Source organism: Streptomyces sp. TSRI0107, from assembly GCF_001905845.1.
Taxonomy (GTDB): domain Bacteria; phylum Actinomycetota; class Actinomycetes; order Streptomycetales; family Streptomycetaceae; genus Streptomyces.
Genome location: NZ_LIVZ01000004.1, coordinates 563689 through 620650, shown reverse-complemented (window position 1 = coordinate 620650; position 56962 = coordinate 563689). Strand labels below are relative to the sequence as shown.

Genomic DNA, 56962 nt, shown 5'->3' with positions numbered 1-56962 from the left:
TTCACCGTCTACTCGATGGTCTTCGTCGACTTCCGGGCGGCCCTGCTGGCGTGGCTCGCGGTGCTGGGAGTGCAGCTGCTGTGCGCCGCGTACGCCTTCCGCCTGGACCGCGAGAAGTACCGGTACCTGCTGATGATGCCGCTGCAGCAGCTGGCGTACCGGCAGATGATGTACCTCGTCCTCATCCACTCCTGCGTCACCGCCCTCACCGGCGGCCGGCTGCGCTGGCAGAAGCTGAAGCGGACGGGCGAGGTCGGCACTCCGGCGGGTCCCTCGGGGGTGAGCTGAGGTGGGCTCGCACCGGAGGGCCGCGGCTGCCGGACGCGACCGGTACTTCGACGCCCTCCGCGCCGCGGCCCTCGTCCGCGTGGTCGCGTATCACACGTTCGGGTGGGCCTGGGCGGGCCTGGTGTTCCCGTCGATGGGCGTCATGTTCGCCCTGGCCGGCACGCTGATGGCGAAGTCCCTGGAGCGCCCGGCCCCGAAGGTCGTCAGGAGCCGGGTGCGCAGACTGCTCCCGCCGTTCTGGTTCTGGGGCGTCTTCGTGGTCGCGGCGATGCTGGTGCACGGCTGGATGCCCGGCTGGCAGATCGTCTTCTGGATCGTGCCGCTGGGCGACCCGCCCGGCGACGCGTGGGGCGCGCAGGCCTGGGAAGTCCTCTGGTACCTGCGGACCTACCTGTGGTTCGTGCTGCTCTCGCCGCTCCTGCTGCGGGTCTTCCGGCTCGCGCCGGTACCCGTGCTGGCGCTGTCCCTCGCCCCGGTCGTCGCCCTCCGGTTCGCCTGGCAGCCGCCGGACGACCGCTTCGGCACCGCCCTGCTGGACCTGGCCACGTACCTCTTCTGCTGGCTCCTCGGCTTCGCCCACCGCGACGGGGTGCTCCGGCGGCTGAAGCCGTCCGCCGTCGTCCTGTTCTCGCTGGCCGCGCTGGCGTACGGCGGCTGGTACGCCCTCGCGCACCAGGCCGAGTACGGCACCTACGACCTGGACGAGAACCCGCTCGCCCAGGCCTTCTGGTCGGCGGGGTTCGTGACACCGCTGATGTACTTCAAGGCCGACTTCTCCTGGCTCGCCCGCGCGCCGAGGCTGGACCGGATCGTGAGCGTCTTCAACGCGCGCGCGGTGACCGTCTACCTCTGGCACGAGATCGCGCTGATCCTGGCGGTGCCGCTGATCGACCGGTTCTGGGAGGTGCCCGCCTTCGAGGCCCATCTGCCGCTGGAGAGCCAGTGGTTCATGTTCGGGGTGGGCTGGGTGCTGATCGCCGCCTTCGTGCTGCTGTGCGGGTGGGTGGAGGACGTGGCCGGGAAACGCACGCCGCGCCTTCTGCCGCCGGGCCCTGCTGCAACAATGAGGGCGTGACCCGCGCATCCCTGGACAAGCAGCCGCACGAAGTCGCCTCGATGTTCGACGACGTGGCGGACCGGTACGACCTCACCAACGACGTGCTGTCCCTCGGGCAGGCCCGGGCCTGGCGCAAGGAGGTCGCCAAGGCCGTCGACGCGCGGCCCGCGCAGAAGGTCCTCGACCTGGCCGCCGGTACGGCGACCTCGTCCCTGCCCTTCGCCCGCACCGGCGCCTACGTCGTCCCCTGCGACTTCTCCCTCGGCATGCTCCAGGTGGGCAAGCGCAAGCACCCGTGGCTGCCGCTGACCGCGGGGGACGCGACCCGGCTGCCGTTCAAGGACGACGTCTTCGACGCCGTCACCATCTCCTTCGGGCTGCGCAACGTCCAGGACTTCGACGCGGCGCTGCGCGAGATGCACCGGGTGACACGGCCCGGCGGACGGGTCGTGATCTGCGAGTTCTCGCACCCGACCTGGGCGCCCTTCCGCACCGTCTACACCGAGTACCTGATGCGGGCGCTGCCGCCGGTGGCCCGCGCGGTGTCGTCCAACCCGGAGGCGTACGTCTACCTCGCCGAGTCCATCCGTGCCTGGCCCGACCAGGCGGCGCTCGCCGACCGGCTGAAGGGCGCGGGCTGGTCGCGGGTGGCGTGGCGGAACCTCACGGGCGGCGTGGTGGCACTGCACCGCGGGTTCAAGGAGAGCTGAGCGGGTTCAAGGAGAGCTGAGCGGGCTCATCGCCCGTGGTTCCTCCGGAGTGATCAGCTCGCGGCGGATGCCGCCGTGCGGCGGGCCCGGGACGCGGGGCTCGCGGACGCCGGAGCCTCCGCCGCCCTCGCCCTCGCCGAAGTCGAACCAGACGGTGACCACGGCGCCGCGTGGTATCTCGGCTCCGGGTGGCGGGTACTGCCGTACGACGTAGTCCACGACCGTGCGCGGGAAGTCCGGCCGGTCCGGTGCGGCGAGCAGCACCCCGTGCGACTCGGCCGCCTCGCGCGCGTCGACGGCCATGAGACCGACGAGTCTCGGCACACGCACTTCGGGTGTTTTGGGTGGTATACGCACAGATGTCACCCCCAGCGGTACTGGCAGGGTAACCGCCCGGGGGTGCCGTCCGGAAGCGTCAGGTGTCTTTCCGTAGCCGACTATTACCGTGCGTCACAACGCCAGTCGGTAGCAGTGCCCCTGCTGCTCGGACTCGGGCGTCGTGAAGGTCTCGGCGAGCCGCATGCCCAGCCGCTGGGTGACCGCGATCGAGCGGGCGTTGCGGGCGTTGACCATCGCCACCACACCGGGCACGTCCGCCGCGCGCAACCGCTCCAGCGTCATCTGCGCGGCGGCGGTGACATAGCCCCGGCCCCAGTGCTCCCGGCCCAGCCGCCAGCCGATCTCGATCTCCCCGGCCGGACCCCACTCGAGAGGCCAGGGCTGCGCGCCGGTGAAGCCGATGACCCGGTCCTCCTCGTCGAGCATCGTCCACAGACAGAAGCCCAGTTCCGCGTCGTGCTTGCGCTGGCGGGCGGTCAGCTCCTCGTAGACGGACAGCCCGGCGGAGCGGCCGCCGTGGAACTCCATCACGTCCGGGTGGTCGAAGACCCGGTGCCAGGCGACGGCGTCCTCGTCGGTGGGGACGCGCAGCCGTACCACGGGGAGCGTTCTGTTCACGGGGCAGCCCTTCAGCCGGTTGATCAATTGTGCTGAATAGACTGCCCATGTCCAGTGCCGGTCGGCACGCAGATTTCGAACTTGGGGAGATCCCGCCGTGACCGAGCCCCTCCTCTCCGACAACACCGCCGACGTGATCGTCGTGGGCGCGGGGCCAGCGGGCTCCACCACGGCGTACCACCTCGCCAAGGCCGGGCTCGACGTCCTGCTGCTGGAGAAGACCGAGTTCCCGCGCGAGAAGGTGTGCGGTGACGGGCTCACCCCGCGGGCGGTCAAGCAGCTCGTGGCGATGGGCATCGACATCTCCGAGGAGGCCGGCTGGCTGCGCAACAAGGGCCTGCGCATCATCGGCGGCGGCGTCCGGCTCCAGCTGGACTGGCCGGATCTCGCCTCCTTCCCCGACTACGGCCTGGTCCGCAAGCGCGACGACTTCGACGAGCAACTGGCCCGGCAGGCGCAGAAGGCGGGCGCCCGGCTGTACGAGCGCTGCAACGTCAGCGGCCCGATCGTCGACGACCGCACCGGCCGCATCACCGGCGTGACCGCCAAGCTCGGCGAGGACAAGCGCGAAGTCTCCTTCCACGCCCCGCTCGTGGTCGCCGCCGACGGCAACTCCACCCGCCTGTCGCTGGCGATGGGCCTGCACCGCCGCGAGGACCGCCCGATGGGCGTCGCCGTGCGCACGTACTTCACCTCCCCGCGCCACGACGACGACTACCTGGAGTCCTGGCTGGAGCTGTGGGACCGCCGCGGCCCCGGCGAGGACCGCCTCCTGCCCGGCTACGGCTGGATCTTCGGCATGGGCGACGGCACCTCCAACGTCGGCCTCGGCGTCCTGAACACCTCCGACTCCTTCAAGGAGCTGGACTGGCGGGAGGTCCTGAAGGCGTGGTGCGCGTCCATGCCCGAGGACTGGGGCTACACCCCCGAGAACATGACCGGCCCGATCCGCGGCGCCGCGCTCCCCATGGCCTTCAACCGCCAGCCGCACTACACCCGCGGCCTGCTGCTGGTCGGCGATGCCGGCGGCCTGGTGAACCCGTTCAACGGCGAGGGCATCGCCTACGCCATGGAGTCCGGCCAGATCGCCGCCGACGTCATCGTCCAGGCGCACGCGCGGGCCACCCCGGCCCAGCGGGAAGTCGCCCTCCAGCGCTACCCGCGCGTGCTCAAGGACACCTACGGCGGCTACTACACCCTCGGCCGCGCCTTCGTGAAGCTCATCGGCAACCCGAAGGTCATGAAGATCGCGGCCCAGCGCGGCCTGACCCACCCGATGCTGATGAAGTTCACCCTGAAGCTCCTCGCCAACCTCACCGACCCGACGGGCGGCGACGCGATGGACCGCATCATCAACGGCCTGACCAAGGTGGCACCGAAGGCCTGATCGCGTTACGGGGCTGCGCCGCGTGCGGGCCGTGCCGGTTGCGATGACGACGCCGGTGGCGGCCAGCGCGGCGCTGACCCAGGGGGCGGCGCGCTGGTTTTTGGCGCCGGGGGTGGCGGCTCCGGCAAGCAGGGGCCGGTGAACGCGCCCGCGTTCAGGGGGCTTGGCCAAGGTCGTGCCGAAGCCCTGATCACGCCACGGGGTTCCGCCGCCCGCGGGCTGTGCCGGCCGCGATGACGACGCCCGTCGCGGCCAGCGCCGCGCTGACCCAGGCGGGGGCGCGCTGGTCGCCCGTGGCGGAGTGGCGGCTCCGGCCAGGAGGGGGCCCGCGAACGCGCCCGCGTTCAGGGGGCTTGGCCAAGGTCGTGCCGAAGCCCTGATCACGCCACGGGGTTCCGCCGCCCGCGGGCTGTGCCGGCCGCGATGACGACGCCCGTCGCGGCCAGCGCCGCGCTGATCCAGGCGGCAGCCCGCTGGTCGCCCGTGGCGGAGGTGGCGGCTCCGGCCAGGAGGGGGCCGGTGAACGCGCCCACGTTCAGCGCGGCGGTGGCGAACGCCCCGCCCAGCGCGGGCGCGTCGGCGGCGGCCTTCAGGGCCCGGTTCACCAGTGCCGAGCCGACGCCGAACGACAGAGCGCCGAGGACGGTGGCCGCGACGAACAGCGGCAGCGCGTGCGCGCCGGCCACGGCCAGCACCGCCCACCCCGCGGGCAGCGCCGCGAGCGCGGGGAACAGGCGGCCGTCGCCCTTGCGGCCCGCCACGGTCACGCCGGCGGACGCGCCCGCCCCGAACGCCGCGAGCAGCCCGGGCACCGCCGCCCCGGGCAGCCCCGTGACGTCGGTGGCGATGACGGCCAGGTAGGCGAAGGTCGCGAACGTCGCCCCGTTGACGACGGCGGCGAGCAGCAGCGCCGACCGCACGGCGCGCGCCGTCAGCACCCGCGCCTCCCGGCGGACCGGGACCTCGGCGCGCCGGGCGGCGTCGGCGGGCGCCGAGCGGAACACCAGCGCCAGCGCGGGCAGGCACAGCGCGGCCACCGCCCAGAAGGCGGCGCGCCAGCCGGCCCGCTCGCCGAGCAGCGCGCCCGCGGGCACCCCGGCGACACACGCCAGCGTCACCCCCGACAGCAGGACGGCGGTCGCCCGCCCCTGCCGCTCCGGAGCGACCAGGGACGTCGCGACGGACATCGCGACGGCGAGGAAACCGGCGTTGACGACCGCGGCGACGATCCGGGTGCCGAACAGCACCGCGAAGTCGTCCGTGACCGCGCCGACGGCGTGGACGGCGACGAACGCCGCGAGAAACCCGGCCAGCGCCCGGCGGCGCGGCCAGTGCGCGCTCCAGGCGGCCATCACGGGGGCGCCGACGACCATGCCGATCGCGTACGCCGACGTCAGGCTCGCGGCGGCGGGCACCGGTACGGACAGATCACGGGCGATGCCCGGGACGAGCCCGGACAGCATGAACTCGGAGGTTCCCTGGGCGAAGACGGCGAGGCCCAGGACATGGATGAAGACAGGCAAGGAGTCCACTCCGGCGTGAGTGTGCGGGCAGGAGCATCCGCGCGCTGGAGGGAAGGAAGAACCGGCCAGGCACGCGGAGCGCGTGTCCGGTCGCCGGAGGCGGGGGCGGCTCGGGGAGCCGTACGACTGTCAGCCTGCGGCCCGCCGCCGGGCGACCGGCGGCTCCGCTCTGTCGGACTCGGGGTTCGTCACGCGAGGCACGCTAGCGGCGGCCTCGCGGGACGGCAACGGAAATACGGCCGGGGAACGGGCGAAGGACGAAGGGCGAAGGGCCGCAGCCCCCGAGCGGCTGCGGCCCTTCCCATGTCGTACGACGGCTCAGAGGACGCGGACCGCGCCCGAGGCCGGGTAGCCGGAGAGGTCCTGGATGACGACGCCCTTGGAGGGGTTCGCGGCGTCCAGGTACTGGCCGTTCCCGATGTACACGCCCACGTGGTACGCGGAGCCCTTGCCACCCCAGTACAGGATGTCGCCGACCGCGAGGTTGGACAGGGAGACCTCGGTGCCCATCATCGACTGGTCCTGCGACACGCGCGGCAGGTCCACGCCGACCTCACGGAAGGCGGCCTGGACGAGGCTGGAGCAGTCCCAGGCGTTGGGTCCGGTGGCGCCCATGACGTAGGCGTCGCCCACCTGGGCCTTGAGGAAGGAGATGACCGTCGCGACGCTGCCACTGGCGGGCGCGGAGACGGACGTGTCGGCGGCGGACGCCGACGTGGACGTCGACGCGGACGCGGACAGGGTGGCCCGCTCGGCGTTCCGCGAGGCACGCTCGGCGGCGGCCTTGCGGGCGGCCTCCTCGGCCTTCTTCTTGGCCTCGGCCTTCTTCTTCGCGTCGGCGAGGTCGGCCTTGGCCTCCTTGGCCGCCTTGGCGGCGGCCGCGTCACGCTCGGCCTGCAGCTCGTAGTTCGCGGCGGCCAGCTCGGTGGCGTCCGCCGACTGGGCGACCTGGGCGGCCAGGTCGGCCGTCAGGGTGGGCAGTTCGATGGTCTGCGTCACCGGTTCGGCGGCGTTGGCGGCCCCCGACGCACCGGCCACTGCCACGGTGCTGAGGATGCCACCGGCAACTCCGGCCCGCATCGCGATCGTCGACGCGCTGCGGCGGGGCTTCCGGTGGCTGCGTATGTGAGCGGTGTGGGACATGAGAACAACCGGTATCAGGGGCTCCTTCATACCTTCAAGAAACGTGTCCTGCGCCACAGTTGTTCAATCGAGCCTCTGAAACGCGGGGCGCGGACTCCTTATTGACGCCTTAACGGACATTGCGGACCCTGCCCCACAAGCCTGTGATCATGGCCTTTCGTCGTTACGCCCGAATTGCCCGCGACCTACCACTGGTTGGGGTGGTTGGCCAAGCCCGGTTCTCATCGGCCTCTCATGAATGTGGCGGAGGTCACGGAACGGTCGCCGCGACGGGCGCGTCCGGCGCGCGGACCGGCGGCCGGCGAGCTCGTGAACGCGTGCACGCGTCCACACCCGGCCCCGCACCTCCCTCCGAGGTGTGAATAGCGCCCTCTATCAAGAGATCAAGTCCAACGCCAATTTGCATGCGCGGGAACCATCTTGATATTGAGACGCCCCCCGCGAGCTGGGCCGACGAGCGGAAATGTCACCAGTAGTGATCACTCTGGTGCTTCTAGTGCGAAGATCACTGCTCATATGACTTCATGATCCTTCGTCAGGTGGTGGAGATCACAAAGCTTGTGGAATACCCCGTGTCGCAGATCACAGAGTGCCGGGCATAAGATGCGAGGCAGTTGGGCTTGTGACCTGCTTCACATGTTCTCGATCTTCGCCGGGACCAACGGGGTTCGTGGGACTGGTGGGGCGGATGTGAGCCCGATGCAACCGCCAGCAGTCAGTGCCGACTGAGAGGAGCGAGGAGCGGTGAACGCGTATGCGCCCATCCTCGTACTGGGAGCCCTCGGGGCAGGCTTTGCGATCTTCTCCGTGGTCATGGCCACGCTGATCGGTCCGAAGCGGTACAACCGCGCGAAGCTCGAGGCCTACGAGTGCGGCATCGAGCCGACCCCCACGCCGGCCGGCGGCGGGCGCTTCCCCATCAAGTACTACCTGACGGCGATGCTCTTCATCGTCTTCGACATCGAGATCGTCTTCCTCTACCCCTGGGCCGTCACCTTCGACGCCCTGGGTGTGTTCGGGCTCGTGGAGATGCTGCTCTTCGTGCTCACCGTCTTCGTCGCCTACGCCTACGTCTGGCGGCGCGGCGGCCTCGAATGGGACTGAGGGACCTTTAGTCATGGGACTCGAAGAAAAGCTGCCGAGCGGCTTCCTGCTGACCACCGTCGAGCAGGCCGCCGGCTGGGTGCGCAAGGCGTCGGTCTTCCCCGCCACCTTCGGCCTCGCCTGCTGTGCCATCGAGATGATGACCACCGGCGCCGGGCGCTACGACCTGGCCCGCTTCGGCATGGAGGTCTTCCGCGGCTCCCCGCGCCAGGCCGATCTGATGATCGTCGCCGGGCGGGTCAGCCAGAAGATGGCGCCGGTGCTCCGGCAGGTCTACGACCAGATGCCGAACCCCAAGTGGGTGATCTCCATGGGCGTGTGCGCCTCCTCGGGCGGCATGTTCAACAACTACGCCATCGTCCAGGGCGTCGACCACATCGTCCCCGTCGACATCTACCTGCCCGGCTGCCCGCCGCGGCCCGAGATGCTGATGGACGCCATCCTCAAGCTCCACCAGAAGATCCAGAGCTCCAAGCTCGGGGTGAACGCGGAGGAAGCGGCCCGCGAGGCGGAGGAAGCGGCGCTCAAGGCCCTGCCGACGATCGAGATGAAGGGGCTGCTGCGGTGAGCGACGCGAACGGCACCAACAGCGCGAACGGGTCGAACGGGGTGAACCCGGAGAAGGACCTGTCCGCCTCCAACCTCCCCGGCCAGCGAGGCCAGGGCGGCGAGGAGATCCGCGTCCAGCGCGGCATGTTCGGCGCGAACAACGGCGGCGACACCTCCGGCTACGGCGGCCTGGTCCGCTCGGTCCGGCTCCCGGGACCGGCGAGCCGCCCCTACGGAGGCTGGTTCGACGAGGTCGCCGACGAACTGGAGGGCGCCCTGGAGGAGCAGGGGCTGCTCCCGGAGAACGCCATCGAGAAGACGGTCGTCGACCGCGACGAACTCACCTTCCACATCGAACGCGAGCACCTGGTCCGCGTCGCCCGCACCCTGCGCGACGACCCGGCCCTGCGCTTCGAGCTGTGCACCGGGGTCAGCGGCGTCCACTACCCCAACGACAAGGGCCGCGAGCTGCACGCCGTCTACCACCTGCGCTCGATCACCCACAACCGGCTGATCCGCCTGGAGGTCAGCGCCCCGGACGCCGACCCGCGCATCCCGTCCCTGGTCCCCGTGTACCCGACCAACGACTGGCACGAGCGCGAGACGTACGACTTCTTCGGGATCGTCTTCGACGGTCACCCGGCGCTGACGCGGATCATGATGCCGGACGACTGGCAGGGCCATCCACAGCGCAAGGACTACCCCCTCGGCGGCATCCCCGTCGAGTACAAGGGCGCCCAGATCCCGGCTCCGGACCAGCGGAGGTCGTACTCATGAGCACGCACACCCCGTCCTCCGCGTCCGCCCGCGAGACCACCGAGGGCACCGTCTACACGGTCACCGGTGGCGACTGGGACGAGGTCGTCCAGACCGCGGCGAAGGCCGACGACGAGCGCATCGTCGTCAACATGGGCCCGCAGCACCCCTCCACCCACGGGGTGCTCCGCCTGATCCTGGAGATCGAGGGCGAGACGGTCACCGAGGCCCGCTGCGGCATCGGCTACCTGCACACCGGCATCGAGAAGAACCTCGAGTTCCGGACCTGGACGCAGGGCACCACGTTCGTGACGCGCATGGACTACCTGACGTCCTTCTTCAACGAGACCGCCTACTGTCTCGCCGTCGAGAAACTGCTCGGCATCGAGGACGAGATCACCGAACGCGCCGAGATCATCCGGGTGCTCCTGATGGAGCTGAACCGGATGTCCTCCCACCTGGTGTGCATCGCCACCGGCGGCATGGAGCTGGGCGCCACCACGATCATGATCTACGGATTCCGTGATCGTGAAATGATTCTCGACATCTACGAGCTCATCACGGGCCTGCGGATGAACCACGCGTACATCCGCCCCGGCGGACTCGCCCAGGACCTGCCGCCCGGCGCGGTGGACCAGATCCGCGAGTTCGTGAAGAAGATGAAGAAGAACCTCCCGGAGTACGACAAGCTCGCCACCGGGAACCCCATCTTCAAGGCCCGCATGCAGGACATCGGCTACCTCGACCTGGCCGGCTGCATGGCCCTCGGCGCCACCGGCCCGATCCTGCGCTCCACCGGCCTGCCGCACGACCTGCGCAAGACCCAGCCGTACTGCGGCTACGAGACGTACGACTTCGACGTCCCGACCGCCGACAGCTGCGACGCCTACGGCCGCTTCCTGATCCGCCTGGAGGAGATGCGCCAGTCGCTGCGGATCATCGAGCAGTGCCTGGACCGGCTCCAGCCCGGCCCGGTCATGGTCGGCGACAAGAAGATCGCCTGGCCCGCCCAGCTCGCCCTGGGACCGGACGGCCTGGGCAACTCCCTCGACCACATCAAGAAGATCATGGGCACCTCCATGGAGGCCCTGATCCACCACTTCAAGCTGGTCACCGAGGGCTTCCGTGTCCCGCCGGGACAGGCGTACGCGGCCGTCGAGTCGCCCAAGGGCGAACTCGGGGTGCACGCCGTCTCCGACGGAGGCACCCGCCCCTACCGGGTCCACTTCCGCGACCCGTCCTTCACCAACCTGCAGGCCATGGCGGCGATGTGCGAGGGCGGCCAGGTCGCCGACGTCATCGTGGCCGTGGCGTCCATCGACCCCGTGATGGGAGGCGTCGACCGGTGACCACCTCTTCTTCGGAGCGCGGCGTCAGCCTGGGCATGCCGGAGCTGCCCGCGCCCGACTACCCGGACGACGTTCGAGAACGGCTCGAGCGGGACGCGCGCGAGATCGTCGCCCGCTACCCCGACTCCCGGTCCGCCCTGCTGCCGCTGCTGCACCTGGTGCAGTCGGAGGAGGGCCACGTCACGCGCACCGGCATGCGGTTCTGCGCGGACACGCTCGGCCTGACCACGGCCGAGGTCACCGCGGTCGCCACCTTCTACACCATGTACCGGCGCAAGCCCTCCGGCGACTACCAGGTGGGCGTCTGCACCAACACCCTGTGCGCGGTGATGGGCGGCGACGCGATCTTCGAGTCGCTCCAGGAGCACCTGGGCGTCGGCAACGGCGAGACCACCGACGACGGCAAGGTCACCCTGGAGCACATCGAATGCAACGCGGCCTGCGACTACGCGCCGGTCGTGATGGTCAACTGGGAGTTCTTCGACAACCAGACCCCGGAGAGCGCCCGGCGCCTGGTCGACGACCTCCGCGCGGGAACCCCGGTCTCGCCCACCCGCGGGGCGCCGCTGTGCACCTTCAAGGAGACCGCCCGGATCCTGGCGGGCTTCCCCGACCCGCGCGAGGGCGCGGTCGAGGCGAGCGGCAGCGCGGGACCGGCGTCCCTGGTGGGTCTTCGCCTGGCGAAGGGGGAGACCGCACCCGCGCGCGTGGTCCACCCGCGGGAGGGCGGGCCGCACGACGAGCCGCAGGACAGGGTCCACGAGCCGTCGCCCACGGAACACCTCAGCTCGCACGACGCGCCGCAGGACACATCGGCATCCGACCCGTCCCACCCGTCGCCCGCCACCGCCCTTGATGGAGGGGCTTCGCCCCGCCCCGCCGACACGGCAGGGCCCACCGCCGAGGAGGGGGAGTGATGACCTTGGCACCCGAGCTGAAAGACCCCAGCCCCGAGAAGCTGCTCGCACCCGTGCTGTCGGCCTTCTGGGACGAGGACCGGTCCTGGAGCCTGGACGTCTACCGGGCGCACGAAGGGTACGAGGGACTTCGCAAGGCGCTCGCCATGTCGCCGGACGACGTGATCGCGTACGTCAAGGACTCCGGTCTGCGCGGGCGCGGCGGCGCGGGATTCCCGACGGGGATGAAGTGGCAGTTCATCCCCCAGGGAGACGGAAAGCCGCACTATCTGGTTGTCAACGCGGACGAGTCGGAGCCCGGGACCTGCAAGGACATCCCGCTCCTCTTCGCGAACCCGCACAGCCTCATCGAGGGCATCGTCATCGCGTGCCACGCCATCAGGTCGTCGCATGCCTTCATCTATCTGCGGGGTGAAGTCGTCCCCGTCCTGCGGCGGCTGCACGAGGCCGTGCGCGAGGCCTACGCGGCGGGCTACCTCGGTAAGAACATCCTGGGCAGCGGACTCGACCTCGAACTCACCGTGCACGCCGGCGCCGGCGCGTACATCTGCGGTGAGGAGACCGCGCTCCTGGACTCGCTCGAAGGCCGCCGTGGTCAACCGCGGCTGCGTCCCCCCTTCCCCGCCGTCGCGGGCCTCTACGCGTGCCCGACTGTCGTGAACAACGTCGAGTCGATCGCGTCGGTTCCCGCCATCATGAAAAACGGCAAGGACTGGTTCAGGTCGATGGGCAGCGAGAAGTCACCCGGCTTCACGCTGTACTCGCTCAGCGGCCATGTCGCCAGCCCCGGCCAGTACGAGGGCCCGCTCGGCATCACCCTGCGCCAGCTGCTCGACATGAGCGGCGGGATGCGGCCCGGACACCGGCTGAAGTTCTGGACGCCCGGCGGCTCCTCGACGCCGATGTTCACCGAGGAACACCTCGACGTCCCGCTCGACTACGAGGGCGTCGGCGCCGCCGGTTCCATGCTCGGCACCAAGGCGCTCCAGTGCTTCGACGAGACGACCTGCGTGGTCCGCGCCGTCACCCGCTGGACCGAGTTCTACGCCCACGAGTCCTGCGGCAAGTGCACCCCGTGCCGCGAAGGCACCTACTGGCTGGTGCAGCTGCTGCGGGACATCGAGGCCGGCAAGGGCGTCATGGCCGACCTCGACAAGCTGAACGACATCGCGGACAACATCAACGGCAAGTCCTTCTGTGCCCTCGGCGACGGTGCCGCCTCGCCGATCTTCTCCTCGCTGAAGTACTTCCGCGAGGAGTACGAACAGCACATCACGGGCCGCGGCTGCCCCTTCGACCCGGCCAAGTCGACGGCCTGGGCCGATCACCGCACGGAGGTGAACGCATGACCGTGACCACCAGTGCTCCCGCAGGCGGCGGAGAGGCGGCGGTCCCCCCGGAAGACCTCGTCACGCTGACCATCGACGGCGCCGAGATCAGCGTGCCCAAGGGCACCCTGGTCATCCGTGCCGCCGAGCAGCTCGGCATCGAGATCCCGAGGTTCTGCGACCACCCCCTGCTCGACCCGGCCGGCGCCTGCCGGCAGTGCATCGTCGAGGTCGAGGGCCAGCGCAAGCCGATGGCGTCCTGCACCATCACCTGCACCGACGGGATGGTGGTGAAGACCCAGCTGACCTCGCCGGTCGCGGAGAAGGCCCAGAAGGGTGTGATGGAGCTGCTGCTCATCAACCACCCGCTGGACTGCCCGGTCTGCGACAAGGGCGGCGAGTGCCCGCTGCAGAACCAGGCGATGTCGCACGGCAACGAGGAGTCCCGCTTCGAGGGCAGGAAGCGGACGTACGAGAAGCCGGTGCCGATCTCCACGCAGGTGCTGCTCGACCGTGAGCGGTGCGTGCTGTGCGCGCGCTGCACCCGGTTCTCCAACCAGGTCGCGGGCGACCCGATGATCGAGCTGGTCGAGCGCGGCGCGCTCCAGCAGGTCGGCACCGGCGAGGGCGACCCGTTCGAGTCGTACTTCTCCGGCAACACCATCCAGATCTGCCCGGTCGGCGCGCTCACCTCGGCGGCGTACCGATTCCGCTCCCGCCCCTTCGACCTGGTCTCCTCGCCGTCCGTGTGCGAGCACTGCGCGGGCGGCTGCGCGACCCGCACCGACCACCGGCGCGGCAAGGTCATGCGGCGGCTGGCCGCCCACGACCCCGAGGTCAACGAGGAGTGGATCTGCGACAAGGGGCGCTTCGCGTTCCGGTACGCGCAGACACGGGACCGGCTCCAGACGCCGCTGGTGCGGAGCGCCGACGGCGTCCTGGAGCCCGCGTCCTGGCCGGAGGCCCTGGAAGCCGCCGCGCGGGGGCTGCTCGCCGCGCGCGGCCGGGCCGGGGTGCTGACCGGCGGACGGCTCACCATCGAGGACGCCTACGCGTACAGCAAGTTCGCGCGGGTGGCGCTCGACACCAACGACATCGACTTCCGCGCGCGCGTGCACAGCGGCGAGGAGGCCGACTTCCTGGCCGCGCAGGTCGCCGGCCGCGGCCGTGACCTGGACGGTACGGGCGTCACGTACACCTTCCTGGAGAAGGCCCCGGCGGTGCTGCTGGCCGGGTTCGAGTCCGAGGAGGAGGCGCCCGGCGTCTTCCTGCGGCTGCGCAAGGCCTGGCGGGGGCACGGGCAGAAGGTGTTCGCGCTGGCCACCCACGCCACGCGAGGCCTGACGAAGGCGGGCGGCACGCTGCTGCCGGCCGCTCCCGGCACCGAGACCGAGTGGCTGGACGCGCTCGCCTCCGGGGTCGGCCTGGACGAGGCCGGCGGCCAGGCCGCCGAGGCGCTGCGCGCCGAGGGCTCGGTGATCGTCGTCGGCGAGCGGCTCGCCGCGGTCGCCGGGGGCCTCACCGCCGCCGTACGGGCCGCCGCGGCGACCGGGGCGCGGCTGGTGTGGATCCCGCGGCGGGCCGGTGAGCGCGGGGCCGTGGAGGCCGGCGCGCTGCCGTCGCTGCTGCCGGGCGGGCGTCCGGCCACCGACCCGCGCGCGCGGGAGGAGGTCGCCGCAGCGTGGGGCCTGGCCGAACTGCCGCACCGCTACGGCCGCGACACCGGCCAGATCGTGGAGGCCGCCGCCACCGGAGAGCTGGGGGCGCTGGTCGTCGCCGGGGTCGAGGTCGCGGACCTGCCCGATCCGGCACGCGCGCGTGCGGCACTCGCCGAGGTCGGCTTCCTGGTCTCCCTCGAACTGCGGCCCAGCGAGGTCACCGCGCACGCGGACGTCGTCCTGCCGGTCGCCGCGGTCGCCGAGAAGGCGGGCACCTTCCTCAACTGGGAGGGCCGGGTGCGCTTCTTCGAGGCGGCGCTCAAGCCCGACCAGATGACCCGGCGCCTCGCCCCGGGCGACGCGCGCGTCCTGCAGATGCTGGCCGACGCCATGGACGTCCATCTGGGCCTGCCGGACCTGCGCACCGTCCGCGCGGAGCTGGACCGGCTCGGCGCCTGGGACGGCCCGCGCGCCACCGAGCCGCTGGAGACCGCGAGCGCCCTGCCCCGGCCCGCCGCCGGGGAGGCGGTGCTCGCCGGGCACCGGCTGCTGCTCGACCAGGGCGTCCTCCAGGAGGGCGACGAGGCACTGGCGGGCACCCGGCACGCCGCCCACGCGCGCGTGTCGGCCGCGACGGCCGCCGAGGCCGGCGTCAAGGACGGTGACGCGCTCACGGTGACCGGCCCCGCCGGCACCGTCGAACTCCCGCTGGAGATCACCGAGATGCCCGACCGCGTGGTGTGGCTGCCGCTGAACTCCACCGGCGGCGGCGTCGCCTCCGACACCGGGGCGCTGCCCGGCTCCCTCGTCCGCATCGGCCCGGCCACGCTCGCGACCGAGGCCCCGAAGGAGGTGGAGGCATGAGCCCGTACCTCGCCGCCGAAGACCTCTCGATGTTCGGCCACGACCCGTGGTGGCTGGTCGTCGTCAAGGCGGTCTTCTGCTTCGCCTTCCTCATGGTGACCGTGCTGTTCTCCATCGTCTGGGAGCGCAAGGTCGTCGCGTGGATGCAGCTGCGCATCGGCCCCAACCGGCACGGCCCCTGGGGCATGCTCCAGTCGCTCGCCGACGGCATCAAGCTGATGCTGAAGGAAGACATCATCGTCAAGCGCGCGGACAAGGTGGTCTACGTCCTCGCGCCGATCGTCGCCGCCATCCCGGCCTTCATGGCGATCGCGGTGATCCCCTTCGGCCCGGCCGGCAACGAGATCTCGATCTTCGGCCAGCGCACCACGATGCAGCTCACCGACCTGCCGATCGCGATGCTCTACATCCTCGCGGTCGCCTCGGTCGGCATCTACGGCATCGTCCTCGCCGGCTGGAGCTCCGGATCGACGTACCCGCTGCTCGGCGGTCTGCGCTCGTGCGCGCAGATGATCTCGTACGAGATCGCCATGGGCGCCGCGTTCGCCTCGGTGTTCCTCTACTCCGGGTCGATGTCGACCTCGGCGATCGTCGAGGCCCAGCAGGACCGCTGGTACATCGTCCTGCTGCCGGTCTCCTTCATCGTCTACATCGTCACGATGGTCGGCGAGACCAACCGCGCCCCCTTCGACATGCCGGAGTCCGAGGGCGACCTGGTCGGCGGCTTCAACACCGAGTACTCGTCGATCAAGTTCGCGATGTTCATGCTCGCCGAGTACGTGAACATGGTGACGGTCTCGGCGGTGTCCGTGACGCTCTTCCTGGGCGGCTGGCGGGCCCCGTGGCCGATCAGCACCTTCTGGGAGGGCGCGAACCACGGCTGGTGGCCGCTGCTCTGGTTCGTCGTCAAGGTGCAGCTGCTGCTGTTCTTCTTCATCTGGCTGCGCGGCACGCTCCCGCGGGTCCGCTACGACCAGCTGATGAAGCTCGGCTGGAAGGTCCTCATCCCGGTCTCCGTGGTCTGGCTGATGCTCGTCGCCACCGTGCGGACGCTGCGGAACCAGAACTACGACTTCGCCGACATCGCCCTCTACGTGGGCGGCGGCGTCCTCGCCCTGCTGCTGCTCTCCTTCGTCGCGGACTTCTTCCGCGACCGCGGCAAGCCGGCCGGGGCGCCCGCCGAGGCCGCTCCCGGATTCGACCCGATGGCGGGCGGATTCCCCGTGCCGCCACTGCCGGGACAGGAGCTCCCACCGGTGCCGCGGCGCCGCTCGCGCCGGGACCGGGAGCTGATTGTCAGTGGCGGGCCCGATACTCACAGTGACGGATCGCTGGGTGGATCCACGGATGGAAAGGAGGCGTCCGATGGCTGAGGAGCCCAAGGAGGCCGGGCAGACGTCGCCCGGTTTCCAGAACCCCGTGGCCGGCTTCGGCGTGACCTTCAAGGCCATGTTCAAGAAGCGGCTGACCGAGCAGTACCCGGAGCAGCAGAAGACCACCGCTCCGCGCTTCCACGGACGGCACCAGCTCAACCGCCATCCGGACGGCCTGGAGAAGTGCGTCGGCTGCGAGCTGTGCGCCTGGGCCTGTCCCGCCGACGCGATCTACGTCGAGGGCGCGGACAACACCGACGAGGAGCGCTACTCCCCGGGCGAGCGGTACGGCAGGGTGTACCAGATCAACTACGCCCGCTGCATCCTGTGCGGCCTGTGCATCGAGGCCTGCCCCACCCGCGCGCTCACCATGACCAACGAGTTCGAGCTGGCCGACTCCAGCCGCGCCAACCTCATCTACACCAAGGAGCAGCTGCTGGCCGGCCTCGAAGAGGGCATGGTCGACACGCCGCACGCCATCTACCCGGGGACGGACGAACAGGACTACTACCGGGGCCTGGTGACCGAGGCCGCGCCCGGTACGGAGCGCCAGGTCGCCGTCTCCAAGGGCGAGAAGCCCCAGGAAGAGGGGGTGGAGGCATGAGCGCGCAGCTCGCCGCCTACTCCACGTCCACCGGAGAGGCCGTCCAGTTCTGGATCCTCGGCACGGTCGCGGTGATCGGCGCCCTGTGCACCGTCTTCATGAAGAAGGCCGTGCACAGCGCGCTCTGCCTGGCCGGCACCATGATCGTCCTGGCGGTGTTCTACCTCGCCAACGGCGCCTACTTCCTCGGCATCGTGCAGATCGTCGTTTACACCGGCGCGATCATGATGCTGTTCCTGTTCGTGGTGATGCTCGTCGGCGTCACGGCCGCGGACTCCCTGAAGGAGACCATCAAGGGCCAGCGCTGGCTGGCCCTTCTCTGCGGGCTCGGCTTCGGCGTCCTGCTGATCGGCGGCATCGGCAGCGCCTCGCTGAAGGACTTCGACGGCCTGGGCACGGCCAACGCGGGCGGCAACGTGGAGGGCCTGGCGGCCCTGATCTTCACCAAGTACGTGTTCGCCTTCGAACTCACCGGCGCCCTGCTGATCACGGCCGCGGTCGGCGCCATGGTGCTCACCCACCGCGAGCGCACCGAGCGCGCCAGGACGCAGCGCGAGCTGGCCGAACAGCGCGTCCGCGAGGGCAAGCACCTCCCGCCGCTGCCCGCCCCCGGTGTGTACGCCCGGCACAACGCCGTGGACATCGCGGGCCTGCTGCCGGACGGCACCCCGTCGGAGCTCACCGTCAACAAGACGCTACGTGAGCGCGGCCAGATCAGGGACGTCTCCGCCGAGGCGCTGAACGACCTGCGGGCGCTGGAGCAGCGCGCGGAGGAGCGCCTGGAGCGCACCGGGATCGAGCCGGCGGCCTTCAAGCGGACCGAGGAGGCGTCGAAGTGAACCCCGTCAACTACCTGTATCTCGCGGCTCTGTTGTTCACGATCGGCGCCACCGGCGTGCTGATCCGGCGGAACGCGATCGTGCTGTTCATGTGCGTGGAGCTGATGCTCAACGCCTGCAACCTCGCGTTCGTCGCCTTCTCCCGGATGCACGGCAACCTCGACGGCCAGATCATCGCCTTCTTCACGATGGTCGTCGCCGCCGCGGAGGTCGTGGTCGGGCTCGCGATCATCGTGTCGCTGTTCCGCGCCCGCCACTCGGCCTCGGTCGACGACGCCAGCCTGATGAAGCTCTAAGGGGTCGCTGAAGTGGAGAACCTGATTGCGCTGCTGATCGCGGCGCCCCTGCTCGGAGCGGCCGTCCTGCTGTGCGGCGGCCGGCGGCTGGACGCCGTCGGCCACTGGATCGGCACGGCCCTGGCGTTCGTCTCCTTCGCCCTCGGCGCGGTGCTCTTCGCCGACCTGCTGGGCAAGGACGCCGAGGACCGCACGCTCACCCAGCACCTGTACAGCTGGATCCCCGTCGAGGGCTTCCAGGCGGACGTCGCCTTCCAGCTCGACCAGCTGTCGATGACGTTCGTCCTGCTGATCAGCGGCGTCGGCTCGCTGATCCACCTCTACTCGGTCGGGTACATGGAGCACGACGAGCGGCGCCGCCGCTTCTTCGGCTACCTGAACCTGTTCCTCGCGGCGATGCTGCTGCTCGTACTCGCCGACAACTACCTGCTGCTGTACGTCGGCTGGGAGGGCGTCGGTCTCGCCTCCTACCTGCTGATCGGCTTCTGGCAGCACAAGCCCAGCGCCGCCACGGCCGCGAAGAAGGCCTTCCTGGTCAACCGGGTCGGCGACATGGGCCTGTCGATCGCGATCATGCTGATGTTCACCACGTTCGGCACTTTCGCCTTCGGGCCGGTGCTGGACAGCGTGGGGGACACCTCCGAGGGCACGCTCACCGCGATCGGCCTGATGCTGCTGCTCGCCGCGTGCGGCAAGTCGGCCCAGGTGCCGCTGCAGTCCTGGCTCGGGGACGCGATGGAGGGCCCGACCCCGGTCTCCGCCCTCATCCACGCCGCGACCATGGTGACCGCGGGTGTCTACCTGATCGTCCGCTCCGGCGGTCTCTTCGACGCGGCGCCCGACGCCCAGCTCGTCGTCACCATCGTCGGCGCGGTCACGCTGCTCTTCGGTGCGATCGTCGGTTGCGCGAAGGACGACATCAAGAAGGCCCTGGCCGGCTCGACGATGTCGCAGATCGGCTACATGATCCTGGCCGCGGGCCTCGGCCCCGTCGGCTACGCCTTCGCGATCATGCACCTGGTGACGCACGGCTTCTTCAAGGCCGGGCTGTTCCTCGGCGCGGGCTCGGTCATGCACGGCATGAACGACGAGGTCGACATGCGCCGCTACGGCGGCCTGCGCAAGTACATGCCGGTCACCTTCGTCACCTTCGGCCTCGGCTACCTCGCGATCATCGGCTTCCCCGGCCTGTCCGGCTTCTTCTCCAAGGACAAGATCATCGAGGCGGCGTTCGCGAAGGGCGGCACCGAGGGCTGGATCCTCGGCGGCTGCGCCCTGCTCGGCGCGGCCATCACCGCGTACTACATGACGCGCGTGATGCTGATGACGTTCTTCGGCGAGGAGCGCTGGCGCAACGCGCCGACGCCGTCCCCGGCCGAGCCCGACGTGGAGCCCGCCGCCGAGACGCGCGGCGCGCACGCCGAGCCGCACCCGCACGAGTCGCCGAAGATCATGACCATCCCGATGATCGTGCTCGCCGTCGGATCGGTCGCGGGCGGCGCCTTCTTCAGCATCGGCGACCGGTTCGTCCACTGGCTGGAGCCGGTCACCGGCTACGAGCACGGCCACCCGCCGGTCAGCGCCGCCACGGTCACCGCGGCGACCGTGGCGTGCATGGTCGTCGGTGTCGCGATCGCCTGGGCGCAGTACGGCCGCCGCCCGGTCCCGGCCGTCGCCCCGCGCGGATCGCTGCTCACCCGGGCCGCCCGCCGCGACCTGCTCCAGGACGACTTCAACCACGTCGTCCTGGTCCGCGGCGGCGAGCACCTGACCCGGTCCCTGGTGTACGTCGACCACACCCTGGTCGACGGAGTCGTCAACGGCACGGCGGCCTCGGTCGGCGGCCTCTCCGGACGGCTGCGCCGAGTGCAGAACGGCTTCGCGCGGTCGTACGCGGTCTCGATGTTCGGCGGTGCGGCGGTCCTGGTCGCCGCGACCCTGCTGATGAGGGCGGTCTGATACCGATGTCCTTTCCCCTGCTGACAGCGACGGCGGTGCTGCCGGCCCTCGGGGCGGTCGCCACGGCCGCCGTCCCGGCCGCGCGGCGCACCGCCGCCAAATGGCTGGCGCTGCTCGTCTCGCTGGCCACGCTCGCCCTCGCGATCGCCGTCGTGGTCCGCTTCGACCCGGACGGCGCCCGCTACCAGCTCACCGAATCCCACTCCTGGATCGCCGACTTCGGGGTCCGCTACGAACTCGGGGTGGACGGCATCGCGGTCGCGCTGATCGCGCTGACCGCGCTGCTGATCCCGTTCATCATCCTCGCGGGCTGGCACGACGCCGACCCGCTGGAGACCGGGAGCAGGCGGTGGCGGCCGACCCAGGGCTTCTTCGCCCTGATCCTGGCCGTCGAGGCGATGGTGATCATCTCCTTCGAGGCCACCGACGTCTTTCTCTTCTACATCTTCTTCGAAGCCATGCTCATCCCGATGTACTTCCTCATCGGCGGCTTCGGGGACCGTGCCCACGAGCACGGCGAGAAGGCGGCGTCCACCCAGCGGTCCTACGCGGCCGTGAAGTTCCTGCTCTACAACCTGGTCGGCGGCCTGATCATGCTGGCCGCGGTGATCGGTCTCTACGTGGTCGCCGGGAACTTCTCGCTCACCGAGATCGCCGAGGCCCGCGCCAACGGCTCGCTCGACATGGCGACGAACACCGAACGCTGGCTGTTCCTCGGCTTCTTCTTCGCGTTCGCGGTGAAGGCGCCGCTGTGGCCGCTGCACACCTGGCTGCCCAACGCCATGCAGGAGTCCACCGCCCCGGTCGCGGTGCTGATCACCGCGGTCGTCGACAAGGTGGGCACCTTCGCGATGCTCCGCTTCTGCCTCCAGCTGTTCCCGGAGGCCAGCAAGTGGGCGACGCCCGCGATCCTCGTCCTCGCCCTGATCAGCATCATCTACGGGGCGCTGCTCGCGGTCGGCCAGCGGGACATCAAGCGGCTGGTGGCGTACGCGTCGATCTCCCACTTCGGCTTCATCATCATGGGCATCTTCGCGATGACCAGCCAGGGCCAGTCCGGCGCCACCCTCTACATGGTCAACCACGGCATCTCGACGGCCGCGCTGATGCTGGTGGCCGGCTTCCTGATCTCGCGGCGCGGCTCCCGGCTCATCGCCGACTACGGCGGTGTGCAGAAGGTCGCCCCGGTGCTCGCCGGCACCTTCCTGATCGGCGGCCTCGCGACCCTGTCGCTGCCGGGACTCGCCCCGTTCGTCAGCGAGTTCCTGGTCCTGGTCGGCACCTTCGCGCGCTACCCGGTGATCGGCATCATCGCCACCTTCGGCATCGTGCTCGCCGCGCTCTACACCCTCGTCCTCTACCAGCGGACGATGACAGGCCCGGTGAAGCCGGAGGTGTCCGCGATGCCGGACCTGCGGGTGCGTGAGCTGGTGGTCGTCGCCCCGCTGGTCGCGCTGCTGATCGTGCTGGGCGTCTACCCGAAGCCGCTCACGGACATCGTCAACCCGGCGGTCGAGCAGACCATGTCGGACGTACAGAAGAAGGACCCCCGGCCCGAGGTGGAGGCGGCCAAGTGAGCGCATCAGCCGTCCACAGCCTGTGGACAACGGCGGCAACCGCAGCCGAACCGATCTCGAAGATCGACGCACCGAAGATCGAGTACGGGCAGCTGGCGCCCATCCTGATCGTCGTGGGCGCGGCGGTCGTCGGGGTGCTCGTCGAGGCGTTCGTCCCGCGCAAGTCCCGGTACTACGCGCAGATGTTCGTCTCCGTCGTGGGCTTCGCCGCCGCCTTCGCCGCGGTCGTCGCCCTCGCCGCCGACGGATACGGCACCACCAAGGCGCGGATCGCGGCGATGGGCGCGATCGCCGTCGACGGTCCGGCCCTGTTCCTTCAGGGCACCATTCTGCTGGTCGCGCTGGTCAGCCTCTTCACCTTCGCCGAGCGGCGCCTGGACCCGGCGGCGCACGGCAACCGGGTCGACTCCTTCGCCGCGCAGGCCGCGTCCGTGCCGGGCAGCGACAGCGAGCGGGCCGCGGTGAAGGCCGGGTTCACCACCACCGAGGTGTTCCCGCTGCTGCTCTTCGCGGTCGGCGGCATGCTGCTCTTCCCGGCGGCCAACGACCTGCTGACGCTGTTCGTGGCCCTGGAGGTCTTCTCTCTGCCGCTGTACCTGCTGTGCGCGCTGGCCCGCCGCAAGCGGCTGATGTCGCAGGAGGCCGCGGTGAAGTACTTCCTGCTCGGCGCGTTCGCCTCCGCGTTCACCCTGTTCGGCATCGCGCTGCTGTACGGCTACGCCGGCTCGATGTCGTACGGCACGATCGCGCGGGTCGTCGACGGCACGATCACCGACGTCACCCCCGCCCTCGCGAACACCATGGGCAACGACGCGCTGCTGCTCGTCGGCACCGCGCTGATCGTGATGGGCCTGCTGTTCAAGGTGGGCGCGGTGCCGTTCCACATGTGGACGCCCGACGTGTACCAGGGCGCGCCGACGCCGGTGACCGGCTTCATGGCGGCGGCGACCAAGGTGGCCGCGTTCGGCGCGCTGCTGCGCATTCTGTACGTGGTGCTGCCGGGCCTGCGCTGGGACTGGCGGCCGGTGATGTGGGGCGTGGCGATCGTCACCATGCTGGGCGGCGCGATCGTCGCGATCACGCAGACCGACATCAAGCGGCTGCTGGCGTACTCGTCGATCGCGCACGCGGGGTTCATCCTCGCGGGTGTCATCGCGACCACGCCGGACGGTGTCTCGTCGGTCCTCTTCTACCTGGGTGCCTACTCGTTCGTGACGATCGGCGCGTTCGCCGTCGTCACCCTCGTCCGGGACGCGGGCGGCGAGGCCACGCATCTGTCCAAGTGGGCCGGGCTGGGGCGCAGGTCTCCGCTGGTCGCCGCGGTGTTCGCGGTGTTCCTGCTCGCCTTCGCGGGCATTCCGCTGACCTCCGGGTTCGCGGGCAAGTTCGCCGTGTTCAAGGCGGCGGCGGAGGGCGGCGCGGCCCCGCTGGTCGTGGTCGGTGTGATCTCCTCGGCGATCGCGGCCTTCTTCTACATCCGGGTGATCGTGCTGATGTTCTTCAGCGAGCCGAAGCCGGAGGGCCCGACCGTCGCCGTGCCGTCGCCGCTGACGATCACGGCGATCACGGCGGGCGTGGCGGTGACGCTGGTGCTCGGTGTGGCACCGCAGTACTTCCTGGATCTGGCAGGTCAGGCGGGCGTCTTCGTGCGCTGACCGGCACGGTCGCGGGGTCGGGCCCCGGTTCCCCGTGAGGGAGCCGGGGCCCGTCCCGTGTGCCACGTCACGCACGGTGACCGGAACCGGCCTGTGGATAACTCCCGGACGTGTCAGTGCGGGCCCCTATCGTGGAGGCAGTGGTCGAGGGACGACGCACGGGGGACGCGACGATGGATGTGACGGGCGGTATCGCCGACATGGCAGTGACACAGAGTGAGGCGCTGGCCACGCTGCACAGGGTCTTCGGATACGAGGCCTTCCGCGGCGAGCAGGAGGCCGTCGTCGAGCATGTGATCGCCGGCGGCGACGCCGTGGTCCTCATGCCGACCGGCGGCGGCAAGTCGCTGTGCTATCAGATCCCGTCCCTGGTCAGACCCGGTACGGGCATCGTCGTCTCCCCGCTCATCGCCCTGATGCAGGACCAGGTGGACGCGCTGCGGGCGCTCGGCGTGCGGGCCGGGTTCATCAACTCCACACAGGACTTCGACGAGCGCCGGGTGGTCGAGGCCGAGTTCCTGGCCGGCGAGCTGGACCTGCTCTACCTCGCCCCGGAGCGCCTGCGGGTCCAGGCCACGCTGGACCTGCTCTCCCGCGGCAAGATCTCCCTCTTCGCGATCGACGAGGCGCACTGCGTCTCCCAGTGGGGCCACGACTTCCGCCCGGACTACCTCACCCTCTCCCTGCTCGGCGAGCGCTGGCCGGACGTCCCCCGGATCGCCCTCACCGCGACGGCCACCCGCGCCACGCACCAGGAGATCACCCAGCGGCTGAACATGCCGACGGCCCGGCACTTCGTGGCGAGCTTCGACCGGCCCAACATCCAGTACCGGATCGTGCCGAAGGCGGACCCGAAGAAGCAGCTGCTGAGCTTCCTGCGCGAGGAACACGCGGGCGACGCGGGCATCGTGTACTGCCTCTCGCGCAACTCCGTGGAGAAGACCGCCGAGTTCCTCTCCCGCAACGGCGTCGAGGCGGTGCCGTACCACGCGGGCCTGGACGCGGGCACCCGCGCCGCCCACCAGTCCCGCTTCCTGCGGGAGGACGGCCTGGTCGTCGTCGCGACCATCGCCTTCGGCATGGGCATCGACAAGCCGGACGTACGGTTCGTCGCCCACCTGGACCTGCCCAAGTCGGTGGAGGGCTACTACCAGGAGACGGGCCGCGCGGGCCGCGACGGACTGCCGTCCACGGCCTGGATGGCGTACGGCCTCAACGACGTCATCCAGCAGCGCAAGCTGATCCAGTCCGGCGAGGGCGACGAGGCGTTCCGCCGCCGGGCGCAGGCGCACCTGGACTCGATGCTCGCGCTGTGCGAGACCGCCGCCTGCCGGCGCGGCCAGCTGCTCGCCTACTTCGGCCAGGAACCGGACCCGGCCGGCTGCGGCAACTGCGACACCTGCCTCACCCCGCCGGAGACCTGGGACGGCACGATCGCCGCGCAGAAGGTGCTGTCCACGGTGGTGCGGCTGCAGCGGGAGCGCGGGCAGAAGTTCGGCGCGGTGCAGATCGTCGACATCCTGCTGGGCAAGCGCACCGGCAAGGTGATCCAGTTCGACCACGACCAGCTGTCCGTGTTCGGCATCGGCGAGGAGCTCTCGGAGGGCGAATGGCGGGGCGTCATCCGCCAGTTGCTGGCCCAGGGGCTGCTCGCGGTGGAGGGGGAGTACGGCACGCTGGGGCTCACCGAGGCCAGCGGGGCGGTGCTGCGGCGGGAGCGGGAGGTGCCGCTGCGCAAGGAGCCCAAGAAGCCGGTGACGGCCAGGTCCGGGTCGTCCTCCGGGCGCGGCGAACGCAAGCCGAGGGCGGCCGCCGCGGAGCTGCCGGAGGAGCTGGTCCCGGCGTTCGAGGCGCTGCGGGCGTGGCGGGCCGAGCAGGCGCGCGAGCAGGGCGTCCCGGCATATGTGATCTTCCACGACGCGACCCTGCGGGAGATCGCCATGGCGTGGCCGGCCTCGGTGCGGGAGCTGGGCGGCATCAGCGGCGTCGGCGAGAAGAAGCTGGCGACGTACGGGGAGGGCGTCCTGGCGGTGCTCGCCGAGCTGGAGGCACCGGCAGGCCCGGCAACGGCCTCCGGGGGCACCGGCGGGACCGGCGAGCCCGAAGCCGACCCCTTCGGCCCGGACGACTGGCCGGAGCCGCAGGACGAGCCGGAGCCCGACTGGGATTAGGCCCTGTCGTCAGATTTCCGCCTGCCCGGCGACGCCATGCACGCACTCTCGCCGCACCGGGCCCTGGCCCACGCGAGCTGCCGGCCCGCTCAGCCGAGTGCCGTCAGGCCCGGCGCGAAGGTGATCAGCAGGGGCAGCAGCGGCACCAGGGCCGCCACCGCCGTCGTCAGGGCCCGATGGCGGCGGCCCAGCCGGGGCGGCGGCTCCAGCAGCCGGTCGACGCGCTCGCCGAGCAGCCGGTGGCTGGAGGCGCAGGACAGCACACCCCGGTGCTGGTTCAGCTCGATCAGCGCGAGTGCGGTGGTGAGGTGACCGCAGCGGCGGGACGCGGTGTCGTCGGCGGCCAGTTCGACGAGGCGGTGCGTCTGGTCGCAGAAGTGGGTGAACAGCGGGATCCGGGGAAAGCCGGTGGCCAGCGCGGTCGACAGGTGCAGCAGCCAGTCGTGGCGGGCCCGGGCGTGGCCGCGCTCATGGGTGAGGACGGCGTCGAGCTGGTGGTCGGTGAGGCGGTGCAGGGCGCCGGTGGTGACGACCAGCTGCGCCGGATGGCCCGGCAGCCACCAGGCGTCCGGGTACTCGTCCTCCAGGACCAGCAGCGGGCCGCGCGCCGCAGGCAGCCCGGCCGGCAGATCCGGGGCGCGTTCACGCAGGTGGGCGCGGGCCTGGCCGCGCCGGCGGCGGGCCTCGACCAGCTCGCGGGCGAGCATCGCGGTGGTCCAGGCGGCGCCGCAGGCCAGCAGCAGGGTGAGCGCGGCCGCCCAGGGCGGTGCGGCGGACAGGTCGTAGGCGGCGGTGACGGCCGGCGGGGCGGGCGCGAAGACATGGTCGCGGACGGTCTGGAAGACCGCCGCCGCGCCCAGGGTCAGGGCGGTGAGACAGCACAGCAGGACGGTGGCGACCAGGCACTGCCACACCCACAGCCCCACCACCGGCTCCCGTTCGGGCCATGCGGCACGGGTCAGCGCGCGGGGGACGGGCACGGCGGCCGTCAGAGCGAGGACGCTCAGCAGGAGCAGGCAGACGGTCATGCCACAGGCTCCGGATCTGGAGTGAGAGGGCGGCTTCGGGTCGTGCTGTGCGGGCGACGGGCGCGCCGCCGGCATCCCACGTCCGTGTCACGCGCAACCGCCCGACGCCAGTATGACGGCGTCGGGCGGTGTGCGTCAGCGGTTGAACAGCGGTGTGAAGCGGGGAGGTTCACTCCGCGGGGCGGGACACGATCGTTCCCGTCACCTCGCCCAACCCCACCCGCGCCCCGCCGGGGCCGGGGGCCCAGGCCGTCAGGGTCACCGTGTCGCCGTCCTCCAGGAACGTGCGCTTGCCGTCGGGGAGGTCGAGCGGGTCGCGGCCGTTCCAGGTCAGCTCCAGCAGGGAGCCGCGCTGGGCGGGCTCGGGGCCGCTGACCGTGCCGGAGCCGTAGAGGTCGCCGGTGCGCAGCGAGGCGCCGTTCACGGTCATGTGGGCGAGCTGCTGGGCGGCGGTCCAGTACATGGTGGAGAAGGGCGGCTCGGAGACGACATGGCCGTTGACGGACACGGAGATCCGCAGGTCGTAGCCGCCGGGCTCGTCGTCCGTGTCGTCGAGGTAGGGCAGCAGCTCGTGGGTGCGCTCCGGCGGCGCGACCCGCGCGTCCTCCAGTGCGTCCAGCGGGGTGATCCACGCCGACACCGAGGTGGCGAACGACTTGCCGAGGAACGGCCCGAGGGGGACGTACTCCCAGGCCTGGATGTCCCGCGCCGACCAGTCGTTGAGCAGGCACAGCCCGAAGACGTGCTCCCGGAAGGCGCCCAGCGGGACCGGGCTGCCCATCGGTGACGGCGTGCCGACCACGAAGCCGACCTCCGCCTCGATGTCCAGGCGGACGGACGGCCCGAAGACCGGCGCGGGGTCGGCGGGCGCCTTGCGCTGGCCCGCCGGGCGGACCACGTCGGTGCCGGAGACCACGACCGTGCCGGAGCGGCCGTGGTAGCCGATCGGCAGGTGCTTCCAGTTGGGGGTGAGCGAGTCGGGGGCGTCCGGGCGGAACATCCGGCCGACGTTGCGGGCGTGGTTCTCGGAGGCGTAGAAGTCGACGTAGTCGGCGACCTCGAAGGGCAGATGCAGGGTCACCGACGACAGCGGGTGCATCAGCGGGGCGACGGTCTCGCGGTGGGAGGGCACCGTCACCCAGGCCGTGAGCGCGCGCCGCACGTCCGACCAGGCGGTGCGTCCGGCCGCCAGCAGCGGGTTCAGCGTCGGCTGTGCGAGCAGGGAGGCGTACGGGGAGCCGAGCACCCGGGCCGCCGCGCCGGCGTCGAGGACGTGGTCGCCGAGCCGCACGCCGACGGTCCGCTCCTCGGAACCGGCGGGTGAGAACACGCCGTACGGAAGGTTGTGCGGACCGAAGGGGTCGCCCTCGGGGACATCGAAGGGGGGCATGGGGTACTGCCTCACTTTCGTACGTGCGGTCCATGCGGTCGCGCCACACGTTACGGCGGTGATCCCCGTTTGGGCAGTGCTTAAAGAGTCCGGAATGTCCCTATGCCGCCACCTGGGCCCGCTGCCATGCCAGGAACTCCCGTATCAGTCCAGGCGGGTTGGCGGCCTCGGTCGCCTCGACCTCCCAGCCCGGACAGTCCATGTCGAACACGACGACGGGCAGCGGCCGGCCGAGGAGCCGCTCGATATGGCCTTCGGCGTGCAGCGTTCGGGCGAGGCCGACACAGGTGTCGTAGAAGTGCGACCGGAGCAGATCGGACTTCACGTCGATCTCGTCATCGGCGAAGCCCCCGCCCCCGTCCCCCTCCTCGAACCACAGTCCGGCCGCCCGCGCCTCCTCCTGGTGGAGCGCCGAGCCCACCGGGTCCTCGGGCACGCTCCCCAGCGTCTCGAAGCCGTCGAGCAGCCAGCAGGCGTAGTTCCAGCGGGCCTCGCCGGGGTCCTCGGGGCGGCGTTCGGCCGCGTACTGGGTCTCGGTGTTGTAGCCGATGGCGACATAGGGGCGGCGTTCGTCGCCGTCGACGCGCCAGATGCGGAAGGAGAGGGCGTAGATCTCCGGCCGCAGTCCGGCCGGGAAGCGTTCGAGCACGCCGGTCGCGGCCCGCGCCAGATGTTCCGCGAACGTGTCCCGCCGGTCCGTCACAACCCGCGCCCCCGATCTGTCAGTGCGGTGAGTCCAAGCATCGCATCGACCACTGACAACCAGGGCGGGCAAGGGAGTTGAGAGGTGAGCGGGGCGGGCCCGGTGTCCGTATTCTCTGATCATGGCCCCTCCCACCGCATATGCCGCGCGCACCACGTACTCGCTCATCGCCACCGACCTCGACGGCACCTTGCTGCGCGGCGACGACACGGTCTCCGACCGGTCGCGCGCCGCGCTCGCACGGGTGACCGCGGCCGGGGCCCGGCATCTGGTGGTGACCGGCCGCCCGGCGCCCCGGGTGCGTCCGCTGCTGGAGGACCTGGGCGGCACGGGGCTGGCGGTGTGCGGGCAGGGGGCGCAGCTCTACGACGCGGGCGCCGACCGGCTGTTGTGGTCGGTGACCCTCGACCGGGAACTGGCGGAGCACGCGCTCGGCAAGATCGAGGCCGAGGTGGGGCAGGTGTACGCGGCGGTCGACCAGGACGGGACCGACGGCCTGACGCTGATCGAGCCCGGCTACCGGATGCCGCACCCCACGCTGCCCGCGGTGCGGGTCGGGCGCCGCGAGGACCTGTGGGGCGAGCCGATCAGCAAGGTGCTGCTGCGCCACCCGACGCTGTCCGACGACGAGTTGGCGGCGGTCGCCCGTTCGGTGATCGGCTCGCTCGCGACCGTCACCATGTCGGGGCCGGGGACGGTCGAGCTGCAGCCGTGCGGCATCACCAAGGCGACCGGGCTGGCGCTGGCGGCCGAGCATCTGGGGCTGGGCGCCAGGGACACCCTCGCCTTCGGCGACATGCCGAACGACATCCCCATGTTCGACTGGGCGGCGCACGGCGTCGCCATGGCCAACGCCCACCCCGAACTGAAGGCGGTGGCCGACGAGGTCACCACGTCGAACGAGGACGACGGCATCGCCGTCGTCCTCGAACGTCTCTTCAGTCCCGCCGTGCGGCCTCAGTCTCAGTACGCGCCGAAGACGTTGTCGATGGAGCCGTAGCGGTCGGCCGCGTAGTTGCAGGCCGCCGTGATGTTCGCGACCGGGTCGTACGGGTCGTAGGCGGTGCCGGGCACGTGGTACGCGGCGAAGGTCGGGTCGATGACCTGGAGCAGGCCCTTGGACGGGGTGCCCTTGGCGGCGTTCGAGTCCCAGTTGTTGATGGCCAGCGGGTTGCCGGAGGACTCGCGCATGATGTTGCGGTAGATGCCGTCGTAGCTGCCCGGGATGCCGTGCTGGGCCATGATCGTCATGGCCTCGCGGATCCAGCCGTCGAGGTTGTTGGGGTACGCCGTCACGGCGGTCGTCGCGGCCGGGGTGGCCGCGGAGGCGGTGGTCGCGCCGATCAGCGGCATGGCGAGCACGGCGGCACCGGTGCCGGCGACGGCGAGGGTGCGGGCGAGACGGGCACGGCGGCCCTTGGCCGGCTGGCTCTTTGCGGGCAGACCGTTTGCAGGCATGGCGAATTTCCTCTCCGGCGCCTGCGAGGTGAGCTGTCGGGTTCGGGCTGGGAGGTGCCCGGCCGTGTGCCACGGCACACGACTTCACCCCAAGCCGTACCGGGGCGATGCCCGGCCCGGCGACTTACCTGGGTCCCCCGCTCCTGCCTTGCGAGTGAGTTAGCGGATCGGTGTGCGGGCGGCGGCAGGATTCGGCGTTCCGCCCGACGGACCGGGAAGTTATGCGAGAGCACATGTCCGGAACAAGTGGCGGAATCACATATCGCGCCTGTTGACCATGATCGGATCGTTTGGGGTACTTGATCCTTTGCGACTGCCAAGGGTCAACTGTCAATGAGGGATGGGTTTTCGGGGGAGGATCGCGAAAGGGGCGCGTAAACGTCCTCGTGAGTCAAGTCACGCGCGAGCACAAGAATGGCAAATCGGGCAATAGGGCTAGTTGTGCTCAAGTCGCCGTCGCCCGGCGGTTCGTGGGATCCGCTTCTCCCAAGTGCGGTGGAACACGACCTCGTCGCCTTCGGTGCAAATCACCTCATCGATGGACATAAAGGTATTCGCATCGCAGCCGATCTCCGAGCGGGTGCGGATCGTCGTGTCCCAGGCCATGTCCGGCCGGTGCAGCCGGATCGACCAGTCCGCGCGGGCGCGGGGGGAGAGCGGATCGTCGTCGCGGACCGTGTACGTCTCCCGCGCCTCCTCGGTGCACTCCAGCCCGTCGGGATACATGCGCGTGCCGCCGTACCGGGGCCCGGCCTCCAGGCGCCACTCGCCCCCGGCCACGTCCCGCACCACCAGCCGCTCGGGGCGGGGCTCGTCCAGCGTGGCGGGAACGCTGACGCCGAGCGGCGCGGCCTGCTCCGGCTCCTCGAAACCGATCGCCTCCGTGGCCTCCCGCGCCCGCACCGGCAGCTCGAGCGTGCTGCCGGCCGGCTCCAGGGTGAAACCGGCCGCCGACTCCGGCTGCGGCCAGACCCACGGCCAGTACACGGAGGAGACGGCGAGCCGGATGCGGTGGCCGGGCGCGAAGGCGTGGCCGATGCCGGCCAGCTCGAACGTCACGTCCTCCGTCGCCCCCGGCTCCCACGGGACCGCGCGGTCCGGGCCCCGGCGTGGCGGCAGGTTCAGCACACCCCGGGTGACCAGAGTCGACGCGCCGTCCGGCGCCACCTCGCACAGCCGGGCGATCACCTGCCCGCGCGGCACCTCGCAGGTCAGCCGCAGCCGCACCCGGGGCCGCCCCAGCACCCAGGTCTCCTCGGGCACCGCGAACTCGAAGCAGGCCGACCGCGCGTCCTCCTCCCGCTGGTCGGGCGGCAGGTCGGCGTCGCCGCCGCGGGGGAGGAACCGGCCGGCGTCGACGCCGGTGTGCAGAGGGGACCGTACGAGTACGGGGGCGCCCTGGAGTGCGTAGGTGATGGGCGTCACGTTCGGTGAGGGCCAGGCGGGCTCGCCGACCCAGCGGCCGGGCAGCGCGGGGTACGTCGTGGCCGGGCGGTGCGAGTCGGTGACGTACGCGCGCAGCAGGGGCTCCGCGAGGACGCCGGTGTCGGCGCCCTTCAGCCAGTGGTCCCACCAGCGCAGGGTCTCCTGCAGGAAGCCGATCGCCGGGCCGGGTGGCAGCCCGCGGTCGGGGTACTGGTGGGACCAGGGGCCGATGAGGCCCCGGACACGATCGGCGGGGAGATGTTCGAGCAGGCGGAGCACGGTGTCGCGGTACGGGTCGTGCCAGCCGCCCACCGCGAGGACGGCGGCCCGGACCGCCCCGTAGTCCTCGCGGACGCCGCCGGCGCGCCGGTACGCGTCCCGGGTCTGGTGGGCCAGCCAGGTGTGCAGAAAGGGTTCGACCTGCTCCAGGCGGCTCAGCCACAGCTCACGCCAGGCCTCGCCGGCGTACCGCGGGTCGGGCGGGCGGGCGGCGAAGGCGAGCACCGTCGCCGACCGGGCGTGCATCTCCGCCGCGAGGACGGAACCTCCCAGGTAGTGCGCGTCGTTGTCATATCGGTCGTCCGTGGCGCAGACCGCGACGACCGCCTTGAGCGGCTCGGGCGCGAGGGCCGCGATCCGGAGGGAGTCGGAGCCACCCCAGGAGATGCCGAACATGCCGACCTTGCCGTCGCACCAGGGCTGGGCCGCCAGCCAGTGCACCACCTCGACGCCGTCGGCCGCCGCCCGCGCCGGGTGCGCGTCGGCGGGCAGCCCCTCGCTGTTCCCGTGTCCGCGGGCGTCGACCCGGACGGAGGCGTAGCCGTGGCCCGCGTACCAGGGGTGGCGCTGGGCGTCGCGCGGCGCGGTCCAGTCGGTCAGCCGGTCCGGCAGGTACTCGAGGAGGGCGGGCACGGGCTCGTCCGTCAGGGGGCGCCACACGCGCGCGTGGAGAGAGGTCCCGTCCGGCAGCGGGATCCGGATGTCGTGGTGGGCCGTCTCGTGGGGGAAGGACGTGCGGATGCGGATGCTCATCGGGGGCCTCGGTGGGGCGGTCGGGGTACCTCCGGAGGGCCGCTGGGGTGCGGTTCCGTAAATATCCCGTCTTATGAGCTGATCAAAAACATACCGGTCGTGATCCGATACCGCCCGTGCTGTAACCGTGGGCGGCATCGGTGATCGAAACGTGACCGGATACGCTGACTTGAGTGAAGGCAGCGACGTATCGACAAACCGCGTAAGCGCCGGTAGACACCAGCAGACAGGAGACCCCTCGTGACCGTCGTCGGGCCGTTCGGGCTGAGCGTGCGGGACCAGGCTCTGGAAGCCGATGTCCAGGCCGGATTGGCGGCTGTCGAGGAAGGGTTGCTCGAGGCCACCAAGAGCGAGGTCCCCTTCATCACGCAGGCCGCGCAGCACCTGGTGCGGGCCGGCGGGAAGCGGTTCCGGCCGCTGCTCGTGATGCTCGCCGCCCAGTTCGGCGACCCCTACGCGCCCGGAGTCGTGCCCTCCGCCGTAGTGGTGGAGCTCACCCACCTGGCGACGCTGTACCACGACGACGTGATGGACGAGGCGGCCGTCCGGCGCGGGGTGGCCAGCGCCAACACCCGCTGGGGCAACTCCGTCGCGGTCCTCACCGGCGACTTCCTCTTCGCCCGCGCCTCGCACATCCTCGCCGACCTCGGACCGGAGGCGGTGCGGGTGCAGGCCGAGGCGTTCGAGCGGCTGGTCACCGGGCAGATCCTGGAGACCGCCGGACCCCAGGACGGCCGCGACCCCGTCGACCACTACCTCGACGTGCTCGGCGGCAAGACCGGCTCGCTGGTCGCGGTGTCCTGCCGCTTCGGCGCGATGATGTCCGGGGCCGACGAGTCGGTCGTGAGCGTCCTCACCCAGTACGGCGAGCGGCTCGGCGTCGCCTTCCAGCTCGCCGACGACGTGCTGGACATCGCCTCCGACTCCCACGAGTCCGGCAAGACCCCCGGCACCGACCTGCGCGAGGGCATCGCCACCCTGCCCGTGCTGCGGCTGCGGGAGCAGGCGGCGCGCCGCGGCCGGGCCGAGGACATCGCCCTGTGCGAGCTGCTGGAGTCCGACCTCAGCGACGACGCGCGGCACGCCGAGGCGCTGGCCGCGCTGCGCGCCCACCCGGCGCTGGAGCAGGCCCGCCGCGACACCGTGCGGTACGCCGAGGAGGCGCGGGCCGCCCTCGCCCCGCTGCCGGACTGCTACGCGAAGCGTGCGCTCGTGGAGCTGTGCGACGCGGTGGTCCACCGGGCCGGCTGACCCCGGCCCGCCCCCGAGAGCCGGACACCGGCGCCCAGTTGAGGCCCCCTCACCCCTACGGGTCGGGGGAGGCATCGGCCCGGGGTGTCATACCGGAGCAGTACGTCGAGTTGAGCCCGCGGTCTGACGAAAACCGTTCTCGCCTTTGGTCAGATGGGAAGCACGAAAACCAACCAGTCCTCACCCAATCGGGTGAGAATGGGCGGGCCGACGACGGAGGTAGGGCACACATGGCACCGTACGAATCCGACGACACCACGGCGACCCGGCGGCGGAAGGCCGCCCGCTACGCCGTTCCGGTCGCGGTGTTGGGCGTGGCGGCCGGAACCATCGGGCTCGTCCCCGCGCTCGCCGACTCCGGCAGCCCCGACCTGCCGAAGATCACCGCCGAGCAGCTCATCCAGAAGATCGCCGAGTCGGACGTACAGCAGCTGTCCGGCACCGTGAAGATCACCACCGACCTGGGGCTGCCCGACCTCGGCGGTCTCGAAGGAGCCCTCGGCTCCGGCGCGACCGCGCCCGGCGGCGAAGGCGACGGCTCCGCCGCCGACCCGTCCGCCAAGCTGACCGAGCTGGCGACCGGCACCCACACCCTGCGCGTCGCGGCCGACGGCCCCGACCGGCAGAAGCTGTCGGTGCTGGAGAACGCCGCCGAGTACAGCCTCATCCACAACGGCGACGACGTCTGGGGCTACGACAGCGCGTCCAACGAGGTCTTCCACGGCACCGCCGGCGAGAGCGGCAAGCACGCCGAGCAGCCCGCCGCCACCCCCAAGGACTTCGCCGAGCAGGCGCTGAAGGCGGTCGACGACACCACCTCCGTCACCGTCGACGGCACCGCCCAGGTCGCCGGACGGGACGCCTACAAGCTGCTCATCGAGCCCAAGCAGTCCGGCTCCACGGTCGGCGCGATCAGCATCGCCGTCGACGCGAAGACCGGCCTGCCGCTGAAGTTCACCCTCACCCCGGCCAGCGGCGGCGCCGCAGTCGTCGACGCGGGCTTCACCCGGATCAGCTACGCCGAGCCCGCCGCCTCCACCTTCGACTTCACCCCGCCCAAGGGCGCGAAGGTCACCGAGGAGAGCGAGGCCGAGCGGCCGGTCTCCCCGCAGGACGAGGAGGACTTCGCCAAGGGGCTCGACAAGGGCCTCGAAGGACTGAAGGTGATCGGCGAGGGCTGGAACTCCGTCGCCGTCCTCGAGACCGGCGGCGAGGGCATCCCCAGCGGCGACGAGGTCGGCGGCGACCTGGGCGGCTTCATCGGCTCCCTCGGCGACCAGGTCGAGGGCGACTTCGGCACGGGCACGGTCTTCAAGACCCGCCTGATCAACGCCCTGATCACGGACGACGGCAAGGTCTACGTCGGCGCCGTCACGCAGGACGCGCTGGTGAAGGCCGCCGACACGCGGAAGTAGACAGACCCCAGGTGAAGCGAGGGAGCCCATGCAGCGACCGCCCGCCACGGAACCGGACGGCGACGGCGAAGGCGTCATCGCCACCCGTGCGCTCACCAAGCGCTACCGCGGCGGGCAGCTCGCCGTCGACGGCCTGGACCTGACCGTCCCGGCGGGCAGCGTCTTCGGCTTCCTCGGCCCCAACGGCTCCGGCAAGACCACCACCATCCGCATGCTGATGGGCCTGATCGAGCCGACCTCCGGCACGGCACGGGTGCTCGGCCGGCCCATGCCGCGCGCCGCCCGCGCCGTACTGCCGCAGGTCGGCGCCCTCATCGAGGGCCCGGCCCTGTACGGCTTCCTCTCCGGCCGCGACAACCTGCTGCGCTACGACGCCGCCGACCCGACCGCCGACCCGCGCACCCGGCGGGCCCGGGTCGCGGCGGCGCTGGACCGCGTCGGGCTCACGGCGGCGGCCGGGAAGAAGGCGAAGGCGTACTCCCTCGGCATGAAGCAGCGCCTCGGCCTCGCGGCGGCGCTGCTCCAGCCGCGCCGGCTGCTGGTCCTCGACGAGCCGACCAACGGCCTCGACCCGCAGGGCATGCGGGAGATCCGCACCCTGGTCCGGGAACTCGCCGACGACGGCACCACCGTCTTCCTCTCCTCCCACCTGCTCGACGAGATCGAACAGGTCTGCACGCACGCCGCGGTCATGGCCCGGGGGCGGCTCATCACCCAGGGCACGGTCGCCGACCTCGCGGCCGGGCTGCGCGGCCGGCTCGTCGTGGTCACCCCGGACCCCGGGGACGCGGCCCGCGTGCTCAAGGAGTCCGGGGTCGGGGACGTCGTCGTGGGGGAGGAACGGGTGAGCGGGGAGGCGCCCGAGGGGGAACTCGCCGACCTCAACGCCGCATTGGTCTCGGCGGGGGTGCGGGTGCGTGGCTTCGGGATCGAACGGGCCTCGCTGGAGGACGCGTTCATGGCACTGACGGGGGAGGGCTTCGATGTCGCGGGCTGAGATCGCGGACGGCGTGCGCGGTGGCCGTACGCCCAGCCCGCTGTGGACCCTCGGTCTCCTCCGCAGCGAGCTGACCACCACCTTCCGGCGCTGGCGCACCCTCGCCCTGCTGGGCGTGCTGGCCGCGGTGCCCGTGCTGGTCGGGATCGCGGTGAAGATCGAGACCAGTGACGGGTCGTCGGTCCACGGCGGGGGCGGCGAGGGCCCGGCGTTCATCACCCAGATCACCAACAACGGCCTGTTCCTGGTGTTCACCGCGCTCGCCGCGACCCTGCCGTTCTTCCTGCCGATGGCGGTGGGCGTGGTGGCGGGCGACGCCGTCGCCGGCGAGGCGAACGCGGGCACCCTGCGCTACCTGCTGGTCGCCCCGGCCGGCCGCACCCGGCTGCTGCTCACCAAGTACGCGACCACCATGGCGTTCTGCCTGGCGGCCACCCTCGTGGTCGCCGTGTCGGCACTGGCGGTCGGGGCGCTGCTCTTCCCGGTCGGCGACCTCACCACCATCTCCGGCACCCGGATCGGCTTCGCCGAGGGACTGGGCCGGGCCCTGCTGATCGCACTGGTCGTCGCCGCGTCACTGATCGGCGTCGCCGCGCTCGGCCTGTTCGTCTCCACGCTGACCAACAGCGGCATCGCGGCCATGGCGACGACCGTCGGCCTGCTCATCACGGTGCAGATCCTCGACCAGATCCCCCAGCTGGACGCCCTGCACCCGTACTTCTTCTCCCATTACTGGCTGTCCTTCGCCGACCTGATGCGCGAGCCGGTCTACTGGGACGAGGTGACGAAGAACCTCGGCCTGCAGGCCCTGTACGCGGTCGTGTTCGGGTCGGCGGCATGGGCGCGCTTCACGACGAAGGACATCACCGCCTGACGCCGCCGCCCGCAGTGGCCCGGGCGAGGCTCGCGGCTCACTCGCCGGACGGGAACCGGGCGAGCGGGGCCTCCTGCGCGAAGAAGGTCTTGGCGCGCGTCATCGCCTCGGTGTCGTTCAGTACGTCGCCGGGCCTGCTGCCGTTGCCGAGGAGCACCCCGCCGAAGCGCATCCCCATGTACGCGGCCGTGTTGTTGAGCGTGCCCACCAGCGGCTCCGCGACCACGGCCTCGGTCGCGAGGGCGGTCACGCCCCACAGGGTGCGCCCGGCCATCCCCGCCCGGAAGTCGGTGCCGGGGGTGCGCAGCCAGGCCGACCAGTGGTCCAGGTAGCGCTTGGTCTGGGCGGACACCGAGTACCAGTACAGCGGCGAGGCGATCACGAGGTCCGTCGCGGCGAGGGTGGCCTCGCGCAGTGCCGCGGCGCCGTCGTGCTCGGCGCGGACGCGGGCGCGGTCGCCTTCGCCGTCGTGCCGGAGGTCCTGGAAGTCGGGCAGCGGGTGCTCGGCCAGGCTGATCCAGCGCTGCTCGACGTCCTCGGGCAGCTGCTCGGCGGCCCGGCGGGCCAGCAGCTCGGTGTTGCCGTCGCGGCGGGCGCTGCCGAGCACGAAGAGAAAGCGGCGGGCCATGGTTTCCCCCTTGGAAGCGAACCGGTGCCGGGCAGCATCATATGCACATGCATCTAAATGCCGTCCAGGGTGCGATCGGGGGGCGGGTCTTGGGACGATGCTGTGACGCCGCGGTGACCGCGGCGCCGTGCGGGAACGGCGAAACTCGACGGTAGGGTCCGCCCGACACGCGGACGCGTTTCGATCGAGGGAACCGATGTCTCGACTCAGCCGGGAGCAGCAGCCGGAACAGCAGCGCCCCAGCGCACCCCTTGCCACGCCGATCGACGTCCGGGTCCTCGCCGACGCCGAACCCGGCACCGACCGCGTCACGGTCGGCGGGACACCGCTCACCCCCGCACCCGGCGAGGAGCCGCAGCAGGCCGTCCTCAACCACCTCCACCGCATCGCCCTCGCCACCGGCCACCCCGTCCTCGCCACCATCCACGACGAACGCATCGGCTACGTCGTCCCCCTCCAGGTCTCCCCAGACGGCTCCAGCACCTTCACGGGTCGCCCGGCGGCCGCGGCTCCGGCGAGTGCTGCGCAGACTGGGGGCGCTCTGGCCAGCGCCGTTCCGGCGAGTGCCGGGCAGGCTGGTGCAGCGCCGGTTGGTGTTGCTCCGGCGAGTGCCGCGCTGTCTGCTGCTGCCCCGGCCCACGCTGCCCCGGCTGGTGTCGCTCCAGCGAGTGCCGCTCCGTCCGGCGCCACCTCGGCCGCCGCCGCTCCAGCGAGCGCCACTCCCTCCAATGCCGCCCCGGCTGACGTCACCCCGCCCCCCGCAACTCCGCCCGCCGCGACCCCATCCGGCACCGCCCCGGACGGTGCCACCAAGGTGCTGCGCCTCCCCGCGCAGCTCGAACAGCAGGCGCAGGCCGCCTGCGGACCCCCGTCGAACGTCACCCCGGGCTCCGCGCCCACCTTTCGGATGCGCGCGGTGCCGGAGCAGGCCGTAACCCCGTCGCACGCTCCCGGCACGGTCGCGCCCCCCACGGGCGTGTTCGGCCCACCCCCGGTCATGGACTCGAAGCCGCTCCCGCTCCCGCTCCCGCTCCCGCACTCGGGCCCGGGTGCCCCTCCCCGCGCGGACGACCGCCCCACGCCGCCTGCCGCCTCGGCCGGGGCTTCCGCCGCACTCCTGACCCCGGATGCCCGTCCCCGCCCCGACGACATCCCGGCCGGGGCTCCCGCCACACCCCTGACCCCGGATGCCCGCCCCCGCCCCGACGACATCCCGGCCGGTGCCCCCGCCGCACCCCTGACCCCCGACACCCCGCCCCGCGCCACGCCGCCCGCCCCCTCCACCGGCGCCGCCCCCCTCTCGGCCCAAGCCCCGGCTCCGAGCCCTGCCCCGTCCCCCCGTCCCCGTCTCCTCCCCGATCCCGGACCCTCCTCCTCGAACCTCGACCCCAAGCCCACCCCACCCCGGGGGTTCGACGCCGTCGCCGAAGCCGTGCTCGGTGATGACAACGCGCTGGAGCAGAGCGTCGCGCCGACGCCCCTCACCGCGCCGTTGGCCCGGATCAGTGAGGCTGTGAAGGAGGGGCGGATCGACGCCGCGGCCGGGCTCGCCGAGGAGGCGTTGCGGGACGGGGCGGCGATGCTCGGTCAGGATCACCCGGAGGTTCTGCGGCTGGGTGAACTGGCCGCGTACGTGGCCTACTTGGCCGGTGAGCCGGTTCGTGCCTTCCGGCGTTCCGTCGAGCTGGTGCACGCCCGGCGTCGTACGGGTGACGCCGAGGGGGCCTACGGCAACGTCCAGAGCGCGGCGACCGCCTGGCGTGCCGTACGCGATCCGCTGCTCGGCCTCGATCTGGGGCGGGAGCTGATCGCGCTGTGGGCAGAACTCGTCGCCGAGCCCGGCCCGGCCGCCGAGGACGCCGAGGAGCTGGAGTCGGCGCACGCCCGCATGAACCGCCTGGCCGACAGGGCGGCTCGCCGTAGCGGCGACTGAGGGTCAACCGGGCCCAGTGCCCAGGGCCTGGGGGGCGTCTCGCCGATCATGCCGGGCTCGCGGCGCCTGGCACCGCGCCTCGCCGTGTTGTCGTCGGTCCCCGATTCCCCCAAGCTCTCGGCTCCGCTCGAGCAGGGGGGACCCCCATCGCATCGGCTCCCTCCTCCGCCTTGCACGGCACCAGACGCCGCTCCCTGATCCGGCCTGATCGACGAGACACCCCCTAGTGCACGCAGAACTCGTTGCCCTCCGGGTCCGTCATCACCACCCACTGCCCGGACGGCTCCTTCACCTCTCTCAGCACACTCGCGCCCAGCCCCCGCAGACGTTCCACTTCGTCCGCGCGACGGTCCTCACTCGGGTGGAGGTCCAGGTGGAGCCGGTTCTTGCCGGTCTTCGCCTCGGGGACGCGCTGGAAGAGCAGGCGCCGGCCGAGACCGGTGCCCGTGTTCTCGTCGTACGGGTCGTCCGGGTGCCGTACGGCGATGAGGTCCCGGAAGGCGGGGCGGTCGTGGAAGTCCACGGTCGCCTCGGCGGGGAGCGCGCCGAGGTCCAGCAGCCGCCGGATCAGCGCGCTGTTGTCCTCGACCCGGTAACCGAGGGCGGCGGCCCAGAAGTCGGCCTGGGCGTGCGGGTTCCGGGCGTCGATGACGAGCTTCCAGTGCACGGGGGTCACAGGGGCGGGCGCGGACGCCTGGTTCTCTGTCATGCCATCAGTTATAGGACGAGGCACTGACAACGGCCCGTCGCCGCAGGTCATACCGGTGCGACGGCCGGGCCCGCCGGCTCAGACGTCGGCGTCCTCCACCTCGTCCTCCGCCTCGTCGTCCTCCTCCTGCTCCTCCGCGTCCGCCGACTTCCTCGGGTCGTGCTGCTCGACGGTCGCGACGATCTTCACGGCGTCGTCCCGCAGCGTCGCCCACTCCTCCGCGTCGCCCAGCAGCGGCGGGAACGTCCGCTGGGCGCCCAGACGTTCCAGGTTCGTCAGCGATTCGATGGCCCCGGTGAGCTGTTTGGCCAGCAGCTTCCGCTGGTCTTCGATCATTTGTGCGGTGGACGGCCTGCGAACCGGGCTCGACACGGGCTGCGCCGAACCGGTCTGCTGGGCGGGCAGCACGGCCGACGGCGCCGGCGACGAGGGGACCGTGACCGCGCCCACGGCGCCCGACTGCCGCAGCGTCAGCTGGATCTTCTCCTCCGCCCGGGGCGTGTCCGACGCGTACACCACGTCCCACGTGGTCAGCGCCCGCTCGGACCGCCCGTCGCGGGCGACGCGGTCGGGTGCGTCGAGGTCGACGGCGACGTGCTGGTACGGCGGGGTGGCGCCGGCGCCGAGGCGGGGGCGGGCGCTGGTGTTGCCCGGCATGGTCCCGGACCGGAAGCGCTGGGCGGCGTGGGCGAGGAGCCACAGGCCGGCCGCGTTGTCCCGCCCGGCGAGTCCGCCGATGACGACGGAAACGTCGGCCCGGAACGGCACCTTGCCCACCTGCCGCACCGCCGCCACCGCCGATCCGACGTTCCGGGTGAGCAGCTTGTCGGCGATCAGGGCGATGCCGCCGGCGACGGCGAGGGTGCAGCGGGCGTGGACGTCACCCTTGAGGGCGGGTTCCACCAGGCTGGTGAAGTCGTCGGTCGGCACCGGGTTCCAGCCGTCGGCCAGCACGTCCGCGCAGAGCACGCCGCCGTTGCTCCAGGCGTTGCGGGCCTGGGCGAGCGCGGAGCCCTTCTCGGAGCGCCAGGGCAGGTCGATGACGGGGCCGAGGAGCCCGGCGTAGCCCTTGGTCGACATGCGGCGGTCGTTCTTGATGTCCTTGGCGCGGGTCTTCAGTTCCTCGTGCAGCGGGGGCCGGGTGAGGGCGTGCACCAGGTAGACCGCCCGCCACAGGGCGGTGCGGGGGATCCGCGGGTCGTCGAAGACGTCGGGGACGGCGGTCTCGGGGAGCCGTCCGGTGGCCAGCGCGTGCACGTCCTGGAGGAGTTTCTCCATGCCCCATTCGGCGGACCGGGTCTGGGCGACGAGCTTGAGCGCGCGGGTCGCGACCTCCACGTTCTGGGCGGCGTCGTCCCACGGTTTGAATTCGACGTGCACGGAGGCGAGGATCGAGCGCAGCGCGTCGTCGAAGACGTCCTCCACGCGCAGCGCGCTCAGCTCGTGGCCCTCGATGCCGACGGCGATGTGCGCGGGAACCAGGTAGGTCTGGGCGATGCGGACGGTGCGGTCGGTCACCGCGCCGCCGGCGCCGGCGGCGTCGATCGCGGTGGTGAACTCCTCGTGCAGGTGTCTGCGGTACTCCTCGCGGCCGAGCGCGAGGCGCTGGGTGAGCGGCTTGCGGGGCTCGTTCGCGGGCTGCCGGCGCTCGGTGAGCAGGGCGTCCGCGGCCTGCGCGGCGATCTCCTCGTTGGTGAGGCCGGCGCCGCCCAGCACCTTCCACGCGCTGGCCAGCCGGGTGATGCCGTCGCGGGCGACCAGCGCCGTCACCGGTTCGCCGCCGTCCTCGAACTCGAAGACGACGGGGTGGACGATCAGCGCCCTGGTCACCCGGCGGGCCAGGATCGACTCGGCGTAGGAGTTGCGGTGCAGGGTGACGGAGAGGGTCTGCTTGATGTGCTCCCACAGGTGGTCGCGGTCCTCGTAGCGGTAGCGCAGCAGGGCGAGCGGGCGGTCGCCGTCGGCCTCGCCGATCACCTTCGGGTCGTCCACGTCCAGCTTCTCCTGGCTGGTGCGCGGCTGGATGCCGGGGAACAGCTCGCTCAGCCACACCCGGGAGTGCACGGACCGCAGGGTGGCGCCGTCGACGTGCTCCTCCAGCAGCAGACCGGAACCGTCGCTGGCGGGCGGGCGCAGCTGGTGGGCGACGAGGGCCGGTGCGGTGCTGGCGCGGGCCACGGCGTGCCAGGCGTCCTCGGTGAGTCCGGCGAGCGGGTTGGCGGTGCCCGCGCGGACGAGTTTCGCGCGGTCGTCGACGGCGGAGGCGCCGGGCAGGGTGCGCGGGAAGTCGGAGACGACGACCGTCTCCTTGCCCCACTCCACTGTGATCGGGCGGCTGACGGGCTTCGACATGGACCCTCCGTGGTGAGTGGTTGGTGTGGAAGACTGGACGTGCGGTTCTGGCCCCGGGGACTCGGGGTCCAGGTCCGGCCCGGCTGGACCCCGGCCGTGTGCTGGGGTCCAGCCCCTTTTCCGCGCGGTGCGCCGTCAGAGCGCGCGCGGGCCGTCCGCGCCGGGCAGTACGGCGCCGAACCAGTCCCACATGAAGCGCCGGTTCTCCTGTTTGGCCACGTTCTGATGAGCGGCGTAGGCCACGATGTCGGCCGCCTGGAGCAGGTGGTTCTCGCGGGCGGGCAGGAACAGCGGGTCGCCGATGATGCGGCGGCCGTCGTCGGGCAGGTTCCGGTGGGCGCGGCGCAGGGAGTCCTCGGTGCCGTCGCCGTCCACGATGAGCACGCCGTGGTGGCCGGTGGCCGCCAGTTCCGCCTGGATCTGCCGGAGCAGGGCGGCGTACAGCCCGGGCCGGTCGTGCGCGTAGTCGTCGGTCTCCCGGTAGACGGCCCGGACCCGGACGCCGGTGAGGCGGGCGACGGTGTGCAGGCCGCGCAGGATCACCTCGCGGCTGTGCCGGCGGTGCTGTTCGCGGTCGCTGCTGCGGGCGCGGTGGACGTACCGGCCGCGGACGCCGGCCAGTTCATGGGAGTGGAGGGGCGCGGTGGCCGGTATCAGCAGCCGGGCGTCGGCGGCGAGTTCGGCGCGGAAGCCGAGCCAGGTCGCCTGGGCGTCGGCGGTGTGCGCGAGGTCGATGCCGAGGGCGGCGAAGGACACGAGCCGTCTGCCGTCGCCGGAATCGTCGACGTAGTAGAGCCGCAGCGGTGCCGCTGCCGGCGTGATGGTCATGGGGCGACCAACTCCGCGCGGAGACACCTCGGGCCGCGTCCGGCGCCATCGCCGGGCCCTTCCTGTCGGCGGCTGCGCGCCGGAGCAGGGCGCGGGGTCTCCTTCACCGCGCGCCACGCCCCGTCCAGCCAACCGCAGCGGTCACCGCTCGACGGACGATCAGGCTTCGTGGGAAGCGCCACCCCCGCCAGCGGAAGCCGGTGCCGGGCCGCGCGCCCGGCGATGGCCTCCGGGACTGTTCCCGGCCCCATACGACGATGTGTCTGCACAGTGCGTTCATCGCAACGATAGCGCCCCGTGAGGTCTCCGTTGCGTCAATTGGCGGCAGTGCGACGGTAGTTCGGTATGCGCGGAGTGAGGGGCGGGCGCGGCACTCTACTGCTTGGCGTCGACCCGGAGCGGGGGGACGGGGTCGGCGGTGCCGGCGTTCAGGGCGTCGCCGGTCGTGAGCCCCGTGCCGGGCGGGGTTTCGGCCGCCGCGGTCGCCGCCCTGAGCGCGCGGGCCGACCGGCGTGCGGTGCGCAGCGCGTCCCAGGTGAGCAGCGACAGCGCCAGCCACACCAGCGTGAAGCCGGCCCAGCGCTCGGGCGGCATCGCCTCGGCGAAGTAGACGACGCCGATCAGGAACTGGAAGACCGGGGCCAGGTACTGGAGCAGGCCGATCGTGGACAGGGGGACGCGGATCGCGGCGGCGCCGAAGCAGATAAGCGGGAGCGCGGTGACGACGCCGGTCGTGACGAGCAGCGCCGTGTGCCCCGGCCCCTCGGTCGTGAACGTCGAGTCGCCCTGCGCGGTCAGCCACAGCAGGTAGCCGAGGGCGGGCAGGAACTGCATGGCCGTCTCGGCGGCCAGCGACTCCAGGCCGCCGAGGTTGACCTTCTTCTTGACCAGGCCGTAGGTGGCGAAGGAGAAGGCGAGGCAGAGGGAGATCCACGGCGGACGGCCGTAGCCGACGGTCAGCACGACGACGGCCGCGAGGCCGACGCCGACGGCCGCCCACTGCACGGGCCGCAGCCGTTCCTTGAGCAGCAGGACACCCATGGCGATGGTGACCAGCGGGTTGATGAAGTAGCCGAGGGAGGCCTCGACGACCCGGTCGTTGTTCACGGCCCAGATGTAGACGCCCCAGTTGACGGCGATGACCGCGGCGGCGACCGCGATGAGCGCGAGCCGGCGCGGCTGCTTCACCAGCTCGCCGATCCACTTCCACCGTCGCAGGACGAGCAGCACCGCGGCGACGACGGCGAGGGACCACACCATCCGGTGGGCGAGGACCTCGAACGGCCCGGCGGGCTTGAGGAGCGGGAAGAAGAGGGGGAACAGCCCCCACATCCCATATGCCGCGAAGCCGTTCAGCAGGCCTATGCGCTGCTCGGCCCTGGTCTTCTCGGCCACGGCGCCTCCCTCTTCCTCTTCGTGCTCAGGCCTCGACTGCACGAAGGTAACGCCGAAAGGGCCCCGCTGTCATGCCCGTATCGCCATACGGTCATGACAGCGGGGATGCCGGGAGTGCCGGTCAGCCCTTGAGTGCGGCCTCGACCGCCTCGGCGAGCGAGGTGGTCGGGCGGCCGGACAGGCGGGAGAGGTCGCCGGTGGTGATCTCCAGCTCGCCCTTCTCGATGGAGGCGTCCACGCCGGCCATCAGCGCGGGCAGCGGCTCGGGCAGCCCGGCGCCGGCGAGGATCGCGGCGTACTGCTCGGTGGAGACGGCGTTGTACGCGATCTCCCGGCCGGTCTGCCGGCTCAGCTCGGCGGCGTACTCGGCGAAGCCGAACGACTGGTCGCCGCCGAGTTCGTACGTGGTGTTCTCGTGCCCCTCGCCGGTCAGCACGGCGACCGCGGCGGCCGCGTAGTCGGCGCGGGACGCGGCCGAGATCCGGCCGTCACCCGCCGCCTGGACGACGGCGCCGTGCGCCAGGACGGGGGCCAGGTTCTCGGTGTAGTTCTCGAAGTACCAGCCGTTGCGCAGCAGGCTGTAGGGCACGCCGGAGGCCAGCAGGACCTCCTCGGTGGCGCGGTGGTCGTCGGCGAGCCCGGCGGTCAGACTGCCGGGGGCGCTGGTGTAGGCGAGCAGGGCGACGCCGGCGGCCTTGGCGGCGTCGATGACGACGCGGTGCTGGCCGACGCGGCCCTTGTCGAACTCGTTGCCGGAGATCAGCAGCACCTTGTCGCCGGCGGACAGGAGTCCGTCGAACGTCTCGGGGGCGTTGTAGTCCGCGACGGCCAGCCGTACGCCGCGTGCCGCGAGGTCGGCGGCCTTCGCCTCGTCCCGTACGACCGCGGTGATCCGCTCGGCGGGGACCTTCTCCAGCAGCTGCCCGACGACGTGGCGGCCGAGCTTTCCGGTTGCTCCGGTGACGACGATGCTCATGATGTGCGATCTCCTAGTGGGGGTGCGCATGGCACTAACCTAGGAGGTGCGCTAACCATGCGAAAGTACCTACTTTGAAGTAAGGTACTGGCATGAAGGTAAGTGGTGGGATCGACTGGAAGCTCGACGCGGACACGATGTGCCCCCAGCGGCTGGTGCTGGAGCACGTCACCAGTCGCTGGGGCGTCCTCGTTCTGATGCGCCTGCTGGAGCGTCCGTACCGGTTCAGCGAATTGCGCCGGGCCATCGGCCGGGTCAGCGAGAAGATGCTCACCCAGACCCTGCAGACCCTGGAACGCGACGGTTTCGTGCACCGCGACGCCAAGCCGGTGATCCCGCCCCGCGTCGACTACTCGCTCACCGAACTCGGCCGCGAGGCCGCCGAGCAGGTGCGGGCGCTGGCGCTGTGGACCGAGCGGCGGATGGCCGAGGTGGAGGACGCCCGACGGGCATACGACGAGGCCCGGGCGTAGCACCCGGGCCCCTGTGGTCGACGGTCGTCAGCCGACGACCGTCCACGTGTCGCCGCCCGCCAGCAGCGCGGCCAGGTCGCCCTTGCCCTTCTGGTCGATGGCCGCGTCGAGCTGGTCGGACATCTGGGTGTCGTAGACCGGCCGCTCCACCGAGCGGAAGACGCCGATCGGGGTGTTGTGCAGGGTGTCCGGGTCGGCCAGCCGGGACAGCGCGAACGCGGTGGTCGGGGAGGCCGCGTGGGCGTCGTGGACCAGGATGTCGGCCTCGTTCTCCGGGGTCACGGCGACGACCCTGAGATCTCCGGTGGCCGCGTCCCTGACGACGCCCTTGGACAGCTCGCCGCCGAATCGGATCGGCTGCCCGTGCTCCAGCCGGATCACCGCATCCTCGGCCGACTGCTTGTCCTTCAGGGCGTCGAAGGCGCCGTCGTTGAAGATGTTGCAGTTCTGGTAGATCTCGATCAGGGCCGTGCCCGGGTGGGCGGCGGCCTGGCGCAGCACCTCGGTGAGGTGCTTGCGGTCCGAGTCGACCGTACGGGCGACGAACGAGGCCTCCGCGCCGAGTGCCAGCGACACCGGGTTGAACGGCGCGTCCAGGGATCCCATCGGGGTCGACTTGGTGATCTTGCCGACCTCGGAGGTGGGGGAGTACTGCCCCTTCGTCAGGCCGTAGATCCGGTTGTTGAACAGCAGGATCTTGAGGTTGACGTTGCGGCGCAGCGCGTGGATCAGATGGTTGCCGCCGATGGACAGGGCGTCGCCGTCGCCGGTGACCACCCAGACGGACAGGTCGCGCCGGGAGGAGGCCAGGCCGGTGGCGATGGCCGGGGCGCGGCCATGGATGGAGTGCATCCCGTAGGTGTTCATGTAGTACGGGAAGCGGGAGGAGCAGCCGATGCCGGAGACGAAGACGATGTTCTCGCGCGCCAGGCCGAGCTCCGGCATGAAGCCCTGCACGGCGGCGAGGATCGCGTAGTCACCGCACCCGGGGCACCAGCGCACTTCCTGATCGGACTTGAAGTCCTTCATGGACTGCTTGGCCTCGGCCTTGGGGACCAGCTTCAGTGCCTCAGTCATCGATGGCCTCCTTCAGGGCCTTGGCCAGCTGTTCGGCCTTGAACGGCATGCCGTTGACCTGGTTGTAGGAGCGGGCGTCGACCAGGTACTTCGCCCGGATCAGGGTGGCGAGCTGGCCGAGGTTCATCTCCGGCACGACGACCTTGTCGTACGCCTTGAGGACGCTGCCGAGGTTGCTCGGGAACGGGTTGAGGTGGCGCAGATGGGCCTGCGCGATCTGCGTCCCGGCCGCGCGCAGCCGGCGGACGGCCGCGGTGATCGGCCCGTAGGTGGAACCCCAGCCCAGGACCAGGGTCCGCGCGCCGTGCGGGTCGTCGACCTCCAGGTCGGGGACCTCGATGCCGTCCACCTTGGCCTGCCGGGTGCGGACCATGAAGTCGTGGTTGGCGGGGTCGTACGAGATGTTGCCCGTGCCGTCCTGCTTCTCGATGCCGCCGATCCGGTGCTCCAGCCCCGGGGTGCCGGGGACCGCCCACGGGCGGGCGAGGGTCTGCGGGTCGCGCTTGTACGGCCAGAAGACCTCGGTGCCGTCCCCGAGGGTGTGGTTCGGCCCCTGGGCGAACTGCACCTGGAGGTCCGGCAGCTCGTCCAGCTCGGGGATCCGCCACGGCTCGGAGCCGTTGGCCAGGTAGCCGTCGGAGAGCAGGAAGACCGGCGTCCGGTACGTCAGCGCGATCCGGGCCGCCTCCAGCGCGGCGTCGAAGCAGTCGGCCGGGGTGCGCGGCGCGATCACGGGGACCGGCGCCTCGCCGTTGCGGCCGAACATCGCCTGGAGCAGATCCGCCTGCTCGGTCTTGGTCGGCAGACCGGTCGACGGTCCGCCGCGCTGGATGTCCACCACCAGCAGCGGCAGCTCCAGCGACACGGCGAGCCCGATCGTCTCGGACTTCAGGGCCACCCCGGGGCCACTCGTCGTGGTCACCGCCAGCGACCCGCCGAAGGCCGCCCCCAGCGCGGCGCCGATGCCGGCGATCTCGTCCTCCGCCTGGAAGGTGCGCACGCCGAAGTTCTTGTGCTTGCTCAGCTCGTGCAGGATGTCGCTGGCCGGGGTGATCGGGTACGACCCCAGGAACAGCGGCAGGTCCGCCTGCCGGGAGGCGGTGACCAGGCCGTACGACAGGGCCAGGTTCCCGGAGATGTTGCGGTAGGTGCCCACCGGGAAGGCCTTCGCCGCGGGCGCCACCTCGTAGGAGACCGCGAAGTCCTCGGTCGTCTCGCCGAAGTTCCAGCCCGCGCGGAACGCGGCGATGTTGGCCTGCGCGATGTCCGGCTTCTTGGCGAACTTGCTCCGCAGGAACTTCTCGGTGCCCTCGGTCGGCCGGTGGTACATCCACGACAGCAGGCCGAGCGCGAACATGTTCTTGCTGCGCTCTGCCTCCTTTCGGGTGAGGTCGAACTCCTTCAGGGCCTCCACGGTCAGCGTGGTGAGCGGCACCGGGTGCAGGTTGTACCCGTCCAGGGAGCCGTCCTCCAGCGGGTTGGTGGCGTAGCCGACCTTCTGCATCGCCCGCTTGGTGAACTCGTCCGTGTTGACGATGATCTCCGCACCGCGCGGCAGGTCGCCCACGTTGGCCTTCAGGGCCGCCGGGTTCATCGCGACCAGCACGTTCGGCGCGTCGCCCGGCGTCAGGATGTCGTGGTCGGCGAAGTGCAGCTGGAACGAGGAGACGCCGGGGAGCGTGCCGGCGGGGGCCCTGATCTCGGCCGGGAAGTTCGGCAACGTCGACAGGTCGTTGCCGAACGACGCGGTCTCCGAGGTGAAGCGGTCTCCGGTGAGCTGCATGCCGTCACCCGAGTCCCCCGCGAATCTGATGATCACTCGGTCGAGCCGGCGGACGTCTTTGGTCCCCGCCGGATGGCGCTGCTCTCCCACGACGGCTCCGTCGGCGTGCTCCGCTGGGCTACTGACCTGGCTCGTCACTGAACTGGACCTCCTTCGAGGCGGCTGTCGGGGAGCGGCCTTCCCCAGGCGTTCCCAGGACCAACCCTACGACCGGGAACGCCGCACGCCCTCGGAGATTCGCATGAAGAACATCCCCGCGTGCTTCCCCCCGGCACCGCCCCGCCCTGCCTGACACCTGACCGTCACCGCCCCCCACCAGGCGCTTTGCCGATCCGCTCTCCGATGTAGACGCTTCCCACGCGGCATCGGGTTCACGTGTCGCGATGACCACCCAATGACTGACAGGGTGTCAGACGGGTGAGGGTCGAGGAATCCGGGCTCCCTGGAATTCAGCAGTTCAAGAGTCAAGGAGTTCAGGAGTTCAGGAGTTCAGAAGCCGAGAGGTTCAGGAGTCAAGCGGTTCAGGAGTTCAGGTACGTCAGTACCGCGAGCACCCGGCGGTGGTCGCCGTCGCTCGGTGACAGCCCCAGCTTCAGGAAGATGTTGCTGACGTGCTTCTCGACGGCCCCGTCGCTGACCACCAGCTGCCGTGCGATCGCGGAGTTGGTGCGCCCCTCCGCCATCAGCCCCAGGACCTCGCGCTCCCTCGGGGTGAGCCCCGCCAGCACGTCCTGCTTACGGCTGCGGCCGAGCAGCTGGGCGACGACCTCCGGGTCCAGGGCGGTACCGCCCCGCGCCACCCGCACCACCGCGTCCACGAACTCCCGCACCTCGGCGACCCGGTCCTTCAGCAGGTACCCGACCCCGCGGCTCGACCCGGCCAGCAGCTCGGTGGCGTACCGCTCCTCCACGTACTGCGACAGCACGAGCACGCCCAGTCCCGGATGCGCCTTCCGCAGCTGCACCGCCGCACGCACACCCTCGTCGGTGTGCGTCGGCGGCATCCGGACATCGGTGACGACCACGTCGGGCAGCGCCCCGTCGGCGTCCAGCTCGGTGATCGTCTTGATCAGCGCCTGAGCATCGGCCACCCCGGCGACCACGTCGTGCCCACGGTCCGTGAGCAACCGGGTCATCCCCTCCCTGAGCAGCACCGAATCCTCGGCGATGACCACCCGCACCCTGTCTTCCACGCCCTTGGTCCCCCAGCCGACCCGCAGTGATCCCTTACGGGTCCAGCATTCCAGCAATCCGGGCGGAATGCGGGTGGGGCGAGGAGTTTCCGGCCCGGCGGGCGGTGAGGATACGGATGTGAAGATCGCTCAGTCCCGCCAGGGCAGTTCCGCCGTGACCCGGGTGGGCCCGCCGGCCGGCGAGTCCACGACCAGGATTCCGTCCACCGCGTCGAGGCGTTCCGCGAGGCCCGCCAGACCGGAGCCCGCGGACACGTCGGCGCCGCCCACGCCGTCGTCCACGACCTGGAGCATCAGCCGGTTCTCCGACCGCCACACGTCCACGCTCGCCGACCGCGCCCGGCTGTGCTTGCTGACGTTCTGCAGCAGCTCGGAGACGGTGAAGTACGCGATGCCCTCGATCGCCGGGGCCGGCCGCGCCGCCAGGTCGACCTCCACCCGTACCGGCACCGTGGACCGCGAGGCGACCGCGGAGAGCGCCGCGTCGAGCCCGCGGTCGGTGAGGACCGCCGGGTGGATGCCGCGTGCCAGGTCGCGCAGCTCCCGCAGTGCCGTCTTCACCTCGCCGTGCGCCTCGTCCACCATGCGGGCCGCCGCCTGCGGATCATGCGCCAGCTTCTCCTTCGCCAGCCCCAGATCCATGGCCAGCGCCACCAGCCGGGCCTGCGCCCCGTCGTGCAGATCGCGTTCGATGCGCCGCAGATCGGCCGCGGCCGTGTCGACGACGGCTCCCCGGTCGGACTCCAGCTCCTCCACCCGCGACGCGAGGCGCGACGGCCCGAGCAGCCCGTGCACCAGCAGCCGGTCCACGGTCGTCAGGGCCCGCACGATCCACGGCGTGGCCAGCGTGAACAGCAGGCCCACCAGCGCGGTCACGGTGATCTCGAACGGGTTGTCCAGATAGACCCGGTGGGTCTCGTCGCCGTACAGCTGGAGCCCGTCCTGCCCGCCGTACATCGGGAAGACCCAGAACCACAGCGGATACGTCAGCATCGCCCAGCCGTACGCCCAGAACGCCACCGCGACGGAGAAGGAGAACACCGCCCACGGGAAGTGCAGCACCGCGTACAGCAGGTGCCGCCACGACGTGCCGCTCTTGAGGACCGCCCCCATCCACGCCATCAGACCGCTCTTGCGCACCCGCACCGGCTCCGGATCGGCCACCCTCATCCCGAGCAGCGCCCGCGCCCGGGTCCGCTCCAGCGCCCCCAGCCCCCGGCACCCGGCGAGACCCGCCGCCAGCACCGGAACGCCGAGGAAGGTCACCAGCAGCCCGGCGCCGAGGGAGAGCATCGTGACGGCGTACGTGAAGAGCAGCACGCCGATCGGCAGGCCGAGCAGCACATACGCGAACTCCCGCCAGCTGCGTGCCGCGAACGGCGCCCGCAGCGCGGCGGGCAGCCGCGGCTCGCGGTGACCGTACTCCCGTCCGTACCCGTACCTCTGCCCGTACTCCGTGGCCATCGGCGTCGTCCTGTCCTTCTCGTCTCGGATCGCCCTGCTGGTGTCGTGTCTCCACCCTGCTGTGCGGCGGGCGGCGGAGCCATGGAGGCCGTCGGCGTCTTGGAAGGGGGGTTTTCCCTACCTGTCCAACCTGTCCACGGGCCTGTCGGGCCCGCCATGGGCCTGTCCGCCGGGCCGGTCCCGCCACGGCAGCTCGGCGGTGACCAGCGTCGGCCCGCCCTCCGGCGAGTCGACGACGAACAGTCCGTCCACGGCGCCCAGCCGCTCGGCGAGCCCCCGCATACCGGTCCCGGCGTCCAGACGCGCGCCGCCGCGGCCGTTGTCCTGGACCTGGATCAGCAGCCGTGCCTCCGACCGCCACACCTCGACGGACGCGGAAGTCGCCCCGCTGTGCTTGCTGACGTTCTGCAGCAGCTCGGAGACGGTGAAGTAGGCGATGCCCTCGATCGCCTCGGCGGGCCGCTCCGAAAGGTCGACGTTCACCTTGACCGGGACGGTGCAGCGGGACGCGACCGCGGAGAGCGCCGCGTCGAGCCCGCGGTCGGTGAGGACGGCCGGGTGGATGCCGCGTGCCAGGTCGCGCAGCTCCTGGAGCGCCAGCTTCACCTCGCCGTGCGCCTCCTCGACCATCGCCGCCGCTGTGTCCGGGTCCTCCAGCAGCTTCTCCTTCGCCAGGCCCAGCCCCATCGCCAGCGCCACCAGCCGGGCCTGCGCCCCGTCGTGCAGATCGCGTTCGATGCGCCGCAGATCGGCCGCGGCCGTGTCGACGACGACCCCGCGATCGGACTCCAGTTCGGCGATGCGCCGCTCCAGTTCGTCCGACGGCGACAGCAGCCCGCGCACCATCGCGCGGTCCGCGTTGGCGAGCCCCCGCGCTATGAACGGCAGCACCGGCCACAGCACGAACAGCGAGGTCAGCGCGATGGTGAAGGTCAGGACACCCCACGGCAGCCGGATGAAGTCGTACAGGACGGTGCGCCAGCCGACCGGGTCCTTCAGCATCATCCACAACTGGGAGAAGGCGCCCCCGCTCCCCTTGGCGCCCCGGTTGCGCAGCGGCAGCGGGCTGGGCTCGTCGATCCGCACGCCCAGCAGCGCCCGGGCCCGTGCCCGCTCCAGCTTGCCGAGCTGCCGCGCGCCCATCAGCCCGCCGGCGAGCAGCGGGAACCCGATCACGGTGACGGTCAGGACGGAGGTGGTGAGCAGCACCGTGGCGACGTAGACGAAGCCCAGCAGGGACATCGGCAGATTCGCCAGGAGATGCGCGATCTCCTTCCAGGTGTGAACGTCGTAGGCGAGACGGGCCGGTGGCGGACGGTGGTCGTCGTCGCCTTGCGAGGCCGTCACCGGGCTCGAGGGCGGGAAGCGTTCGGTCATACGGGTCAGCCTGCCGGGCGGCACGCGCTCGCGCCATGAGGTGCGCCGCCGAGGCCGGGCTGGGGAAAACCCCACCTCCGCATCTCAAGGCGTGACGACCTGCTTACCGCCTCTTTAACAGGCCCTAGACTCGCCTGCGTACAGATCGTTCGGGATCGAACAGCGTTCGAACAAGGTGCAGGATTTGTTCTAGGTTGTTCGAAGAACGTCGAGGTCACGTCGGAGTCAGGGAGCGAGGGGACGGACGTGCGGGAACCGACCGTCGAACCTGCTGTGGTCGTCGCGGCGGACTACTTCCAGTCCTATTCCGTCGTCGGACTGCTCGCCGCCATCGGCGTGCTCTTCGTCGCGGTGGCCTTCGGCGCGGGCCGGCTGCTGCGCCCCGTCGTGCCGACACCGGAGAAGCTGCTGACGTACGAGTGCGGCGTCGACCCCGTCGGCGAGGGCTGGGCGCACACCCAGGTCCGCTACTACGTCTACGCCTTCCTCTACGTGATCTTCGCGGTCGACTCGATCTTCCTGTTCCCCTGGGCGACGGTCTTCGCCGACCCCGGCTACGGGGCCGCCACCCTCGTGGAGATGTTCATCTTCCTCGGCTTCCTCGCCGTGGGCCTGCTGTACGCATACAAGAAGGGCGTCCTGGCATGGACGTGACGCCAGAAGTCAACTCGCCGGAGCCTGTGCTGCTGCCCGAGCCGAAGCGCCTCGGCGCCCTCGCGCGCCTCGCCCCGGAGCCGATGAAGGTCGTCCTGAACTGGGGCCGCCGCTACTCCCTCTGGGTCTTCAACTTCGGGCTCGCCTGCTGCGCGATCGAGTTCATCGCCGCGTCGATGGCCCGCCACGACTTCATCCGCCTCGGGGTGATCCCCTTCGCCCCGGGCCCGCGCCAGGCCGACCTCATGGTGGTCTCCGGCACGGTGACGGACAAGATGGCGCCCGCCGTCAAGCGGCTGTACGAGCAGATGCCAGAGCCGAAGTACGTCATCTCCTTCGGCGCGTGCAGCAACTGCGGCGGCCCGTACTGGGACTCCTACTCCGTGACCAAGGGCGTCGACCAGATCATCCCGGTCGACGTCTACGTCCCCGGCTGCCCGCCCCGGCCCGAGGCACTGCTCCAGGGCATCCTCAAGCTCCAGGAGAAGATCGCCCGCGAGTCGCTGGGGGAGCGCTACGGCACCGAGCCGGCCCGGCCCTCCACCGCGGCGCTGCAGAGCGGGCTGGTCCGGCCGCCGGCCGCCGAGGGCACGGCCGCCGAGGGTTCGGCCTCTCCCGGGGAGGTCCGATGAGTGCCGTCGGCTGGCTGCCCGCCCCCGCCGGGGAGCTGTTCGGCACGGACGCCACGGCCGAGGAGTCGTACGAGGTCCTGACCGTCGACGTACCGCCCGCCTCCTGGACCGAGGCGCTGCGCACCGCCCGCGACCGCCTCCACTGCACCTACTTCGACTGGCTGAGCGCCGTCGACGAACCGGACACCGGCTTCCGCGTCACGGCGCACGTGGTCGCGCTGTCCCCGGTGCGCCGCCTGCTGCTGCGTACGACGGTGCCGCACACGGCGCCGACGCTCGCCTCCGCCGTCGGCGTCTACGCGGGCGCCGCCTGGCACGAGCGCGAGACCCACGAGATGTTCGGCGTCTCCTTCGACGGCCACCCCGGCCTGGACCACCTCCTCCTCCCCGAGAACTTCGAGGGGCACCCCCTGCGCAAGGACTTCGTCCTCGCCGCCCGCGTCGCCAAGGCGTGGCCGGGCGCGAAGGAGCCGGGGGAGTCCGAGCACGGCGGACCGAAGCGCCGCCAGATGCTGCCCCCGGGCGTCCCCGACCCCAACGAGTGGGGCCCCCTCAAGGGCCAGCTCCCCCCTGCCCCGGCCCGCCCCGCCCGCGGAGCCGGCCGCCCGGCCGCGGCGGGGGACCGGCCGGTACGGCGCACCCGCACGGCCGGCGAGGGATCGGCTGGCCAGACGGCGCGCGCGGCTGCCGGTGCGGGCACGGACGCGTCCGACGGCACCGAGGCGCCTGCCACCCGCGCCGCCGGACCGCGTCGTGCGCGCAGCGCGAGCGCGGGGTCGGCATCGCAGCGGGCGGCGGCAGGGGAGACGCCGGAAACGCCGGAGACGGCGGAGGCGGCGAAGACCGCGGAGGCCGCAGGCACTGCGGAGGCCGCAGGCACCGCGGAGGCCGCGACGGCCGCGCGGCGGGAGGGCGAGCCGACGACGCCCGCACCGACCGAGGCCCCGACGGCGCCGGCGGGCCCGCGCCGCGCCCGGAGCGCCACGGAGGGTTCGGCGAGCCGGCGCGCCACTGCGCCCGGCACCCGGCGTGCACGCAGTGCGAGCGAGGGCTCGGCCTCCCAGCGCGCGGAGGCCCCGGCACCGGAGACGCCGGCGCCAGAGGCCCCGGCGGCCCGCCCCGGCACCGCGCCCCGCAGCCCGGACGCGCCGTGGCACCACGCCCGCCCGGCGTTCGACGAGGAGGCCCCGGCCGAGGGCGGCACCGAGAACGCCGACAGCGCTGACGCCACTGACGACCCCGGCGAAAAGCCCACCCCCGAAAACCCCGAAACCCCCCGAACCCCCGAAGACCCCTCAGGAGGCCCGCGGTGAACGACGCCCTCGACGTCGCCCTGCGACTGCTGATCGTCTTCGGTGTCTTCCTCACCTTCCCGCTGCTGGTCGGCCAGACCGAGCACAAGGTGATGGCTCACATGCAGGGCCGCCTCGGCCCGATGTACGCCGGCGGTTTCCACGGCTGGGCCCAGCTCGTCGCCGACGGCGTGAAGTTCGCGCAGAAGGAGGACGTGGTCCCGTCCGGCGCGGACCGCCGTATCTTCCAGCTCGCCCCCGCCGTCGCCCTCCTGCCGTACCTCCTCGTCCTGCTCGCCATCCCCATCGGCCCGAGCGAGGGCGCCGTCGGCGAGGTGATCGACGCGGGCGTCTTCTTCGTGCTCGCGGTGATGGGCGTCGGCGTCCTCGGCTCCCTGATGGCCGGCTGGGCGTCCGCCAACAAGTTCTCCCTGCTCGGCGGCCTGCGCACCGCCGCCCAGCTGCTCGCCTACGAACTCCCGATGCTGCTCGCCGCCGCCTCGGTGGCCATGGCGGCCGGCACGGTCTCCCTGCCCGGCATCCTCGACGCCTTCGAGTG

Annotated in this window: 50 protein-coding genes and 1 riboswitch (2 of these 51 running past the window's edge); of the genes, 30 read left to right on the top strand and 20 right to left on the bottom strand. The window is 71.5% G+C overall.

Annotated elements, in window-relative coordinates; translation table 11 throughout:
• The 3 genes in view from AMK31_RS13255 to AMK31_RS13245 are tightly spaced (at most 1 nt apart) and all read left to right on the top strand, a layout consistent with a single transcriptional unit that may run on beyond the window.
• Nucleotides 1–288, top strand: the 3' end of a protein-coding gene (locus tag AMK31_RS13255; protein WP_073940639.1) for a bifunctional polysaccharide deacetylase/glycosyltransferase family 2 protein. 1923 nt of this gene lie to the left of the window's left edge; the window shows 288 of its 2211 coding nt (coding positions 1924–2211); the start codon falls outside the window, past its left edge; it ends in the stop codon at nt 286–288.
• A gap of 1 nt (nt 289) precedes the next feature.
• A complete protein-coding gene (locus AMK31_RS13250) occupies nt 290–1363 on the top strand; it encodes an acyltransferase family protein (RefSeq protein ID WP_073940638.1) in 1074 nt (357 codons plus the stop codon).
• Nucleotides 1360–2055 carry a demethylmenaquinone methyltransferase gene (locus tag AMK31_RS13245; RefSeq protein WP_073940637.1) on the top strand — a complete coding sequence of 232 codons (696 nt, stop codon included), beginning with the start codon at nt 1360–1362 and terminating at the stop codon, nt 2053–2055. Before AMK31_RS13250 ends, AMK31_RS13245 begins: the two co-directional genes overlap by 4 nt.
• 6 nt (nt 2056–2061) lie before the next feature.
• Here AMK31_RS13245 and AMK31_RS13240 read toward each other — a convergent pair whose 3' ends face one another.
• Together AMK31_RS13240 and AMK31_RS13235 are read right to left on the bottom strand one after the other, a co-directional pair.
• Nucleotides 2062–2385: a PASTA domain-containing protein gene (locus tag AMK31_RS13240; protein WP_241842633.1), complete on the bottom strand. Its 324-nt coding sequence runs from the start codon at nt 2383–2385 to the stop codon at nt 2062–2064.
• 120 nt (nt 2386–2505) lie between these two features.
• Nucleotides 2506–3012, bottom strand: coding sequence for a GNAT family N-acetyltransferase (locus AMK31_RS13235; RefSeq protein WP_073940792.1), 507 nt, complete (start codon nt 3010–3012; stop codon nt 2506–2508).
• A gap of 97 nt (nt 3013–3109) precedes the next feature.
• Between AMK31_RS13235 and AMK31_RS13230 the strand changes: the two genes are divergently transcribed.
• On the top strand, nt 3110–4399 hold the full coding sequence (locus tag AMK31_RS13230) for a geranylgeranyl reductase family protein (protein WP_073940635.1): 1290 nt from the start codon (nt 3110–3112) through the stop codon (nt 4397–4399).
• Between the two features lie 380 nt (nt 4400–4779).
• Here AMK31_RS13230 and AMK31_RS13225 read toward each other — a convergent pair whose 3' ends face one another.
• Complete coding sequence (locus AMK31_RS13225) at nt 4780–5922, bottom strand: Cmx/CmrA family chloramphenicol efflux MFS transporter (RefSeq protein WP_073940791.1); 1143 nt, start codon at nt 5920–5922, stop codon at nt 4780–4782.
• A 318-nt stretch (nt 5923–6240) separates the two neighbouring features.
• Entirely contained in the window at nt 6241–7095 is an 855-nt protein-coding gene (locus tag AMK31_RS13220) for a C40 family peptidase (protein ID WP_073940634.1), read from the bottom strand.
• 714 nt (nt 7096–7809) lie between these two features.
• Between AMK31_RS13220 and AMK31_RS13215 the strand changes: the two genes are divergently transcribed.
• The 15 genes from AMK31_RS13215 to recQ all read left to right on the top strand — a co-directional run bounded on the left by AMK31_RS13215 (nt 7810) and on the right by recQ (nt 26064).
• Entirely contained in the window at nt 7810–8169 is a 360-nt protein-coding gene (locus tag AMK31_RS13215; protein ID WP_007383963.1) for an NADH-quinone oxidoreductase subunit A, read from the top strand.
• 13 nt (nt 8170–8182) lie between these two features.
• Nucleotides 8183–8737, top strand: coding sequence for a NuoB/complex I 20 kDa subunit family protein (locus tag AMK31_RS13210; RefSeq protein ID WP_007383964.1), 555 nt, complete (start codon nt 8183–8185; stop codon nt 8735–8737).
• Nucleotides 8734–9495: an NADH-quinone oxidoreductase subunit C gene (locus AMK31_RS13205; protein WP_073940633.1), complete on the top strand. Its 762-nt coding sequence runs from the start codon at nt 8734–8736 to the stop codon at nt 9493–9495. Before AMK31_RS13210 ends, AMK31_RS13205 begins: the two co-directional genes overlap by 4 nt.
• Complete coding sequence (locus tag AMK31_RS13200; protein ID WP_073940632.1) at nt 9492–10823, top strand: NADH-quinone oxidoreductase subunit D; 1332 nt, start codon at nt 9492–9494, stop codon at nt 10821–10823. Before AMK31_RS13205 ends, AMK31_RS13200 begins: the two co-directional genes overlap by 4 nt.
• Nucleotides 10820–11740: an NADH-quinone oxidoreductase subunit NuoE gene (gene nuoE / locus AMK31_RS13195; protein ID WP_073940631.1), complete on the top strand. Its 921-nt coding sequence runs from the start codon at nt 10820–10822 to the stop codon at nt 11738–11740. The genes AMK31_RS13200 and nuoE overlap by 4 nt, the downstream gene beginning before the upstream one ends.
• On the top strand, nt 11740–13089 hold the full coding sequence (nuoF, locus tag AMK31_RS13190) for an NADH-quinone oxidoreductase subunit NuoF (protein ID WP_073940630.1): 1350 nt from the start codon (nt 11740–11742) through the stop codon (nt 13087–13089). Before nuoE ends, nuoF begins: the two co-directional genes overlap by 1 nt.
• Nucleotides 13086–15590: an NADH-quinone oxidoreductase subunit G gene (locus AMK31_RS13185; protein ID WP_073940629.1), complete on the top strand. Its 2505-nt coding sequence runs from the start codon at nt 13086–13088 to the stop codon at nt 15588–15590. Before nuoF ends, AMK31_RS13185 begins: the two co-directional genes overlap by 4 nt.
• Nucleotides 15587–16963: an NADH-quinone oxidoreductase subunit NuoH gene (gene nuoH / locus AMK31_RS13180; RefSeq protein WP_073940628.1), complete on the top strand. Its 1377-nt coding sequence runs from the start codon at nt 15587–15589 to the stop codon at nt 16961–16963. Before AMK31_RS13185 ends, nuoH begins: the two co-directional genes overlap by 4 nt.
• The gene (gene nuoI, locus AMK31_RS13175; protein ID WP_073940627.1) at nt 16956–17567 is read left to right on the top strand and encodes an NADH-quinone oxidoreductase subunit NuoI; all 612 of its coding nucleotides are present in this window, start codon (nt 16956–16958) and stop codon (nt 17565–17567) included. Before nuoH ends, nuoI begins: the two co-directional genes overlap by 8 nt.
• A complete protein-coding gene (locus AMK31_RS13170) occupies nt 17564–18406 on the top strand; it encodes an NADH-quinone oxidoreductase subunit J (protein ID WP_073940626.1) in 843 nt (280 codons plus the stop codon). Before nuoI ends, AMK31_RS13170 begins: the two co-directional genes overlap by 4 nt.
• The gene (nuoK, locus tag AMK31_RS13165; protein WP_073940625.1) at nt 18403–18702 is read left to right on the top strand and encodes an NADH-quinone oxidoreductase subunit NuoK; all 300 of its coding nucleotides are present in this window, start codon (nt 18403–18405) and stop codon (nt 18700–18702) included. Before AMK31_RS13170 ends, nuoK begins: the two co-directional genes overlap by 4 nt.
• 12 nt (nt 18703–18714) lie before the next feature.
• Nucleotides 18715–20661 carry an NADH-quinone oxidoreductase subunit L gene (nuoL, locus tag AMK31_RS13160; RefSeq protein ID WP_073940624.1) on the top strand — a complete coding sequence of 649 codons (1947 nt, stop codon included), beginning with the start codon at nt 18715–18717 and terminating at the stop codon, nt 20659–20661.
• Between the two features lie 5 nt (nt 20662–20666).
• A complete protein-coding gene (locus AMK31_RS13155) occupies nt 20667–22238 on the top strand; it encodes an NADH-quinone oxidoreductase subunit M (protein ID WP_073940623.1) in 1572 nt (523 codons plus the stop codon).
• The gene (gene nuoN / locus AMK31_RS13150; RefSeq protein ID WP_073940622.1) at nt 22235–23893 is read left to right on the top strand and encodes an NADH-quinone oxidoreductase subunit NuoN; all 1659 of its coding nucleotides are present in this window, start codon (nt 22235–22237) and stop codon (nt 23891–23893) included. The genes AMK31_RS13155 and nuoN overlap by 4 nt, the downstream gene beginning before the upstream one ends.
• Before the next feature lie 173 nt (nt 23894–24066).
• The gene (gene recQ / locus AMK31_RS13145) at nt 24067–26064 is read left to right on the top strand and encodes a DNA helicase RecQ (protein WP_073940621.1); all 1998 of its coding nucleotides are present in this window, start codon (nt 24067–24069) and stop codon (nt 26062–26064) included.
• 89 nt (nt 26065–26153) lie between these two features.
• Here recQ and AMK31_RS13140 read toward each other — a convergent pair whose 3' ends face one another.
• The 3 genes from AMK31_RS13140 to AMK31_RS13130 all read right to left on the bottom strand — a co-directional run bounded on the left by AMK31_RS13140 (nt 26154) and on the right by AMK31_RS13130 (nt 29185).
• A complete protein-coding gene (locus AMK31_RS13140; protein ID WP_073940620.1) occupies nt 26154–27092 on the bottom strand; it encodes a M56 family metallopeptidase in 939 nt (312 codons plus the stop codon).
• A gap of 169 nt (nt 27093–27261) precedes the next feature.
• The gene (gene fahA, locus AMK31_RS13135) at nt 27262–28482 is read right to left on the bottom strand and encodes a fumarylacetoacetase (protein WP_073940619.1); all 1221 of its coding nucleotides are present in this window, start codon (nt 28480–28482) and stop codon (nt 27262–27264) included.
• 100 nt (nt 28483–28582) lie between these two features.
• Complete coding sequence (locus tag AMK31_RS13130; protein ID WP_107468594.1) at nt 28583–29185, bottom strand: hypothetical protein; 603 nt, start codon at nt 29183–29185, stop codon at nt 28583–28585.
• Between the two features lie 121 nt (nt 29186–29306).
• Here AMK31_RS13130 and AMK31_RS13125 point away from each other — a divergent pair, with 121 nt between their 5' ends.
• A complete protein-coding gene (locus AMK31_RS13125) occupies nt 29307–30185 on the top strand; it encodes a Cof-type HAD-IIB family hydrolase (RefSeq protein WP_073940618.1) in 879 nt (292 codons plus the stop codon).
• Here the strand turns inward: AMK31_RS13125 and AMK31_RS13120 are convergent.
• Together AMK31_RS13120 and AMK31_RS13115 are read right to left on the bottom strand one after the other, a co-directional pair.
• Nucleotides 30149–30643, bottom strand: a complete 495-nt coding sequence (locus AMK31_RS13120; RefSeq protein WP_079186819.1) for a transglycosylase SLT domain-containing protein — start codon at nt 30641–30643, stop codon at nt 30149–30151. The genes AMK31_RS13125 and AMK31_RS13120 overlap by 37 nt on opposite strands.
• Nucleotides 30644–30646: 3 nt before the next feature.
• Nucleotides 30647–30818: riboswitch (cyclic di-AMP (ydaO/yuaA leader) on the bottom strand.
• Nucleotides 30819–31078: 260 nt separating this feature from the next.
• Nucleotides 31079–33100: a CocE/NonD family hydrolase gene (locus tag AMK31_RS13115; protein WP_241842630.1), complete on the bottom strand. Its 2022-nt coding sequence runs from the start codon at nt 33098–33100 to the stop codon at nt 31079–31081.
• A 240-nt stretch (nt 33101–33340) separates the two neighbouring features.
• Between AMK31_RS13115 and AMK31_RS13110 the strand changes: the two genes are divergently transcribed.
• The 4 genes from AMK31_RS13110 to AMK31_RS13095 all read left to right on the top strand — a co-directional run bounded on the left by AMK31_RS13110 (nt 33341) and on the right by AMK31_RS13095 (nt 37637).
• Nucleotides 33341–34351, top strand: coding sequence for a polyprenyl synthetase family protein (locus tag AMK31_RS13110; RefSeq protein WP_073940617.1), 1011 nt, complete (start codon nt 33341–33343; stop codon nt 34349–34351).
• Nucleotides 34352–34581: 230 nt separating this feature from the next.
• The gene (locus AMK31_RS13105; protein WP_073940616.1) at nt 34582–35766 is read left to right on the top strand and encodes a LolA family protein; all 1185 of its coding nucleotides are present in this window, start codon (nt 34582–34584) and stop codon (nt 35764–35766) included.
• A gap of 28 nt (nt 35767–35794) precedes the next feature.
• Complete coding sequence (locus AMK31_RS13100) at nt 35795–36763, top strand: ABC transporter ATP-binding protein (RefSeq protein WP_073940615.1); 969 nt, start codon at nt 35795–35797, stop codon at nt 36761–36763.
• Nucleotides 36750–37637, top strand: a complete 888-nt coding sequence (locus tag AMK31_RS13095; protein WP_073940614.1) for an ABC transporter permease — start codon at nt 36750–36752, stop codon at nt 37635–37637. The genes AMK31_RS13100 and AMK31_RS13095 overlap by 14 nt, the downstream gene beginning before the upstream one ends.
• A gap of 37 nt (nt 37638–37674) precedes the next feature.
• Here the strand turns inward: AMK31_RS13095 and AMK31_RS13090 are convergent, their stop codons facing one another.
• Complete coding sequence (locus AMK31_RS13090) at nt 37675–38265, bottom strand: flavodoxin family protein (RefSeq protein WP_073940613.1); 591 nt, start codon at nt 38263–38265, stop codon at nt 37675–37677.
• A gap of 196 nt (nt 38266–38461) precedes the next feature.
• Between AMK31_RS13090 and AMK31_RS39800 the strand changes: the two genes are divergently transcribed.
• A complete protein-coding gene (locus AMK31_RS39800) occupies nt 38462–40198 on the top strand; it encodes a hypothetical protein (RefSeq protein ID WP_073940612.1) in 1737 nt (578 codons plus the stop codon).
• Between the two features lie 223 nt (nt 40199–40421).
• On the opposite strand, the gene AMK31_RS13080 is transcribed toward AMK31_RS39800, so the two are convergent.
• From AMK31_RS13080 to AMK31_RS13060, 5 genes are all read right to left on the bottom strand, one after another.
• Nucleotides 40422–40907: a VOC family protein gene (locus AMK31_RS13080; protein ID WP_073940611.1), complete on the bottom strand. Its 486-nt coding sequence runs from the start codon at nt 40905–40907 to the stop codon at nt 40422–40424.
• 78 nt (nt 40908–40985) lie between these two features.
• Nucleotides 40986–43259, bottom strand: coding sequence for a hypothetical protein (locus tag AMK31_RS13075; RefSeq protein ID WP_073940610.1), 2274 nt, complete (start codon nt 43257–43259; stop codon nt 40986–40988).
• Between the two features lie 135 nt (nt 43260–43394).
• Complete coding sequence (locus tag AMK31_RS13070) at nt 43395–44087, bottom strand: DUF3800 domain-containing protein (RefSeq protein ID WP_073940609.1); 693 nt, start codon at nt 44085–44087, stop codon at nt 43395–43397.
• A gap of 375 nt (nt 44088–44462) precedes the next feature.
• On the bottom strand, nt 44463–45482 hold the full coding sequence (rarD, locus tag AMK31_RS13065; RefSeq protein ID WP_073940608.1) for an EamA family transporter RarD: 1020 nt from the start codon (nt 45480–45482) through the stop codon (nt 44463–44465).
• 121 nt (nt 45483–45603) lie between these two features.
• Complete coding sequence (locus AMK31_RS13060; RefSeq protein WP_073940607.1) at nt 45604–46458, bottom strand: SDR family oxidoreductase; 855 nt, start codon at nt 46456–46458, stop codon at nt 45604–45606.
• A gap of 92 nt (nt 46459–46550) precedes the next feature.
• On the opposite strand from AMK31_RS13060, the gene AMK31_RS13055 reads away from it, so the two are divergent.
• Nucleotides 46551–46931, top strand: a complete 381-nt coding sequence (locus tag AMK31_RS13055) for a winged helix-turn-helix transcriptional regulator (RefSeq protein ID WP_073940606.1) — start codon at nt 46551–46553, stop codon at nt 46929–46931.
• Between the two features lie 27 nt (nt 46932–46958).
• Here AMK31_RS13055 and AMK31_RS13050 read toward each other — a convergent pair whose 3' ends face one another.
• From AMK31_RS13050 to AMK31_RS13030, 5 genes are all read right to left on the bottom strand, one after another.
• A complete protein-coding gene (locus AMK31_RS13050; protein ID WP_073940605.1) occupies nt 46959–48008 on the bottom strand; it encodes a 2-oxoacid:ferredoxin oxidoreductase subunit beta in 1050 nt (349 codons plus the stop codon).
• The gene (locus tag AMK31_RS13045) at nt 48001–49929 is read right to left on the bottom strand and encodes a 2-oxoacid:acceptor oxidoreductase subunit alpha (RefSeq protein WP_073940604.1); all 1929 of its coding nucleotides are present in this window, start codon (nt 49927–49929) and stop codon (nt 48001–48003) included. Before AMK31_RS13045 ends, AMK31_RS13050 begins: the two co-directional genes overlap by 8 nt.
• Before the next feature lie 383 nt (nt 49930–50312).
• Nucleotides 50313–50984, bottom strand: coding sequence for a response regulator transcription factor (locus tag AMK31_RS13040; protein WP_073940603.1), 672 nt, complete (start codon nt 50982–50984; stop codon nt 50313–50315).
• Nucleotides 50985–51113: 129 nt separating this feature from the next.
• Nucleotides 51114–52448 (bottom strand): sensor histidine kinase, encoded by a 1335-nt coding sequence (locus AMK31_RS13035; RefSeq protein WP_073940602.1) that lies wholly within the window; start codon nt 52446–52448, stop codon nt 51114–51116.
• 117 nt (nt 52449–52565) lie between these two features.
• Nucleotides 52566–53825, bottom strand: a complete 1260-nt coding sequence (locus AMK31_RS13030) for a sensor histidine kinase (RefSeq protein WP_073940601.1) — start codon at nt 53823–53825, stop codon at nt 52566–52568.
• 246 nt (nt 53826–54071) lie between these two features.
• Here AMK31_RS13030 and AMK31_RS13025 point away from each other — a divergent pair, with 246 nt between their 5' ends.
• The 4 genes in view from AMK31_RS13025 to AMK31_RS13010 are tightly spaced (each overlapping or abutting the next) and all read left to right on the top strand, a layout consistent with a single transcriptional unit that may run on beyond the window.
• On the top strand, nt 54072–54479 hold the full coding sequence (locus tag AMK31_RS13025; protein WP_073940600.1) for an NADH-quinone oxidoreductase subunit A: 408 nt from the start codon (nt 54072–54074) through the stop codon (nt 54477–54479).
• The gene (locus AMK31_RS13020) at nt 54470–55111 is read left to right on the top strand and encodes an NADH-quinone oxidoreductase subunit B (RefSeq protein WP_073940599.1); all 642 of its coding nucleotides are present in this window, start codon (nt 54470–54472) and stop codon (nt 55109–55111) included. The genes AMK31_RS13025 and AMK31_RS13020 overlap by 10 nt, the downstream gene beginning before the upstream one ends.
• The gene (locus tag AMK31_RS13015; RefSeq protein ID WP_073940598.1) at nt 55108–56424 is read left to right on the top strand and encodes an NADH-quinone oxidoreductase subunit C; all 1317 of its coding nucleotides are present in this window, start codon (nt 55108–55110) and stop codon (nt 56422–56424) included. Before AMK31_RS13020 ends, AMK31_RS13015 begins: the two co-directional genes overlap by 4 nt.
• Nucleotides 56421–56962 carry the 5' portion of a complex I subunit 1/NuoH family protein gene (locus tag AMK31_RS13010; protein WP_073940597.1) on the top strand. Its footprint extends 427 nt past the window's final position, so 542 of the gene's 969 nt are visible here — the first part of the coding sequence; it begins with the start codon at nt 56421–56423; its stop codon lies off the right edge, out of view. Before AMK31_RS13015 ends, AMK31_RS13010 begins: the two co-directional genes overlap by 4 nt.

Bases quoted from the DNA above. Each gene is read 5' to 3' on its own strand.
- AMK31_RS13220 (WP_073940634.1), bottom strand. From the start codon at position 7,095: ATGAAGGAGCCCCTGATACCGGTTGTTCTCATGTCCCACACCGCTCAC.
- AMK31_RS13210 (WP_007383964.1), top strand. From the start codon at position 8,183: ATGGGACTCGAAGAAAAGCTGCCGAGCGGCTTCCTGCTGACCACCGTC.
- AMK31_RS13200 (WP_073940632.1), top strand. From the start codon at position 9,492: ATGAGCACGCACACCCCGTCCTCCGCGTCCGCCCGCGAGACCACCGAG.
- nuoF (WP_073940630.1), top strand. From the start codon at position 11,740: ATGACCTTGGCACCCGAGCTGAAAGACCCCAGCCCCGAGAAGCTGCTC.
- AMK31_RS13185 (WP_073940629.1), top strand. From the start codon at position 13,086: ATGACCGTGACCACCAGTGCTCCCGCAGGCGGCGGAGAGGCGGCGGTC.
- nuoH (WP_073940628.1), top strand. From the start codon at position 15,587: ATGAGCCCGTACCTCGCCGCCGAAGACCTCTCGATGTTCGGCCACGAC.
- nuoI (WP_073940627.1), top strand. From the start codon at position 16,956: ATGGCTGAGGAGCCCAAGGAGGCCGGGCAGACGTCGCCCGGTTTCCAG.
- AMK31_RS13170 (WP_073940626.1), top strand. From the start codon at position 17,564: ATGAGCGCGCAGCTCGCCGCCTACTCCACGTCCACCGGAGAGGCCGTC.
- AMK31_RS13155 (WP_073940623.1), top strand. From the start codon at position 20,667: ATGTCCTTTCCCCTGCTGACAGCGACGGCGGTGCTGCCGGCCCTCGGG.
- recQ (WP_073940621.1), top strand. From the start codon at position 24,067: ATGGATGTGACGGGCGGTATCGCCGACATGGCAGTGACACAGAGTGAG.
- AMK31_RS13140 (WP_073940620.1), bottom strand. From the start codon at position 27,092: ATGACCGTCTGCCTGCTCCTGCTGAGCGTCCTCGCTCTGACGGCCGCC.
- fahA (WP_073940619.1), bottom strand. From the start codon at position 28,482: ATGCCCCCCTTCGATGTCCCCGAGGGCGACCCCTTCGGTCCGCACAAC.
- AMK31_RS13125 (WP_073940618.1), top strand. From the start codon at position 29,307: ATGGCCCCTCCCACCGCATATGCCGCGCGCACCACGTACTCGCTCATC.
- AMK31_RS13120 (WP_079186819.1), bottom strand. From the start codon at position 30,643: ATGCCTGCAAACGGTCTGCCCGCAAAGAGCCAGCCGGCCAAGGGCCGC.
- AMK31_RS13115 (WP_241842630.1), bottom strand. From the start codon at position 33,100: ATGAGCATCCGCATCCGCACGTCCTTCCCCCACGAGACGGCCCACCAC.
- AMK31_RS13105 (WP_073940616.1), top strand. From the start codon at position 34,582: ATGGCACCGTACGAATCCGACGACACCACGGCGACCCGGCGGCGGAAG.
- AMK31_RS13100 (WP_073940615.1), top strand. From the start codon at position 35,795: ATGCAGCGACCGCCCGCCACGGAACCGGACGGCGACGGCGAAGGCGTC.
- AMK31_RS13095 (WP_073940614.1), top strand. From the start codon at position 36,750: ATGTCGCGGGCTGAGATCGCGGACGGCGTGCGCGGTGGCCGTACGCCC.
- AMK31_RS13090 (WP_073940613.1), bottom strand. From the start codon at position 38,265: ATGGCCCGCCGCTTTCTCTTCGTGCTCGGCAGCGCCCGCCGCGACGGC.
- AMK31_RS39800 (WP_073940612.1), top strand. From the start codon at position 38,462: ATGTCTCGACTCAGCCGGGAGCAGCAGCCGGAACAGCAGCGCCCCAGC.
- AMK31_RS13080 (WP_073940611.1), bottom strand. From the start codon at position 40,907: ATGACAGAGAACCAGGCGTCCGCGCCCGCCCCTGTGACCCCCGTGCAC.
- AMK31_RS13075 (WP_073940610.1), bottom strand. From the start codon at position 43,259: ATGTCGAAGCCCGTCAGCCGCCCGATCACAGTGGAGTGGGGCAAGGAG.
- AMK31_RS13070 (WP_073940609.1), bottom strand. From the start codon at position 44,087: ATGACCATCACGCCGGCAGCGGCACCGCTGCGGCTCTACTACGTCGAC.
- AMK31_RS13060 (WP_073940607.1), bottom strand. From the start codon at position 46,458: ATGAGCATCGTCGTCACCGGAGCAACCGGAAAGCTCGGCCGCCACGTC.
- AMK31_RS13055 (WP_073940606.1), top strand. From the start codon at position 46,551: ATGAAGGTAAGTGGTGGGATCGACTGGAAGCTCGACGCGGACACGATG.
- AMK31_RS13050 (WP_073940605.1), bottom strand. From the start codon at position 48,008: ATGACTGAGGCACTGAAGCTGGTCCCCAAGGCCGAGGCCAAGCAGTCC.
- AMK31_RS13035 (WP_073940602.1), bottom strand. From the start codon at position 52,448: ATGGCCACGGAGTACGGGCAGAGGTACGGGTACGGACGGGAGTACGGT.
- AMK31_RS13030 (WP_073940601.1), bottom strand. From the start codon at position 53,825: ATGACCGAACGCTTCCCGCCCTCGAGCCCGGTGACGGCCTCGCAAGGC.
- AMK31_RS13020 (WP_073940599.1), top strand. From the start codon at position 54,470: ATGGACGTGACGCCAGAAGTCAACTCGCCGGAGCCTGTGCTGCTGCCC.
- AMK31_RS13015 (WP_073940598.1), top strand. From the start codon at position 55,108: ATGAGTGCCGTCGGCTGGCTGCCCGCCCCCGCCGGGGAGCTGTTCGGC.